Genomic DNA, 57,671 nt, shown 5'->3' on the forward strand with positions numbered 1-57,671 from the left:
CCGCGGCCGGCGTGGGCAAGGGCGTCGGCGGCACGGTGTCGACCAACATGGAATCGCGCATGGTCAGCGGCGCCCGCACCACGCCGACGACCGTCGCCGACCTCAGGACGCCGAAGGTGCATCCGTCCAACACGTCGACAGGGACGTCCGGTTCAGTCCGGAGCTCCAGTGTGCAGGGGCCCCAAGACACCGGTGAAGCGCTTGAGGAACTTCAGGCGACGAGGGACGCGGGGCATGGCAAGGACGCCGCGAGCATCGGGACAGGCATCGAGTCGATGGAGGTCGAGGACTGGGCCGCCGAGCTCGCGGGCAAAGGCTATGAGACTTTCCCGAGGAATCGCTTTGGCGACGCCAGGGTCGGTGGCCGAAGACTGAGTTCGATGTTCACCGATCAGCGGGCTCGTCCGGATCTCATCGGGATCAACCATGCGGACAAGACCATCATCGTGGGCGATATCACCGCCAGGCCAGGCACCCTGGCAAAGATCCCCGGCGCGATCGGTCAGGAGGAAGGGCTGCATCTGGAAAAGACGATCGAGTACGCGAAGCAGTTGAGACGCCAATTGCCGCGCGACCTTGGGTACAAGGTCTTTGCCCAGGAGCGGCATTGGAGCACCGGGACGAAGACCAAGTTGATTCAGATTCTGTGACCCGCGCCTCTGCGTCGGGCCCCGCGTGACGTCATGAGCCAAGCAAGATCCTCGCCTCAGTCCGTAGCCGCAGCCACGCGCAGCGCTGCTGACTCGTCGTCGCTCGCGCGCGCGTCCACCGGTGCGGCGCCCGCGCAGCCCCTTCATGAGGGCGCCGAGCGCGAGTCCGACCGCATCGCCGACTCGGTGATGCAAGGCGGCGACTGGCATCGGCCGGAGCAGGCCGGATGGTCCGCGGCGAGCGGGCCCCAGGCACGCCCGGCTTCGCTGCTGGTGGCGGACGATGGCGAGCCGGCCCCCGGGCAGATGCGCAAGAGCGAGTTCCTCGCCGCGCTGCGCGGGGATGTCTGCGCGGCGGTGGACGCGGCGTTGAGCGGAACGGGACGCGACAGCCAGGGCTGCCCGTGGATCGACCACTGGTTCGGCTACTACGCCGAGCGTGGCAGCGGCGACGTCGAGCGCGCGCTGCAGCGATACGCGCCCGAGACCCGCGGCGCGCGCGGCGCGCAGGACGGCATCCGCCTGGTCACGGCGCGCGTGCGGCGCAGCGCGCAGGTCTGGGCCAGGACCGGCGAGATCGATGCGCCCCCGGACCTGCCGGGCCTGCCCGCGATGCCGGGCGGCGGCGCGCTGGCGGTCTTCGGCGGCATGTTCTTCAAGGCGCGTCCCGGCGGCGCGCGATGGGCCGATCCGGCGTCGGTGCGCGCGGGGCTGGGCAGCGGCGAGCCGATGCCGGGCCCGGTGCGGGGACGCATGGAATCCGCGCTCGGCATGGGCCTGGGCCATGTGCGCCTGCACACGGACGCGACGGCCGCGCAGGCGGCGGACCGCCTCAACGCGAAGGCCTTCACCATCGGCCGCGATGTCGCCTTCGGCTCGGGCGAGTTCCAGCCGGGCACGCCGCGCGGCGACGCGCTGATCGCCCATGAACTGGCCCACGTGGCGCAGCAGGACGGCGCGCGGGCGCCGGACGCGGGCCGCGACATGGGGGAAACGCCCGGCCTGGAGGAAGAGGCCGACCGCTCGGCGTTGGGCGCGCTGTCGACGCTCCACGGCAAGGGTAGCGCCGGCCCGCCGGTGCGCCATGGCGGCCCGCCCACGCGCGGCGGGCTGCGGCTGCAGCGCTGCAAGTCCGAGTCCGAGAAGGCGCGCGAGGCGGAGATCAACCGGCTCGGCGGCCTGCAGTACGACTTCCTCGAGAAGCAGCGCAAGGAAACCGAGGACCGCAAGCGCAAGGAGGCCGAGGAGGCGGCGAAGAAGTCGGGCCTGCCGCCGCCGGTCACGCCGCCGACGGTGACCGTCGACGACATCATCAAGAGCGAGACCAAGGCCGCCGATCCGCCCAAGCCGGCCGATGCCTGGACCAAGCTGGACCCCAAGGTGCAGGACGACTGGAAGACGCGCGCCGATGCCGCCTGGAAGAAGGTCGTGGCCAGCGTCGCCGGCACCGAGCTGGAGACGGTGATGAAGGGCAAGCGCCTGAAGTTCGACCCCAAGGACGCGCTGGAGCAGGGCTACTTCGGCGCGCAGCTCGGCGACGAGCTCGAGGTCGGCATGCAATGGGTGGAGCTGGCCGAGAAGGACGCGAAGAACGTGTGGCCCAACGTGGCGCACGAGCTCGGCGGTCACTTCGAGTACGGCAAGGCCTATGCGACCGAGATCATGAGCGCGGCGCTGGAGCGCATGCCCGAGGCCGAGCGCAAGAAGTGGAAGACCGATCCGGTGCTGCGGCAGAAGTTCTTCGACACCTACGAGTACGCGGAGACCGAGATCTTCGCGGAGCTGCGCGAGCGTCGTTACGCGCATCCCGAGACCGGCACCGCGCCGCCCAATCCCACCGACGATCCGGACGTGGACGTGCCGCGCCAGCTCAACGTGCTGAAGAAGGCGCTGCATCCGGAGGTCGCCAAGGCCGTGGTGGCGCACCTGAAGGCACGCGTCGACGCGTCGCCCTCGCTCCTGGAACGCGACAAGAAGTTCTTCGCGGAACAGGTCAAGGCCGTGTTCGGCCCGCCCTGACATGGACGCGACCCGGGCAGCCGCGCAACCGGCGTCGGCCACCGCGCGCGTGCCGTCCCTCAAGGAGACGGTCGCGCCGGCCAACGACCCCGCCGAGCACGAGGCCGACCGCATCGCCGACGCGGTGCTGCAAGGCCGGCGATGGCCGCTCCCCGGCCAGTCCGGCTGGTCCGCCGCCACCGATCCTGCCTCTCTTGCTCCCTCTCCCGCGGGGCGGGAGAGGGCAGGGGTGAGCCTCATCCAGCGCTCCGCCAAGCCCGGCGATGGCGAGCCCGCGGCAGTCACCGCCCCGACGAGCGCCTCGCCGCTGCTGGTGCCCGACGACGCCAACGCGTCCCCCGGACAGATGCGCAAGGGCGAGTTCATGGCCGCCCTGCGCGCCGGCATCTGCGCCGCGGTCGACGCGGCGCTGGCGGGAACCGGGCGCGACTCCGAAGGCTGCCCGTGGATCGAGCACTGGCTCGGCTACTACGAGACCCGCAGCGCCGTCGACATCGAACGCGCGCTCTTGCGCTACGCCCCCGAGGCCGCCGGCGTCCCGACTGCCGCGCAGTACATCCGCGTGGTCACCGCGCGCGTCAGCCAGAGCGCGCAGCGCTGGGCCCGCACCGGCGAGGTCACCGGCCTGCCCGACGAGATGCCTGGCGCCGCGGGCGGCGGCGGGTTGCTCGCCGGCTTCGGCGCGATGTTCTTCAAGCCGCGCTCCGGCGGCGCGCACGCGGCCGACCCGGTCTCGGTGCGCGAGCAGCTGGGCCGTGGCGAATCGCTCGGCGGCGGCCTGCGCGCGCGGATGGAAGGCGCCTTCGGCACCAGCTTCTCCGCCGTGCGACTGCACACCGACGGCACGGCGGCGCGCTTGTCCAACCAGCTCAACGCGCGTGCCTTCGCGATCGGCCCGCACATCGCCTTCGGCGGTGGCGAGTTCCAGCCCGGCACGCCGGCGGGCGACGCGCTGATCGCGCACGAGCTCGCGCACGTGGTGCAGCAAGGGCAGGGCGGCGAAGGCGCCCCAGGTGGCGCCCCCAGCGGCGCTCGCGAGCCCGTGGCCTCCGGCGCCACGTCGACGGCGCTCGAGCACGACGCCGATGCGTCCGCCGCCGGCGTGGCGGCGACGCTGTGGGACGCCGGCTCGGTGTCCGGTCTGCATCGCGAGGCCCGCCCGCGCCTGCGCTCGGGTCTGAGCCTGCAGCGCTGCGCCAGCAAGCCCAAGACCGCGGTGCCCGGCGCGCAAGGGGCGCCGGCCAAGGTCAAGCTCACCCCGCTGCAGGAGCGCCAGCAATCGCTGTCCGGCGCCGGCGAGCGCCTGCGCGACGTCAGCGCCTGGGCCACGGGGCAGCAGAAGCAGCAGGGCGTGCCCGACATCAAGGGCGTGAAGGACCTGGCGCGGGCCGAGGCCGCCAAGGTGGCCGAGGCGATCGACCTGCTGACCAAGGCGAACGCGACCTTCGGCATCCAGGCGCTGGACGAGATCGGGCCGCAGCTCGACGAGGTCGTCGCCAAGACCAAGGCGGCGCGCTCGACCAGCGGCGCCACCGGCGGCGACAGCCAGGACCAGCGCCTGGCCGCCAACCAGACGCGGCTGTCGCTGAACCGCGCGATCGACGCGTCCAACGAGGTCAACACGCGGGTGACGGCCTTGAGCCAGACGCTGGACGTCGCCGCGATCAAGGAACACACCGATGCCATCGCCGCCGCGCTCGACGGGCTGCAGAACGACGCGAGCGCCATCGACGACGCCTACGACGCGATCCGCAAGCATGTGCGCTCGGTCAAGGAGCTGGTCCGCGACCTGAAGACCCGGTCGTCTCAACTGCCGGCGGCGGTGGGCCGCATCCTCTTCGTGCTGCGCAGCTTCCTGGCGCTGAACGCGCCGGGCCGCGCCGTCGCGCCGACCGACGACGAGATCAAGGCCTACCTGGCCGGCACGCAGGGCAACCTGGGCCAGGACTTCAACCTGGTCTTCGGCGACGGTCGCGAGACGATGGGTTTCGACCTCTTCGTCATCTATGCGTCGGTGCTGGAGCAGCAGCTCGCGGTGCGGGCCAAGATGGCGGCGGCGCAGGTCAAGCCGGCCTCGCCGGTGCCGACGCTGGGCAATGCCGAGGACTTCTTCAAGGCGCTCAAGACCAAGGGCAACGCCGAGGTCATCGACGCCTACGACAGCTACGCCGGGGCCTACTTCTATCACCGCGTCATCGACAAGTTCGACGACATGAAGGTCAGCGGCGTGGCCGAGTTGTACACGCGGCCGCTGTCGATCTTCGGCCTGCGGCCGCTGGTCTGCACCGGTTTCGCGATGCTGGGCGCGCACCTGCTGCAGCAGGCCGGCGCGTCGCTGAAGGCCTTCCACGTGGCGGTGCGCGCCAGCGACGAGGCGATCGTCGAGAACCGGATCGACGCCGGCCATGCGCTGGCTCACCTGACGCGCAAGGGCCAGGACCTGTGGGTCACCAACGCCACCGTCGAGGCGTCCAAGGCCGATGCCGAGCGCACCGTCGGCTGGGATCCGAAGGACAAGACGCTGCGCGAGGCGACGGGATCGACGGTGCCGGGCGCCAACGCCAACCTGGAGAAGGCGCTGGGCGAGCGCGGCGACGCGATCCGCAACCGCGGCAGCGGCGGGCGGCGCAGATAGGCGGCAGCATGAAACGCGCACCGACCGCTTCCAGGACCTCGCCGAGCGTCGGCCGGGCGTCACTCGGCGCGGGTGGACGCGGCCGGTTCACCGAGCCCATGGGCCCGCGCGACGACGCGTTGGAGGCCGAGGCGGACCGCGTCGCGCGCGCGGTGGCGAAGGGACCGGGCGGCGGGGCGGCCTGGTCCCTGGCCGGCGGCGCGGCGCCGCGGGAGAGTCCCACGATCCGGCTGGCACCGAGGGCGGGGTCCGACGCCTCGTTCGAGGCGACCGCGATGCCGGCACCCGCCGAAGCCCCGCCTGAGGGGGCGGCGTCCGGACCGTCGGCGGCCGAGGGGCGGGGCGCCTTGCTGGCGGATGACGAGGGTCCCCTCCAGCCCGGGCAGATGCGCAAGGGCGAGTTCCTCGACGCGTTGCGCGTGGCCTTGTGCGAGGCGGTCGACGCCGGAATGGCCGGCACGGGGAGGGACTCGCAAGGCTGTCCCTGGATCGATCACTGGCTCGGGTACTACGCGGAACGCGGCGCCAGCCAGGTTGAACAGGCGCTGAGGCGATACGCCCCGGAGTCGCGCGGCGCCTCGCGCGCGGCCGACTACATCGGCGCCGTGTCGGCCCGGGTGGGCCGCAGCGCACGCACCTGGGCCACGACCGGCGAGCTCACCGGACTGCCGCAGGACATGCCCGCCTCGCCGATGGCCGGTGGCGGGCTGCTCGACGCCTTCGGCGGCATGTTCTTCAAGGGGCGCCCGGGCGGTGCGCAATCCACGCGACCGCCGGCCTCGGTCCAGCGGGAACTGGGGCCGGGCCAGCCCCTGCCGACGTCGGTGCGCGAGCGCATGGAGCCCGCGTTCGGCACCAGCTTCGCGGGCGTCCGGCTGCACGACGACGGCCCCGGCCGCCGCCTCTCCGATGAGTTCAATGCCCGTGCGTTCACCGTGGGACATCACGTGGCCTTCGGCGCCGGCGAGTTCCACCCGGGGACGCCCGCCGGCGATGCGCTGATCGCGCATGAACTGGCGCATGTCGTCCAGCAAGGCCATGCCCGCGAGCCCGGTCCGGGCGCGGCGGCGCGCGCGGGCTCGCTGGAGGCCGACGCGGATCGCAGCGCCGAGGCCTTCGTGCGGAAGGACTGGCTGGGCGGGCAGGCCCCGGCGCGCGAGGTGGCGCCGCGTCTGCGCAGCGGTCTGAGCTTGTCGCGCTGCTCCAAGGACAAGACCGCGGCACCGGCCGTGGCCCAGGGCAAGGACCTTCACGCGGGCGCCGTCGCGCCGGACGCGGCCAGGCAGCAGCAGGTGCAACGCGAACTGCATCCCGCCGCCGCCGCCGTGGGCGCGGCGCTCGCCGCCTGGGACGCCGGCGCCGCCGCGCCGGGAACGGTGGCCCAGAAGAACGCGTTGAAGGCGGACCTGAAGACCAAGGTGACGCAAGCCATGCTGGCGGAGCTCACCGCGACGATGCCCGGCATCCATGCCGTCTCGGGCACCGCACGCGTGCCGATCGCCGACCTGGAGGGGCCCGGCAACGCCGCCAAGAAGGTGGTGGACAGGCACTTCGGCGACTGGATCTCGGTGGCGGCGCTGACACCTTCGCAGTCCAGCGTGCGGCATGGCTTCGCGTTCCGGGCCTCGGGCGCCGGCAAGAACCTGTTCGACGCGAACGATCGCGCGCAGCGCGCGCTGGCCAATCTGCCGATCGACGCGCATGATCTCGCGGGCTGGATGGCCGAGACCTTCGGCGCCGACGCGATGAAGCCGCACAACTTCAGCCCCACGCGTGGCGGCGAGGAACAGGCCTTCCTCGAGACCGAGATCCTGACGCCCTTCGTCAACGCGCACAAACCGGACCTGGAACTGTTCGACCTGTTCGGTTTCGCCCTGACCGATCCGAGCACCGGCAAGATCGTCATCGGCACGGCCACGAGCCCCGGCCTGGGGACCGCGCCGGGTTCGGGGGGCGCGCCCTCCGAGGCGCAGCGGTCGCTGCGCTGGTCCGCCTGGGAGACCCTGGTCCACGAGTACATCCACACGCTGGAGCATCCGGTGTTTCACACCGCCGGCGGCGCCAGCAACCGCATCATGTCGGAGGGCTTCTGCACGATGTTCAGCGAGGAAGTGCTGCTCGACCAGATTCCCAAGGCACCGAAGAACGCGGCGCTGCGGGCGGACATCGAGGGCGGCCACTTCCCCGAGCCGCCGGCCGGCACCGTGCCGCCGTTCGAGGCCGGCAGCTACGCGGAGTACCTGAAGCATGCGACGGCCATCCGTACCGCCGTGGGAGACAGCGCCGTGAAGGCGGCCTTCTTCCACGGGCATGTGGAGTTCCTCGGGCTGACGCCGGGCGGCGCCACCGCGTCGCCGGTGGTCGCCGCGGACCGCGACCTGGTGACGGTGCCGGCGGGCATCACGACGGTGAGCGAGCTGGCCAGGGCGGCCCACGTGGCGGAGGCCGACATCGTGGCCGCCAATCCGGGCCTGAGCGCCGGTTCGCCGGTTGCCGGCACCTTGCATGTCCCGGGCGCGCGCGAACATGTCGTCGTGGAGGCGGGCGCCGGTGGATCGGAAACGCAAGTGCAGATCGCCCGGCAGAACGGCATCACCGTGGCGGCGCTCACCGACGCCAACCCGGCGGCGTCGTGGGGATCGCTGGCCGCCGGCACCCGCCTGCTGATTCCGAAGCGATGAACGCCGGTCCCGTCGCCGGCGCCGCGCTGGTGGTCTTGCTGCTCCTCTCATCGAACCTGGAGGCTGAACCGATGAATGCACCCATGCCGTCCGTCTGCGTCGACGCGATGCGGGCGCTGGTCGAGGGTCGTCTCGATGCCTGGCCGGGCTTGCCCAGGGGGTGCGGACGCCAGGCGGCGGAGGCGGCTTTCGGGCCCGGGGAGGGCGGTCCGGACGGCGTCGCTCCGCTCGAGGGCACGGCGACGGCCTTCCGGCGCTATGGACCCTCGCCGCGCGTGCCGCATGCCGTGCAGGTCTGGTTGCGCGACGAGGCGATCCTGGCGATCGAGGTGGCCGGTCTCGTGCCCGCCGGGCCGCTGGATGAGTTGCTGGGGCCTGCGGAAGCCATCGAGCGCTCGGGGCTGGGGAGCGTCCACAGCCAACGCATCCATGCGTCGCGGGGGCTGGTGTTGCATGTCCAGAACATCACCGGCGCGATCGTGCGCGCGTATGGCTTCCCGTCCTGCACGCTGGCGCAGTTCAACGAGTTGCCCTGGGGGCGACTGCAGGTCGAGCGCCGGCCAGTGCGCTGAAAGGGCTCGTCCATGCTCGTCCCGCGTCACTTCGCCAGCCCGCCGCCGCGGATGACCCTCCTCGGCCGCCGCGTATCGAGCTTCCAGGTCTGCGGCGCCGTCGGTCTGGTGGTGGCCACGACGCTGGTGTCGGTGCTGACCTGGCATCTGCGGCTGCCGCCCTGGATCGTCCCGTGCCTGCTGGCCAGCGGCCTGGCCACCGCCTTCGTGCTGGCGATGGCGACCAAGGTCCTCACCGGCCAGGAGACGCTGGTCTTCTATCACCACGAGATCGCGATTCTGGCCACGAGCGCGCTGCAGCTGCAGGCGCTGGGCGCGCCGGTGCTGCGCGTGCTGGACCTCAACGCGCTGTGGCTCGGCGCCTTCCTGGTCTTCGGGCGGCAGGGCTGCCTGATGGTCGGCTGCTGCCACGGCCGGCCGCACCACTGGGGCGTGCGCTACAGCGAGTCGCATGCCAACGAGGGATTCCCCGCCTGCTACGTCGGCGTGCGGCTGTTCCCGGTCCAGGTGCTGGAGTCCCTGCTCGTCGCCGCCATCGTCGTGGCGGGCAGCGCGTTGGCCTGGCGCGGCGCCCCGGCGGGCAGCGTGCTCGCCCTGCACGTCGTCTGCTATTGCGCGGTGCGGATCTGGCTCGAGGAACTGCGCGGCGACGCGGCCCGGCCGTACTGGGGGCGCTTCTCGGAGGCGCAGTGGACCTCGACCGTGTTGATGGCGGCGGTGCTCGCCAGCGAATGGCAGGGCCGGCTGCCGCGCGCCGACTGGCACTTCGGCGTGGGACTGGCGACGGCGCTGGGGCTGGCGGTGCTGGCGCTGACTGGCCGCGCGCGGCATCGCATCCTGGCGCCGCGCCACGCGGACGAGGTCGCGCGGCTGCTGCGGTCGCTGCGGTCGCTGCCACAGGCGCCGCATGGACCGATCGCGGTGCGGCGCACCTCGCAGGCCTTCGGCGTCTCGTGTCAGGCGCTGGGGTCGGTGGACGGCCGCCCGTCGACGCTGTACGCGCTCTCGCACGCGGGACGGGCCCTGGACGAGCGGGAGGCCCGCGTCCTGTCCGGATTGATCGCGAACCTGATCGGCGCGCGCGGCGCGCGGGCCCTGCTGCGCGGCGCACGCGGCATCTACCACCTGATCGTGCGGGACGCCCCGCGCTGATCCCCTCCGTGGCTTTCGAGGAGACACCATGCCGGACCTCAATCCCGAACCGCTCCGCCTCGCGGCACCGCCCGTGTCGTCGCGCGGCGGCCAGGCCGTCTGGGCCCGGTCGGTGCTGCGACTGCAGCGCAGCGTGGGCAACCGCGAGGTGGTGAGGATGCTGGGGCTGTCGCCGGCCCTGCCGGTGGCGCCCGCGCCCGATGCGCCGGCGCAGGAAGCACCGTTGGCCTTGGTGCCGGCGCCGGCGGCCGCGCCCTGGCGGCGTTGCCTGCAGTTCGCGTGGCGACGGCTGCGCGGCCTGCCGCCGCCGGACGAGACCGTCGTCCTGATCGAGGGGCGTCGATGACACGGCCCGAGGCCCGTTCCGACATGCGGCCCGGCGCGCGGATCCTGGGCATCGACATCGGTTCCACCACCGTCAAGACCGTGGTCGTCGACGCGGCCAGCGGCGGGATCCTCTGGTCCGACTACCGCCGCCACGAGACGCGGCAGGCCGACGCGCTGGACGCGCAGCTGGCCGCGATCGAGGCCCGCTTCGGCGAGCTGGACGCCGACACGACGCGCGCCTTCGTCACCGGCTCCGGCGGGCCGCCGCTGGCGACGCTGCTCGGCGCGAAGTTCGTGCAGGAGGTCAACGCGGTCACGCTCGCCGTCGAGGCGCTGCATCCGGACGTCGGCAGCGTGATCGAGCTCGGCGGCCAGGACGCCAAGATCATCATCTACAAGCCGGCGCCGCCGGGCGCCTCGAACGCGGACCGGCGCGTGATCGCGTCGATGAACGACAAGTGCGCCTCCGGCACCGGCGCGACGATCGACAAGTGCGTGCTCAAGGCCGCGCTCGCGCCCGAGGCGCTGGGCGCGCTCGCCTGGGAACCGGCCAGGCTGCACCCGGTCGCGGCCAAGTGCGGCGTCTTCGCCGAGACCGACATCGTCGGCCTGCTCAAGGCCGGCATCCCGTCGGCCGAGGTCATGTGCTCGCTGGCCGACGCGATCGTGGCGCAGAACCTCACGGTGCTGACCCGCGGCCACACGCTGCAGCCGCGCGTGCTGCTGCTGGGCGGTCCCAACACCTATCTGCCGTTCCTGCAGGCCTGCTGGCGCCAGCGCATCGCCGAGCTGTGGGCCTCGCGCGGGACCGCGTTGCCGGAGGGCGCCCCGATCGAGGACCTCGTCGTCGTGCCCGGGAACGCCGCGCTGTACGCGGCCTACGGCGCCGCGGTGTACGGGATGCAGGAGGCGCCGGACATCGGCCGCTACGCCGGCGCAGGGGCGCTGCGCGCCTCGATCGCGCGTGGCCGCGGCGCGCGCGTGCTGCCGGCGCAAGGACCCGGGCTGGTGGCCAGCGACGAAGCGCGCGACGCCTTCATCAAGCGCTTCCGCCAGGCGCCGTTCGTGCCGGCGGTCTTCTCGCCGGGCCAGCGGGTGCGCGCGTTCCTCGGCATCGACGGCGGGTCGACCTCGTCCAAGGCGGTGCTGGTCGACGAGGGCGGCGAGGTCCTGTTCAAGGACTACCAACTCTCGCGCGGCAATCCGCTCGCCGACGTGCAGGAGATCCTGCGCCGCGTGCGCGGCTTCGTGGCCGGGCAGGGCGCGGCGCTGGAGGTGCTGGGCGCCGGCGCGACCGGATACGCGGCGGACCTGCTGGAGGAGACGCTCGAGGTCGACGCCAACATCGTCGAGACGGTGGCGCACATGATGTCGGCGCGGCAGGCCTTCGACGATGTCGACGTGGTCTGCGACGTCGGCGGCCAGGACATCAAGGTGCTGTTCATGGCCGGCGGCGAGATCCGCAACTTCCGCCTGTCCAACCAGTGCTCGGCCGGCAACGGCATGCTGCTGCAGGCGATGGCGAGCCAGTTCGGCGTCGCGCTCTCCGACTACGCGGCGCTGGCCTTCCGCGCGCGGATGAGCCCGCGCTTCAACTACGGCTGTGCCGTGTTCCTCGACACCGACCGCGTCACCTTCCAGAAGGAGGGCTACGGCAAGGAGGAACTGATGGCCGGCCTCGCGCTGGTGCTGCCGAAGAACATCTGGCAGTACGTCGTGCAGCTGCCGCGACTGGCGGAGCTTGGCCGCGTCTTCGTGCTGCAGGGCGGGACGCAGCACAACCTGGCCGCGGTGAAGGCGCAGCACGATTACCTCGTCGAGCGCGTGCCCGGCGCGATCGTGCGCGTGCATCCGCACTGCGGCGAGGCCGGCGCCATCGGCGCGGCGCTGGAGGCGCGACGCATCGTCGCGCGGCGCGGCCACAGCCGCTTCGTCGGCGTGGACGCGGCAATCGGCCTGGCCTGGACGTCCCGCAACGACGAGGGCACCGTCTGCCACTTTTGCGCCAACGCCTGCCGTCGCACCTTCATCGACGCGGCGACCCCGCAGGGCCGCAACAGCCGCTACATCGCCGGTTTCTCCTGCGAGCACGGGACCGTCGAGTCCAAGGACGCGCTCAAGGCGCTGGTGTCGCACCGCAAGTCGCTGAAGGCGCAGTTCCCCAACCTGGTCGACTACGAGGCTGGCCTGGCCTTCAAGGCGGGGGCCGCGCCGCGGCCGCTGCCTGAGGCGGGCTCGCCCGTCGATCCGGGGCGGCGCTCGCGCGGCTGGGCAACGGCGGCGCTGCTGCCCTGGCGCGCCCGCGCGGCGCGCAGCTTCGAGCGCTCGGACGGCGCGTCGCGGCGGGCCGGCTTGCGCATCGGCATGCCGCGGGTGCTGAACATGTACTCGACCGCGCCGCTGTGGCGCGCCTACTTCGAGACGCTGGGCGTGCCCCCGCGCCAGATCGTGTTCTCCGACGTCACCAGCGAGGAACTGTGGGAGGCCGGCAGCCGCTACGGGTCGATCGATCCGTGCTTCCCGTCGAAGGTGGTGCAGGCGCACATCCACGACCTGCTGAAGGTGAAGCACCGGGAGCGGCCGCTGGACTTCCTGTTCTTCCCCTGTCTGACGCATGTACCGAGCTTCGTGCGCGGTCTGCCCGACACGACGGCCTGCCCGATCGTGGCCGGCGTGCCCAAGGTGATGCGCGCGGCCTTCACGCAGGAGGTCGACCATTTCGCGCGCGAGGGCGTGGTCTATGTCGACCCGGCGATCTCGCTGTGCGAGCCCCACTTCATGAAGCAGCAGATGTTCGAGGCCTGGGGCGAGCGCCTGGGCGTGACGCGGGACGAGAGCGACTTCGCCGTCGACGAGGGCTGGGCTGCGCTGCGCGCCTTCGACAGCGAGATGCAGCGCCGCGGCATGCAGCTGCTGGCGCAGCTCGAGGACGAAGGACGGGTCGGCATCCTGCTGCTGGCGAGGCCGTATCACGCGGATCCGGGACTGCACCATGGCGTGCTCGACGAGTTCCAGGCGCTGGGTTATCCGGTGCTGTCGATCCGCTCGATCCCGAAGGATCCGCAGTGGCTGGCGCGTTTCTTCGCCGGGGAGGGCGGCGACCCGCTGGGCGTGGCCGATGTCTGGCCCGAGGCCTATTCGACCAACAGCGCCGAGAAGGTCTGGGCCGCCAAGTTCGCCGCCCGGCATCCCAACCTGGTGGTGCTGGACCTGTCGAGCTTCAAATGCGGCCACGACGCGCCCACCTACGGAATGATCGACAACATCGTCGCGGCGAGCGCGACGCCGTATTCGGCGCTGCACGACCTGGACGCCAACAAACCGTCGGGCTCGCTGAAGATCCGGGTGCGCACCTATGGGCATACGCTGCAGCGCCACGCCGAGCGCTTGCAGGACCTGCATGCCGCCAAGGACGAGCTGGCGCGGCGCATCGAGGCGAAGCGGCGCGAGCTGCGAGCGCGGGCGAGGGCACGTGACGGCGAGGTCAACCGTGAGGAAAAGGGCGGCCTCGATGGCCTCGCGACGCACGCTCCGGCCTCGGAGCGCGACTACGCGGCCTGGCTGGGCGAGGAGACGGTGCCGCGATTCGCGCCGCTGGAGCCGACCACCGGGCGGGCCTGCGACACCGCCGCGAAGGCGCATCCGATCACCATCCACCGGAGGACCTCATGAGATTGACGGACGAGGGCGACCGCCCGGTGATCTGGCTGCGCGACGAGCTGGCGCGGGCCGCCGAGATCGAACGCGAGCTCGAGGCCTTCGAGCGCGAGGAACGTGCGCGGCTGGGACTGACCGAGGTGCCGGTGGCGCAGTGGCGCGATCCGGCGCCGCGGCCCTTCACGCGCGACGAGCGCGCCGGCACGACGCTGCTGTGCGGCGGGCTGACGCAGGCGCAGGACCTGCTGATCCAGGGCGCGCTGCGGGGCCTCGGCTACCGGGTGGAGGTGCTGGGCACGCCGGACGACGAGGCCTTGCGCGTCGGGCGCGAGTTCGGCAACCGTGGCCAGTGCAATCCCACCTACTTCACCGTCGGCAATCTCGTCCATCACCTGCAGCGGCTGCGCGACGAGCAAGGCCTGAGCCCGCGCGAGATCATCGCGCGGCATGTCTTCGTCACCGCCGGGGCCTGCGGGCCGTGCCGCTTCGGGACCTACGCGACCGAGTACCGCAAGGCGCTGCGCGATGCCGGCTTCGAGGGCTTCCGCGTGCTGCTGTTCCAGCAGCAGGGCGGCCTGCGACAGGCCTGCGGCGATGGCGACGGGCTGGTGCTGGATCGACGCTTCTTCTTCGCGCTGCTGCGGGCGGTGGTGGCCGGCGACGTGCTCAACGCGATGGGCTACCGGCTGCGGCCGTATGAGCGCGATCCGGGCGCGACGCAGGCGGCGCTGGCCCGCTGCAAGGCGGTGCTGCACAACGCGCTGGCGGTGCGCGGCAGCGTCCTGGCGGCGCTGTGGCGATGCCGGCGGCTGCTGGGCGCGGTCGAGCTGGACCGCGCGCGGGTCAAGCCCAAGGTGTCGGTGATCGGCGAGTTCTGGGCGATGACCACCGAAGGCGACGGCAACTACCGGCTGCAGGCTTTCCTCGAGTCCGAGGGCGCCGAGGTGCTGGTGCAGCCGGTCACCGCCTGGCTGCTCTACAACCTCTGGCAGATGCGCTGGGACACGCGGCGGCGGATGGCGCTCCCGCGGCACGACGGCGGTCGCCACGGCCTGGCCGGCAGGTCGCCCTGGCGCCGGCTGGCGGCGGCGCGCGCCGCCGAGGCCGGCCTGCGCGGCTGCTATGCGCTGTATGCGGCGGTACTCGGCTTGCCGGCGCGCCGGCTGTGCAACCTCGACGAGATCGCGACGCTGTCGCACCCGTTCTACGACAACCACCTGCGAGGCGGCGAGGGGCACATGGAGGTCGGCAAGCTGATCCAGAGCGTCACCGCGCGCAAGGCCCACATGGTGGTGAGCGTCAAGCCCTTCGGCTGCATGCCGTCGTCCGGCGTGTCCGACGGCGTGCAGGCGCTGGTGACCGAGAAGTACCCGCAGGCGATCTTCTGCAGCATCGAGACCACCGGCGACGGCGCGGCCAATGCCCACAGCCGGGTGCTGCGCGACCTATTCAAGGCCAAGCGGCTGGCGGCCGCCGAACGGGCGGCCGGCACCTGAGCAGGCCGGGCCGGCCCGGCTTCGCGCTCGCATCGGGGACTCGTACGACGAACTGGTTGTTGCCCACCGGAATGCCAGATGGGGAGCTCTCAAAGATGGCGGCGATAACATCACATAATGCACATTGTCAATCACTCAAACCTGCATTCATGCGCTGTCCTTGACCCATTCGTTATCGAGCTCACTGGCTCCGTTCGCGTTCCGTGATCCACCAACGCGCGTTCCCGCCTAACGGCGCCACTTCGCAACCGCCGGCACATCCTTGCGTCCCACGCATTTATTGATCCAAACGATGCACTTCACGTCATCAACGGCATGGCCGAGCATGCCGCTCCATGACACGAACCATCCCCTGCGTCCTGATGCGTGCGGGCACCTCCCGAGGCCCGTTCTTCCTGCGCGACTGGCTGCCCGCCGACGAACGCCAGCGTGACGAGGCGCTGATCGGCGCCATCGGCGCCAGCGACCTGCTGCAGCTCGACGGCGTCGGTGGCGGCAACTCGCTGACCTCCAAGGTGGCCATCGTGTCCCGGTCCAAGGAACCGGGCTGCGACGTCGACTACCTGTTCGCCCAGGTCGGCGTCGGCCAGCGCTCGGTGGACACGCGGCCGAACTGCGGAAACATGCTCTCGGGCGTCGCGCCGTTCGCGATCGAACAGGGCCTGATCGATGCCCAGGACGGCGAAACGACGGTCCGCGTGTTCAACGTCAACACCCGCTCGCGCATCGACGTGACCGTGCTGACCCCCGGCCGGCGCGTGGTCTACGCCGGCGACACCAGCATCGACGGCGTCGCCGGTGCCGCGGCGCCCATCCGCCTGAACTTCCTCGATGCCTGGGGCTCGGTCACCGGATCGTTGTTCCCGACCGGCCGCCGCATCGACGCCATCGACGGCCTGCCGGTGACCTGCATCGATGCCGCCATGCCGCTCGTCCTGCTGCGCGCCGCGGACCTCGGCCTGCACGGTCGCGAAACCCCGGCCCAACTCGACGCGGATGCCGCCTTGCTGGCTCGCATCGAAGCGGTCCGTCGTGCCGCCGGGCTGGCCATGGGCCTGGGCGACGTGTCGGCGAGCGTCGTGCCCAAGCCGGTGATCGTGAGCGCCGGCGACGACCTGGACAGCATCACCTCCCGCTACTTCACGCCGCGCCGCTGCCACGCCGCCCATGCGGTGACGGGTGCGATCGGCGTCGCCACCGCCTTCGCCTTGCCCGGCACCGTTGCCAGCGGCGCGCCCGCGCGCGACGGGACGCGCACCGTGTCCGTGCTGCATCCGCAGGGACGCATCGCCATCGAGGTCCTGGTCGCCGGCCAGGGCGAGGCGGCCTCGATCCAGCGCGCCGCGCTCGTGCGCACTGCCAGAAAGATCCTGCAGGGCGAGTTGCATCTGCCCGAGGACGTGTTCTCGACATCAACGAAGGAGACAAACCGATGAAGACTCTGCTCGCGCCCGTGGCGCTGGTGGCCACCGCCGCTCTCACCGCCCTCACGGCCATCAGCGCCCTCGCCGTCCCCATCGCGGCGCCCGCCGCCGCGCCAACCGTCGCCCCCATCGCCTATCCCACGCGGACGATCACCATCGTCGTGCCGACGGCGGCGGGCGGCGGCAACGATGCGATGGCGCGCACCATCGCGCAGAAGCTCGGACCGCTGCTGGGCCAGACGGTCATCATCGACAACCGCGCCGGCGCCAACGGCGCGATCGCCAGTGAATTCGTCGCCCGCGCGGCGCCGGACGGCCACACGCTGATGCTGGGCTACGTCGGGACGCATGCGATGAACCCGGCACTGCAGAAACTCCGCTACGACCCGGTGGCCGACTTCGAGCCGGTCGGCCTGGTGGGTTATTCGCCGACGCTGATGGTCGCCAATGCCCTGGCGCCGGTGAAGGACGTCCGGGACCTCGCGTCCCAGCTCAAGGCCAAACCCGACCGCTACAGCTATGCCTCCGCCGGCAACGGCACGGCGCCCCACTTCGCCGCCGAGCTCTTCAAGCTCAATGCCGGTGTCGACATGCTGGGCGTGCCCTACAAGGGCTCGGCGCCCGCCATCACCGACACGCTGGGCGGCCAGACACAGTTCATGTTCCCCAGCCTCTTCACCGCGATCCCCTATGTGAAGGCCGGCAAGCTCAAGCCGCTGGCCGTCGCCGGACCGCGGCGCAGCCCCCTGCTGCCCGATGTGCCGACGCTCAAGGAAGCGGGCGTCGACGGCGTCGAGGTGCAGCAGTGGTACGGCGTCTTCGCGCCGGCGCGAACACCCCGTCCCATCGTCGACAAGCTGAACAAGGCCCTCAACCAGGTGCTGGCCGACAAGGAGGTCATCAAGCGCATCGAGGACCACGGTGCCGACGTCGAGGCCAGCACGCCGGAGCAGCTCGGCACGCTCGTCAAGAGCGAGCTGACGAAATGGAAGGCCGTCGTTCAGAAGGCCAGGTTGACCGCCGAATGAGCAGCAGAACGCCTCGAGGAGCCCTCCGCATGACACTCCCCTCCCCCCTGCTGCGGATCGCCGCGGCCACCGCGCTGGGCACCTGCGCCGCCGCGGCCGCCGCCCAGGGCAGCGTGACGCTGTCCGGTGTCGTCGATGCCGCGGTGCGCAGCGTGCGCAACGACGGTGCCGGCCGTCTCCAGTCCCTGATCAGCGGCGGCAACGCGACCAGTCGGCTCGTCGTGCGCGGGTCCGAGGACCTGGGTGCCGGCTGGTCCGCCGGCTTCCATCTGGAACACGGCATCGCGCTCGACACCGGCGCCGCGACCAGCGCGAGCCAGTTCTGGGATCGCCGCGCCACGCTCAGCCTGGCCAGCCGCGAGCTCGGCGAGCTGCGCGCCGGCCGCGATTACGTGCCGACCTACACCGTGTGGGTCAAGCAGGACCCCTTCAGCCACGTTGGCGTGGCCGGCTCGACCAACCTCTACACCGCCGCGCCCGCTGGTCCGATCCGCTCGGCCTTCGGCAGCAGTCCCAACACGCTGGTGCGCAGCAGCAACTCGGTGCAGTGGCTGTTGCCCGACCGCTTCGGCGGCCTGGAGTGCGGCGTGATGGTGGCCGCGTCGGAAGGCGGCACGCAGGCCCAGGGCGCCAACAAGCTGATCGGGGCCCGGCTGGGTTACGTGAAGGGCGCGGCGTCCCTGTACGCGGCGCATGTGAGAAGCGAGAACAACGTCATCGCGGCCAGCGGCGATTTCAACGACACGCTGATCGGCGGCGGCTACGACTTCGGCGTGGTGCGCGTGGCCGTGACGCAGCGCCGCTTCCGGCAGGCCAATGCCGCGCAGACGCTGCGCATGCTCGGCGCCTGGGTGCCGCTCGGGCGCGGTGAACTGAAGTTCCAATGGCTGGCGAGCAACATGGCCGGCCGAGTCGGTGCCGTCGCTGTCGGTGCCAACGATGCCCGCCAGTTCGGCCTCGGTTATGTCCATGCCCTCTCCAAACGGGTGGCGGTCTATGCCCAGGTGGCGCGTGTCGACAACGATGGCGTGGCGGCCTATGCCGTGCCCGGCGGTCCGGCTGGGCTCTCCGCGGGCCGGTCCTCCACCGGCACCGAGCTCGGCATCCGCCACAACTTCTGACACGCGGGCGCGGCTGCATCGCGGGCGGCGCGGGCAGCGCGCTGCGGGTCGGGCGCCGGATCGGCCCGGCCGATCATCGGGAGCGCCGCCGCACCGCACGCGGCGGCAGCTTCATCTCCGCCAGGAAGTCGTACAGCTGCTGCGCCTCCGGCGACAGCCGACGGCCCTGACGCGTGATCAGTCCGATGCGCCGCGTGACGACCGGGTCGACCAACGGCACGCTGACCAGCAGTGGATGGTCCGGCCCCGGCATCGCGATCGACGGCACCGCCGCCACGCCCAGCCCCGCTTCCACCAGCCCCAGCAAGGTCGTCACGTGCTGGGCCTCGTACACCGGCTGGGGGCGGTCCTTCACGCGCGCCAGGGCCTGGTCGAGCAGCAGCCGGTTGCCGGAGGACTTCGCCACCGCGATGAAGTCATGGGCGGCGAGCTGGCTCCAGCTGACCTCGCGGCGTCGCGCCAGCGGGTGGTCGCGTCGGCAGGCCGCGACGAAACGCTCCTCGAGCAGCGGCCGGAACTCGATGCCCGGCTCCGAACTGCCGATGAAGTTGAGCCCGAAGTCGGACTCTCCGCGCGACACCGCCGCCAGGACCTCGTTCGCGCTGGCGTCCAGGATCTTCACCCGCAGCTTGGGATAGCGCTCGCGGTAGCGGTGGATCACCTGGGAGAGGAAGTAGTAGACCGTCGACGGCACGCTGGACACCGTCACCTCGCCCATCCGGCCGGTGCCCACTCCGCGCACCGTCAGCAGCGTCTCATCCAGCTCGTCCAGCAGCAGGCCGATCTTGCGGGCGAACTCGCGCCCCACCGCGGTGAGCGTGACACGCCGGGTCGTGCGTTCGAACAGCTTCACGCCCAGCGCCTGCTCCAGCTTGTCGATGCGCCGGCTGAACGCGGGCTGCGAGATGTGCACCGCCTCGGCGGCCTTGCGGAAATTCGACAGCTCCGCGGCGGCCCGAAAGGCGATGAGGTCGTGGAGATCGAATTTCATGCGACGCAATGCTCCCGTCAATTGATGTCGAGTATGCATTGAGCGCGCACCGCCGCACCTGTGGCGGGAAGCGCCTCTTAGCGGGCGCGCCGCCGAAGTCCGCGCGTTGAGCATCACAGGGTTAGTTCTGATTAATTAGTGCAGCGCGCGAACTAACATCGTCGAATAGGCCGGTTCACGCACAGATCGTCTGTTCAAGACGACGACCGGCCAGGAGACAAGGCAATGTCGAAGCTTGGAACGAATGTGAAACGCCGCGTCGCGGTCATCCGGACGCTGGCGATCGCCGGCGGCGCGACGCTGGGCCTGCTGGCCGGCGGCGCCCGCGCCGAGGACAAGGGCCTGGTCGGCATCGCGATGCCGACCAAGAGCTCGGCCCGCTGGATCGCCGACGGCGACAACATGGTCAAGGCCTTCCAGGCCAAGGGCTACAAGGTCGACCTGCAGTACGCCGAGGACGACATCCCCAACCAGCTCGCCCAGATCGAGAACCTGATCACCCGCAAGGTGAAGGTGCTGGTGATCGCGTCCATCGATGGCTCGGCGCTGTCGCCGGTGCTGCAGAAGGCGGCCGACCGCGGCATCAAGATCGTCGCCTACGACCGGCTCATCAAGGGCACGAAGAACGTCGACTACTACGTCACCTTCGACAACTTCCAGGTCGGCGTGATGCAGGGCCAGAGCCTGGTCGACAAGCTCGGCCTGGCGCAGGGCAAGGGGCCGTTCAACATCGAGCTCTTTGGCGGCTCCCCCGACGACAACAACGCGGCCTTCTTCTACGACGGCGCGATGTCGGTGCTCAAGCCCTACCTCGACAGCGGCAAGCTGGTCGTGCGCAGCAAGCAGTTCGGCATCGGCAAGGTCGGCACGCTGCGCTGGGACGCGGCCACCGCGCAGGCCCGCATGGACAACCTGCTGTCCGCGTTCTACGGTAAGGACAAGCTGCATGCGGTGCTGTCGCCGTATGACGGCATCAGCCTGGGCATCCTGTCCTCGCTCAAGGGCGCCGGCTACTGCACCGCCAAGCAGCCCTGCCCCATCGTCTCGGGCCAGGACGCGGAACTGCCGTCGATCAAGTCCATCCTCAAGAATGAGCAGGCCAGCACCGTGTTCAAGGACACGCGCCAGCTCGCGCAGGCAGCGGCGACCGTCAGCGACGAGATGCTGTCGGGCAAGACGCCCTCCCAGATCAACGACACCAAGACCTACAACAACGGCGTGAAGGTCGTGCCCAGCGTGCTGCTCAAGCCGGTCTCGGTGGACGCGAGCAACGCGAAGGCCGTGCTCGTGGGCAGCGGCTACTACAAGGACACGCAGCTGCGTTGATCCGCGGGACTTGCAGTCATGAACCCGATTCCTGGGAACGGCGCGGGCTCCGGCCCGCTGCTCGAGCTGCGCGGCATCACCAAGCGCTTCCATGGCGTCGCGGCGCTGGAGGAGGTGCGGCTGTCGGTGCGCGCCGGTGAAATCCATGCGCTGTGCGGCGAGAACGGTGCCGGCAAGTCGACGCTGATGAAGGTGGTGTCGGGCGTCTACCCGCACCCCGACCACGGCGGCGACTACGGCGGCGAACTCCGCTTCGACGGCGAGGTGCGCCGCTTCGCCGGCATCACCGACAGCGAGCAGCTGGGCATCATCATCATTCACCAGGAGCTGGCGCTGGTGCCGCAGCTCTCGATCGCGGAGAACCTGTTCCTCTGCCACGAGCCGGCGCGCTGGGGCGTCATCGACCGCGTCGCGATGCACCAGCGCGCGGTCGAGCTGCTGGCGCGCGTCGGCCTGCGCGCGTCGCCGGACACGCTGGTCGGCGAACTCGGCGTCGGCCAGCAGCAGCTGGTGGAGATCGCCAAGGCGCTGGCCAAGGAAGTGCGGCTGCTGATCCTGGACGAGCCCACCTCCAGCCTCAACGAGGCCGACAGCGACGCGCTGCTCGCGCTGCTGATGGAACTGCGGGCGCAGGGCATCGCCTGCATCCTGATCTCGCACAAGCTCAAGGAAGTCACCCGCGTCGCCGACGGCCTGACCGTGCTGCGCGACGGGCGCTCCATCCTCAGCGTCGATTGCCGGGGCGAGCCGCTCAGCGAGGCGCGCATCATCCAGGCCATGGTCGGCCGCGACCTGGCGGATCGTTATCCTCGGCGCACGCCCAAGATCGGTGACCTGCTGTTCGAGCTCCGCGACTGGCGCGCCCAGCACCCGGTGCAGGCGGGCCGGGAGGTCGTCAAGGGCGTGAACCTGAAGGTGCGCCGCGGCGAGATCGTCGGCATCGCCGGCCTCATGGGCGCGGGCCGGACCGAGCTGGCGATGAGCGTCTTCGGCCGCAGCTACGGCCGGCGCATCAGCGGCAGCGCCTGGATGGACGGCCGCGAGGTCGACGTGTCCACCGTGCCCAAGGCGATCGCCGCCGGCCTGGCCTACGTGACCGAGGACCGCAAGTCGCTGGGACTGCTGCTGGACGAATCGATCGCCGTCAACACGACGCTGGCCAACCTGCGGGAAGTCTCGCGCGCCGGCGTGCTGGACAACGCGCGCGAGCACCAGGTCGCGCAGGACTACCGTCGACGCCTGGCCACGCGCTGCGCGGGCGTCGACCAGAGCGTCGTGCACCTGTCCGGCGGCAACCAGCAGAAGGTGGTGCTGGCCAAGTGGCTGTTCTCGCAACCGCGCCTGCTGATCCTGGACGAGCCCACGCGCGGCATCGACGTCGGCGCCAAGTTCGAGATCTACAGCCTGATCGCCGGCCTGGCCGAACAGGGCTGCGGCATCCTGGTGATCTCGTCCGAGATGCCCGAGCTGCTGGGCCTGTCCGACCGGCTGTACGTGATGAACGAGGGGCGTCTGGTGGCGGAGTTCCCGGCCGCCGGCACGACCCAGGAAATGATCATGGGCGCCATCGTCGGCGCCGGAGAGACCGCGTATGTCTGAACCGATCGCGGCGAGCGTCACGCCAACCGCCCGCCCCTCCTCCCCGGCCGCCGGGGCCGCCGGCATCGGCCATTTCCTCAAGCGCCACCTGCGCGACTACGGCATGTTGCTGTCGCTGGTGGCGATCATGGCGCTCTTCGAGTTCCTGACCGACGGCACGCTGCTGGAGCCGCTCAACCTCACCAACCTGGTCCTGCAGAACAGCTACATCGTCATCATGGCGCTGGGCATGCTGCTGGTGATCGTCGCCGGCCACATCGACCTCTCGGTGGGCTCGGTGTGCGGCTTCATCGGCGCGCTCGCGGCGGTGCTGATGGTGCAGTACGAATGGGCCGCGCTGCCCGCCGCGCTGGTCTGCCTGCTCGCGGGCGCGGTGATCGGGGGCGCGCAGGGCTGGTTTGTCGCCTACCTGGGCATTCCGTCCTTCATCGTGACGCTGGCCGGCATGCTGGTGTTCAAGGGCCTCGCGCTGGCGTTGCTGCAAGGCCAGTCGCTCGGTCCTTTCCCCGACAGCTTCCAGGCACTGAGCGCCGGTTTCCTGCCCGAGCTCTTCGGCCAGGAGGACCCGCGTCCGACGACGCTGGGCCTGGGCCTGCTGCTGACCGCCGTGGCGGTGGTCGTGGCCTGGCGCCACCGCAGCGCGGCGCTGCGGCACGGCATGGACACCGAACCCGGGCCGGTCTTCTGGCTGCGGCAGGCCTTGCTGGCCGGCGCGGTGCTCGCGATGAGCTGGCTGATGGCGTCCTACAAGGGCCTGCCCACGGTGATGGTGGTGATGGTGGCGCTGACGCTGCTCTACGACTTCATCGCCGGCCGCACCACGCTGGGCCGTCGCGTCTACGCGGTCGGTGGCAACGAGAAGGCGGCCCGGCTGTCGGGCGTGCGCACGCAGCGCATCGCCTTCCTGACCTTCGTGAACATGGGCGCGCTGGCGGCGCTGGCCGGCCTGGTCTTCGCCGCGCGGCTCAATACCGCCACGCCCAAGGCGGGCCTGGGCTTCGAGCTCGACGTGATCGCCGCCTGCTTCGTCGGCGGGGCTTCGGCCTCGGGCGGCGTGGGCAAGATCATGGGCGCGGTGATCGGCGCCTTCGTGATGGGCGTGATGAACAACGGCATGTCCATCCTGGGCGTCGGCATCGACTACCAGCAGGTCATCAAGGGCCTGGTGCTGCTGGCCGCCGTGTTCGTCGACGTCTACAACAAGCGCAAATAGGCGCGAAGGCGCGCTCGCCCCACCACTCCCGGGATGCGGCCCGCCGGCATTCGCGATACGCTGCCGACGCGTCGCCCGCCGCGAAGGAGTGCCCGTGAGCCCACCGAAAGGCCAAGGTCGAAGCCGCCTCGTGACGAGGCTGCTCCTGGCATCGGCGCTGTGCACCGCGCTGCCCCCGGCGCTGGCGGCTGATCCGCCGCGACAGGTCGCCCAGTACGCGCATACCTCGTGGACCGCGCGCGACGGCGCCTCGCTGGGACTGGTCTTCGCGATGGCGCAGACCCCCGATGGCTACCTCTGGATCGCCGGATCGCTGGGCCTGTTCCGTTTCGACGGACATCGATTCACCGAGTGGCAACCACCCGACGGCCAGGTGCTGCCCAGCGGCCCCTACAGCCTGCTGGCCTCGCGGGACGGCACGCTGTGGATCGGCACCTTCCATGGACTCTCGAGCTGGGACGGACGCAAGTTCGTCGCGCGGCATCCGGAGGTCGGCCAGACCTTCGTGACCTCGCTGATCGAGGACCGCGAAGGCACCGTCTGGGCCGGCCTGCTGGGCCAGGCCGGGCGCCTGTGCGCCATCCGCGGGAAGAGCATCCAGTGCGCCGCGCCCGAGGGGGGCTTCGGCAACTTTGTCTGGAGTCTGGCGGAGGACCGCGCCGGCCAGCTCTGGGTGGGAGCGGAGGCCGGCATCTGGCGGTGGGGCCCCGAAACGCCGCGGCGCTATCCCGTGCCGGGCGCGCGCGTGGGCGACCTCACCACGACCGCCGACGGCCAGGTCCTGGCCGGCATCGCGTCCAAGGGGCTCTGGGAACGGGCCGGCGACCAGTGGGTGCCCCATCGATTCCGCAAGGTTTCCAAGCCCGATGAATGGATGGCCGACATGGAGGTCAAGGCCAACAAGCTGCTGCGCGACCGCGATGGCGGGCTGTGGATCGGCACCGAGGGCCTGGGCCTGCTGCATGTGAAGGACGGCCAGGCCGACAGCTTCACGCGCATGGAGGGACTTTCCGGAAACATCGCATGCAGCCTCTTCGAGGATCGCGAGGGCAACGTCTGGTACGGCAGCGAACGGGGCGTGGACCGTTTCCGCAAGTTGCCGGTCACCACGTTGTCGACACGCCAGGGCCTGCCCGACGACGTCACCAGGTCCGTGCTGGCCGCCGCCGACGGCGCCCTGTGGGTGGCCACGAACGGCGGTCTGGCGCGGTGGAAGGACGGTCGCCTGTCCATCTTCAAGGAGCAGGAGGGCTTGCCCTCCGCGCAGGTGCAGGCCCAGTACCAGGACGCGCAGGGGCGCCTGTGGGTGAGCACGGCCACGGGGCTGGCCTATTTCGCCAACGAGCGCTTCGTCGCCGTCGACGGCGGGCCCAGCAGCGAGATCTACGCGATGGCCGGGGACGCCGCGGGCAACCTCTGGCTGTCCGGCAACAAGGGGCTTGCGCGGCTGCATCAAGGCCGCTTCGCCGAGAACATTCCGTGGGCCGCGCTGGGGCACTCGCAGCAGGCGCAGCTTGTCGTGGCCGATCGCGGCGGGCTCTGGCTGTCCTTCTGGGATGGCAGCGGCGTGTCGTACGTCAGGAATGGCAAGGTCGAAGCGAACTACAGCTTCGCGCATGTGCCGGGCCGTGGCCAGGTCACCGGCCTGCGCGTGGATGACGAGGGCGCGCTGTGGGTGGCCACCGGGTCCACGGGCCTCAAGCGCATCAAGGACGGTCGCGTCACGGCGCTGACGCCAGCCAACGGCCTGCCCTGCGAGACGATCCACTGGTCGACGCTGGACCAGGGCGGCGCCCTGTGGATGTACACGTCCTGCGGGCTGGTGCGGGTGGACCGAGGCGATCTCGCGTCCTGGATCGCCGACCCGGCGCACCGCGTCTCGCCGGTGTCCTGGGGCGTGACGGATGGCGTGCCGCTCATGGTCACCCCGCAGGCCTATTTCAATCCGCCGGTAGCCCGGCAGCCCGACGGCAAGCTCTGGTTCATCGCGGGCGCCGAGCTGCTGTGGGCGGATCCGGAGAACATGCCCTCCAACGCGGTGCCGCCGCCCGTGCACATCGAGCGCCTGACCGCCGACCACCAGAGCTACCCGATCGAGCAAGGCCTGCGGCTGCCGCCGCGGATCCGGGACATGACGATCGACTTCGTCGCGCTGAGCCTGGCGGATCCGCTGCGCACGCGCTTCCGCTACCGGCTCGAAGGCCACGACAGCGACTGGCGCGAGGCCGTCGACCGCCGCCAGGCCAGCTACACCAACCTGCCGCCGGGTCAGTATCGATTCCAGGTGAAGGCGGCCAACAACAGCGGCGTCTGGAACGAGGACGGCGCGCAGCTCGAGTTCACGATCCTCCCCGCCCTCCACCAGACGACCTGGTTCCGCGTGGGCAGCCTCGTGGTGCTCGCAGGCTTGATCTGGGCCGGCTTCCAGCTCGCGCTGCGGCTGCGCGTGCGGCGACTGCATCGGCAGTTCGAGGCGACGCTGGAGGGCCGCGTCGCCGAACGCACGCGCATCGCGCGCGATTTGCACGACACGCTGCTGCAGCGCTTCAATGGGCTGCTGCTGCAGTTCCAAGCCGCGTCCAACCTGCTGCCCGACCGCCCGCGCGAATCCAAGCGGGTGCTGGACACCGCCATCGACCAGGTGGCCGGCGCGATCACCGAGGGCCGCGACACCGTGCAGGGATTGCGCGCGTCGACGCTGGAGACGAACAGCCTGGCGGAAGCCGTGCGGACGCTCGCGCGCGAGCTCTCCAGCGAAAGCGGCCGCGCGCTGCCGGTGGATGTCCAGGTGCAAGGCAAGCCGCAGGAGCTGCATCCGCTGCTGCGCGACGAAACCGTGCGCATCGCCGGCGAGGCGCTGCGCAACGCCTTCCGCCATGCGCAGGCGACGCGGATCGACGTCGAGCTGCGCTACGACGCGCGGCAGCTGTGCCTGCAGGTACGCGACGACGGCCAGGGGATCGATCCCGAGGTGCTGCGACGGGGCGAGCGCGAGGGCCACTTCGGCTTGAGCGGCATGCGCGAGCGCGCCGAGGTCGTCGGCGGTCAGCTCTCGGTGCGCTGCCCCGAGGGCGGCGGAACGGTGGTCGAATTCACCGCCCCGCTCCACCGCCCCCCTGCCCTCACTCGACCTTGACCCAGTCGTACTGGGCCTGGCCGCCGCCGCCGTTCCACTGGCCCAGGAAGCCGATGGCATCAGGGCTGTTGTCGCCGCGCCAGTGGTTCAGCATCAGCCGCATCGGCGTGGAGACCGAGACGATCTGGTGACGGATGGTCGTCTCGCCGCCCTGCGCGTTGACGGTGAACCAGCGCACGAAGTTCTCGCGCCACTCGAAGCCCAGCGTCTGCCAGCCGGTCGCGATCGGGAACTGCTTGTAGTTCTGCACGCCGCCCTTCCACACGTTGGTGTGCAGCACCGTGCCGCCCTTGATCAGCTCGATGTCGATCTCGAAGTGGCTGGCCGTGCCCGCCGTGCCGGTGTAGAGGAAGAACGAGGCGTTGCCGCCGGCGAAGGTGCTCGCCTTCAGGCGTGTCGTGAACTTGCCGTAGGTGAAGCTCTGCTGGGTCCGGATCTCGCCGCAGCGGCCGGTGCCGGCATTGACGTTCAGCACCATGTTGCCGGCGTCCTTCCACACCTCGCTGTAGGCGAAGCCGCAGCCGAAGGGCGTGCCGTTGTGCCAGGTGGCCGTCTCCCACGCCGGCCCGGCGCCGCCGGTGCCATCGAAGCCGTCGAAGAAGCTGGCCGCGTGCGCGGTGCCGGCGGCACCGACGGTCGCGGCGCCAATCGCGCCCATGGCGCCGATGAGCCGGGCCGCGCGCAGCGCGCGCTTGAATCGGAATGTCATGCTTGTCTCCTTGGTTTTTGGGTTCTCAGAAGTCCGCGCGCAGCCGCAGGCCGTAGCTGCGCGCGTCGTTGAGGAAACGCACATTGAGGCTGGAGCCCACCAGTGCCTTGGTCGAGGCCTGCTCGTTCGTCACGTTGGCCGCGAAGGCCTCGATGCGATAGCGGTTCAGCGTGTAGCCCACGCCCAGGTTCAGCGTCGCGAAGCCCTTCTGGCGATCCGGGAAACCGGCCGCCAGCGCGCTGGTGCGGGCGCCCGCCAGGGTCACCACGTCCAGCTCGTTGTACTGGGTCAGGTAGTAGGACGAGCGATAGCTCAGCAGCGCCTGCCAGTCGAAGCGGCCCGAGCCCAGCGCGAAGGCCTGCTGCAGCCGCGCCGACACGCTGACCTTGGAGGCCAGCGGCAACTGGTTGCCGGCCAGGCTGATCTGCGGCGCCTTGCCGCCCTGGCCGTAGTCGATGGCGCGCGCGTCGGCCACCACCGCATTGCGGATCTTCGTCTGCAGCAGCACCGCGTTCAGGTCCAGCGAGAAGCCGGCCGGCAGCGGCATGCGCAGCTCGCCTTCCAGGCCGTACAGCCGCGACGCACCAATGTTGCGGTTCACCAGCGAGTAGCCGTTGCAGGTGTTGGGCGTGACCTCGGTGTTGACCTTGATGCAGCTCAGGTCCTGGAAGACCTGGTTCTTGTAGTCGTAATAGAAGCCCGAGAGATTGACCACCGAGCGGCGCCCCATCAGCTCGATCACGTTGCGCGAGCCGACCTCGAGCACGCTGAGCTTCTCCGGGCCGTAGACCTCGGGGATCGGCGAGGTGGCGAAGGTGTCGTTGAAGCCGCCGGCCTTGTGGCCGGTCGAGAACTTCGCGTAGACCATCGCATCACGGCCCAGGTCGTGCTCGACGCCGACGCGGAAGTCGTTGTACTGGGCGCTGCTGGTGCCGTACTGCTGCGTCGGCAGGTCCCAGGCGCTCAGGTAGGAGAAGCCGCCGTTGGTGGTGGCGGGATTGGTGCGCGGGCAGGAGAGCCGGCCATTGCCGTTGACGTCGGGCCGGTCGATGCAGGCGCCATTCGGATTGGAGCCATCGGCCACCGGTCCCAGCTGCTGGCCCACCAGGTCGCGGCGACCCGCCGTCAGGAAGGTCTGGAGGATGAACTGGGCCCGCTGTGCGTCGGTCGTGACCTTGCTCATGTCGAAGTTGGGACGCGACAGCAGCGCGGGCTGGAAGCCCTCCGTGCCCCAGCGCGTGGCGTAGCAGCAGTCGTAGTTCTCGCCGCCCAGCACCACGCCCAGGTTGCCGCCGACGCCGTAGCGCGATTTGCTCTCCTTCGTCCGGCGGAAGCCGGCGATCGCGCGCCAGTCCGGCGCCACCTTGTAGGTCGCGTCGAGGTAGGCCGCGGTGGACTTGCCGCGCACGTCGGGCATGGTGAACTCGCTGCCCCAGTAGCAGCAGCCGCCGTCGGCCAGCGACAGGTAGCCCACGCCCTGCTTCTCCTTGAAGTGGAAGAGCCCGGTGGTCCATTGCAGCGGCGACTGGCTGTCGTTGGAGCGCAGCACCAGCTCGTAGACATTGCTCTTGGACAGCGTCTGCCAGTACTGCGTCGAGTAGTTGTCGTAGTTGACCGCCGACAGGTCGCGGCCCGGCCAGTCGATGCCGTCGGACTGGCCGTTGCGCTGCCAGAAGTCCACCGAGCGCCTGCTGGCGTTGAACTCGGCGCTGACCGGGCCGAGGTCGGCCTCGACCTTGCCCAGCAGGCCCCAGAGGTCGTTGCGCATGTCGCCCTGCGCGCCGCGGTACACGACGTGGCGCAGGTCCAGGTCTTCCGCGCGCAGACCGCTGGCGGTCACCGCGCTGAAGATGTTGGCGCCGGGATAACCGGTGCCGCGCTCGCGGCCCGTGTCGGCCACGACGCTGAAGCGCAGCGCCTCGGTCGGCTCCCAGCGCGCGGACAGGCGCAGCGCGCGGTTGTTCTCCTGGCCGGCCGGCTTGAGCTGGCTCGCCACCGGGTCGGTCGACACGTTGGTGAAGCCGTAGTCCTTGGTGCTCTGGTAGCCGGCGATGCGGATCGCGGCGTCGGAGCCGATGGGCACGTTGACCGCTGCCTCGGCGCCATGGCCGCTGCGGTTGGAGACCTCGCCCTGCGCGTAGCCGGAGAACTGGTTCAGGCGCGGCTGCGCGGTGATGATGTTCAGCGTGCCGGCCAGCGCGTTGCGGCCGTACAGCGTGCCTTGCGGGCCCTTGTTCACCTCGACCCGCTCCAGGTCGTAGAACATCAGCCCCAGGCCGCGCGGACGCGGGATGTAGACGCCGTTCAGGTGCGGCGCCGCGCCCGGATCGCCGAGCTCGGTGTTGTTGGCCGAGCCGACGCCGCGGATGAAGATCTCGACGTTGCCTTCCTGGTTGGCGATGCTCAGGCCCGGCACCGCGGCCTGCAGCTGGCGCACCTCGGTGATGCCGTCCTTGCGCAGCTGGTCGCCGCTGACGGACTGCACCACGCCGGAAACCTTCTGCGCCGTCTCCAGCCGCCGGTTGGAGGTGACGGTGACGGTCTCGAGGCGGCTGGAATCGGCGGCGGGCTGCGGCTCCTTCGCGGCGGGCTTTTCGTCGGCGCGCGGGGCGTCAGGGGCCGCCTGCGCCATCGCATGGCCGTGGCACACGGCGAGCACGGCCGCCATCACGAGCGGGATGGCGAAGGGATGGGTCGGCGACGCGGGCTGTTGGGGGGCTTGTCTCTTTGTCATTGTTGTCCTCTGGCGGGAGTCAGGGGTTGCGGGTGGCGCGGGCCTCGGGCCCAGGGCGCGGGCGGAACTGCGTTGGCGGGAAAAACGTGAGAGGGGAAATGGGCCGGGTCGCCGATCAGGCGGCGATCGCGTGGCCCTCGGCATCGAAGAAATGCGCGCGCTCGGTCCGGATGCGCAGGCCGACGGCATCGCCGGCGCGCGGCGGCGGTGAATCGGGGGCCAGGCGCACCGCGATCAGCGGCTGGTCCGGCGCCCAGCGGGCATGCGCGATCACGGTGTCGCCCAGGTGCTCGATCACCTCGATCGAGGCGGGCAGGCCCTGCTCCGGCGCGCTCAGCGCGATGTCGTTGGCGCGCACGCCCAGCGTCATCGGGCGACGATCCGACGCACCGGCCGGCGGCATGCGCACGCCGGCCCGCGACAGGCCCTCGTCCGGGCCGGCCGACATGGCGGGCACGGTCAGGAAATTCATCGTGGGGGTGCCGAGGAAGCCGGCCACGAAGCGGCTCGCCGGCTGCTCGAACAGCGCCAGCGGCGTGCCGACCTGCTCGGCGCGGCCCGCGTTGAAGAGCGCGATGCGGTCGCCCAGCGTCATGGCCTCGACCTGGTCATGGGTCACGTAGATCATGGTCGTGCCCAGCTCGCGATGCAGGCGCGCCAGCTCCAGGCGCATCTGCACGCGCAAGGCGGCATCGAGGTTGGACAGCGGCTCGTCGAACAGGAAGACCGAGGGCCGGCGCACGATCGCGCGGCCGATGGCCACGCGCTGGCGCTGGCCGCCGGAGAGCTCGCGCGGCCGGCGCTGCAGCAGCGGCCCGATCTGCAGGATCTCCGCGACCTGGCCGACGCGCTCGCGCACCTCGGCGCGGGGCAGCCCGGACATCTTCAGCGCGAAGCCCATGTTCTGCTCGACGGTCATGTGCGGGTACAGCGCATAGCTCTGGAACACCATCGCCACGCCGCGCTGCGACGCATCGAGCACGGCCACGCTGCGTCCGCCGATGCGGACATCGCCGTCGTCGATGTCCTCGAGCCCCGCGATCATGCGCAGCAGCGTCGACTTGCCGCAGCCGGAGGGGCCGACGAACACGGTGAACTCGCCATCGGCGATGTCCAGGTCGATGCCCTTGAGCACCTCGACGCCGCCGCTGTAGCGCTTGCGCAGGCCGCGCAGTTGCACGTCAGCCATGGACGGGCTCCTGCGCCACAGCGTCCACGTGGCGGCGCGCCTGGGCGATCGTGGCGCTGTACCAGTGGGCGCTGTCCTTCAGCGTGCGCTGCTGGGTCGCGTAGTCGACATGGACCAGGCCGAAGCGCTTGGCATAGCCCGAGTCCCACTCGTAGTTGTCCATCAAGCTCCAGTAGAAGTAGCCGCGGATGTCGACGCCGGCGGCCTTGGCCTGCGCCAGCGCCTCGAGGTGGCGGCGCACGTAGTCGATGCGCGCGTGGTCGGGCACGCGGCCGTGGTCCAGCGTGTCGGCGTTGGCCATGCCGTTCTCGGTGATGAAGATGGGCGGCAGGTCCGGGTACTGCGCCTTCAAGCCGACAAGCAGCTCGCGCAGGCCGTCGGGGTAGATCTCCCAGCCCATGTCGGTGGCGCCCAGCGCCATCGGCGGCGGCACCGGCGGCTCGTCGCGGCTGGCCCAGATGCGGGCGTAGTAGTTGATGCCGAGGAAGTCCAGCGGCGCCTGGATGAGCGCCATGTCGCCGTCCTGGACCTGCGGGTAGTGGGCGATGCCGGCATCCTGCGGATAGCGCCCCTGGAACAGCGGATCCATGTACCAGCGCACGAAGCGCGCGTACTCGGTGGCGGCCGCGGCCTGGTCGGCGGCGCTCGCGGTCGCCGCGGTCACGCTGGACTGGTTCAGCACGATGCCCAGCGGGCAGGCGGTGCCGCTGGCCCGCATCGCGCTCATTGCCAGGCCGTGCGACAGCAGCAGATGGTGCGAGACCTGCGCGGCCAGTTGCGGATCGCGCTCTCCCGGTGCGAACTTGCCGATCTCATGGCCCAGCACCGCGGTGCACCAGGGCTCGTTGTGGGTCGCCAGCGAGGCCAGCCGGTCGCCCAGCCGCCGCGCGATCGCGTCGGCATAAACAGCGAAGTGGAAAGCGGTGTCGCGATTGCCCCAGCCGCCGCGATCCTGCAAAGCCTGCGGCAGGTCCCAGTGATACAGCGTCGCGTGCGGCGCGATGCCGCGCTCGAGCAGCCCATCGACGAGACGGTCGTAGAAGTCCAGGCCGCGCTCGTTGAAGAGCCCCTGCCCCAGCGGCTGCACGCGCGGCCAGGCGATGGAGAAGCGGTAGGCATCGACGCCCAGGCCCGCGATCATCGCGACGTCGTCCTTCCAACGGCGGTAGTGGTCGCAGGCGACGGCGCCGCTTTCGCCATTGACGGTGCGGCCGGGCTGGCTCGCGAAGGTGTCCCAGATCGACGGGCCGCGACCGTCGACATCGACGGCGCCCTCGATCTGGTAGGCGCTGGTCGCGACGCCCCAGGTGAAGGCGTCGCCCAGCTGACGCAGCGCGGCGGCGGAGAGACGGTCGGAAGCGGTGAAGCGGTCGGTCATGGAAGGGGTCGGGCTCATGAGGGCTGGAAAGCTGGAGGGCTTGAAAGCGGGAGGAACGGGATGAGGCGTTGAGGCGCTGAGGCGTTGATTCGGTGGGAGACGGAGCGCGTCGCGGCTACTTGACCGCGCCGGCGGTGAGGCCGTCGATCAGGCGCCGCGAGGCGACGACGAACAGCAGCAGCAGCGGCAGCACCGCGACCGCGGCGCCGGCGCACAGCGCGCCCCAGGGCGTCTGTCCGCTGCCCTGCAGGGCGCGCAGCGCCAGCGGCACGGTGTAGAGATCCATGTCGCGGATCACCACGAGCGGCCCCATGAAGTTGTTCCACGAGCCGATGAAGGTGATCAGCCCGAGCGTGCCCAGCGCCGGCAGCGTCAGCGGCAGCACGATGCGCCAGAAGATGCCGAACTCGCCGCAGCCATCCAACCGCGCGGCGTCGACGAGCTCGCGCGGCACCGTGCTGCCGATGTACTGCCGCATCATGAAGATGCCCAGCGCGCCGCAGGCGCCCGGCACGATCAGGGCCTTGTGCTCGTTCAGCCAGCCCAGCCAGGCCATGGTCAGCACGGTCGGCACCATGCCGAGGAAACCGGGCAGCAGCATGGTGGCCAGCACCAGGCCGAAGAGCCGGTCCCGTCCCGGGAAGTCCAGCAGCGCGAAGGCATGGCCCGCCAACGAGCACAGCAGCAGGTTCAGCACCGTGACGGCCCCGGCCACGTAGAAGCTCCAGCCCAGGTTGCGCCAGAAGAAGGGCAGCCGGTCCAGCAGCAGCGCCAGGTTGTCGCCCAGGGCGTCGCCGAACCACAGCGGCGGCGGCACCGAGAGGATCTCCGCGTTGGTGTGGGTCGCGAAGACCATCATCAGGTAGAAGGGCGCGAACATCAGCAGCGCGCCGGCAAGCACGATGGCATGGCCGATCACGCGCGCCGAGGGCACTGGCCGCCAGCGGGCGCCGAGGCGGGCGGGCCGGTCCGGGCCGGCGTGGAGGGGGAGCAGGGTCGACATGGGAGGTGTCCTTGCCGCGTCAGCGCTGGCGGCCGAGCAGCCGGTTGTTGAGCCAGGTGGCGGCGGCGATCAGCAGGAAGAGCAGCCACGCGATCGCGGAGGCGGTGCCGAAGTCGCCATCGGTGAAGGCGACCGAGTACAGGTGCATGGCCACGGTCTTGCCGGCCTGGCCCGAGCCGCCGGTGCCGCTGGTCAGGATGAAGGGCTCCTCGAACAGCTGCAGGCTGCCGATGATGGCCAGCGTCACCGCGAAGAAGATCATCGGCCGCAGCTGCGGCAGCACGAGGTGCAGGAAGGTCTGGCGCTCGCTGACGCCATCCACGCGCGCCGCCTCGAAGAGGTCGCGCGGCAGCGTCTGGATGGCGGAGAGGTAGAGCACCGTGTTCCAGCCGACGTAGCGCCAGAACACCACGATCGCGACCATCCAGCGCGTGTTCTCGGCCTGGTCCCAGTCGATCGGCGTGGACGGGAACAAGGCGCCGAGCAGCGGCAGCTCATGCAGGCCCAGCAGCGCCGCGTTGATCGCGCCGAAGTCCTTGGAGAACAGCGCCGAGAAGACCAGCGACACCGCGACGGTCGAGGTGATGAAGGGCAGGAAATAGAGTCCCACCACGCCGTTGCGCCAGCGCCGGAAGGCGGTGTGCAGGTAATAGGCCAGCGGCAGCGCGACCAGGTGCTGCGGCACGCAGCCCACCACGGCCAGCCACAGCGTGTTGAAGAGCGAGGCGCGCAGGCCGTCGTCACGGGTGAGCGCGTACAGGTAGTTGTCCAGGCCGACCCACTGCATCGCGCCCAGCCCGGCGGCGGCGTCCCAGCTGTGCAGCGACAGCACGATGGAGAACAGCAGCGGGAACAGGCCGAAGGCCGCGAAGAGCACGAAGAACGGGCTGATGAAGAGGTAAGGCATCCAGCGGCGCGGAATGCGCAGCCGGTGCGGCCAGGTGAGGCGAAGGCTCATGCGGGGGCTCATGCAAAGGCTCGTGGGCGAGGTTCCAGGGAAAGCGCGGCGGATCAGGCGCGTCGGCGCACGCGGCGCTCGACGGTGGCGCGCGCGTCGGCCAGCGCCTGGTCGATGCCCTTGCGATGCAACAGCACCTGGTCGAGTTCGTTGCGCACGACCTCGTCGGCCACGGCGTCATGACGGTCGATCGTGATCGCCGGAATCCGGCGCGCCATGTCCCGCCACTGCAGGCGCGCCGCCTCCCCGCCCAGGAAGTCGATGGGCTCGGACAGGAAGCCGTCGTCCTGCGCGGACAGCAGCACCGGGAAGGCGTCGAGCGAGCGGAAGGCGGCCACCTGCTGGTCCCGGTCCAGGGCCAGCAGCTGCAGCAGGTCCCAGGCCAGCGCCTTCTGCTGCGAATGCACCGGGATCGCGTAGAAGGAGCCGCCCCAGGCCGCCGCCGCGCCCTCGGGCAAGGGCGCGGACCGCCAGAGCCCGGTCGTCTCCGGCGCGATCCACCGCTTCAGGTGGCCGCCCAGCCAGCAGCCCATCATCTGCGTCGCGATGGCCCCGCGGCGGAAACCTTCGGACCATTCATTGCTCCAGGCGCGCACCCGCGCGTCGATGCCGGCATCGCGCGCCTGCAGGGCCAGTTCGAAGGCGCGGCGGAAACGCGCCGTCTGCACCTGGCTGCGCCCCTGCGGATCGAAGAACACCCCCTCGCCGTCGGCCAGACCGGCGCGGATGCGGATGTCCTTGAGGTCCTGCGCATGCGCGACCAGGTAGGCGCCGGTGCGGGCCCGCAGCGTCCGGCCGGCCTCGATGAAACCGGACCACGAGTGCGTGAGATCGGTTTCAAGCAACCCGGCGCGCGCCAGCAGGTCGTGCCGGTAGAACAGCGCGCCGGGACCGGTGTCCACCGGCAGTGCCTTGATCTCGCCCCGGCGGTTGACGCCGGCGCGCCAGGCGTAACCAGGGAAGCGGGCAGCTTGGCCACCCGCGAGATACGGGGCGCGCGACAGATCCTCCAATCCGGCCGAGTCGACGAACTTGCCCAAGAAATCCATATCAAGGGCGATCAGGTCGGGCAGCGCGGCGCCGGCCGCGAGGGCCGTCGTCATCGCGGTGTGGTGGTCCTTGTGCGAGAGCGTCACCACGTTGACCGCCACGCCGGGATGGCGCCGGGCGAAGGCCGGGAGGGCCAGTTTCAGCGCCCGATCGAGGTCGGGATAGCTGGCGACGGTGATCCGGGCCGGCGCGGCCCGTGCTCCACCGGCGGCGGCGCAGGACAGCAGCATCAAGGCCTCTCGGCGTCTCAGCGATCTCATGGTTCTTCCTGTTGTCGACGATCCGACGCCTCGGATCGCAGCCTTGTCTCGTTGGCTTGAAATCGAATTCACGCAGTCTGCCTGCACGGGAATTGCGTTGTCAACGTTGTCATCGCACGAATCGACACTCTTGAGGGAAGTCCCCTAGGGCGACATGCGATGGCTGTCTCGCGGACGCCGAGAAATCGTTATCATGCGACGTTCCCGTCACAGGGCGCCCGTGGCGCTCCCTCTTCATGGATCCGAGCCCTTCCCTCACCCGCCCGAAATCCGAGCCGGCCACGGTGCAGGACGTCGCCCGGCTGGCCGGCGTCTCGCCCGCCACGGTCTCGCGCATCCTCACCGGCTCGGCCCGCGTGGCCGAGGACAAGCGGCGCGCCGTCGAGGCGGCGATCCAGAAGCTGAAGTTCCGCCCCAACCTGTCGGCGCGCGGGCTGCGCAGCGGCTCCACGCACACCATCGGCGTGCTGACGCAGGAGCTCGAGAGCCCCTACTTCGCCAATGCGGTCAAGGGCGTCGACGAAGGCCTGACCGGCAGCGGCTACACGCCGATCGTGGTGCCGGGCCACTGGAATCCGGACGAGGAGTCGGAGCGGGTCGCGCTGCTGACGGCGCGCAAGGTCGATGCCCTGATCGTGCTGGGCGGGCGGCTGGGCGACGCCCGGCTCGCCGAGCTGGCCCAGCAGCTGCCGGTGGCGATCATCGGCCGGCGCACGGACGCGGCGGGCGTCTTCTCCTTCTCCCAGGACCAGGTCGAAGGGGCGCGGCTGGCCACGGCCCACCTGATCGCGCTGGGGCATCGCCGCATCGCCCACATCGCCGGGCCCTCCAACCAGGTCGACGGCCAGGAACGCAAGGAAGGCTTCATGCTGGCCCATCGCCAGGCCGGGCTGAGCGTCGATCCGGCGCTGATCGTCGAGGGCGACTTCATGGAAACCGGCGGCATCGCCGCGATGGAAACGCTGCTGGGCGCCGGCCATGGGTTCACCGCGGTGTTCTGCGCCAACGACCAGTCCCTGTGGGGCGCCAAGCTGGTGCTGCACCGCCGCGGCATGCGCGTGCCCGAGGACCTGTCGCTGGTCGGCTTCGACGACCTGCCGCAATCGAAGTACATGACGCCGCCCGTCACCGCCGTGCGCCAGCACACCTTCGCGATGGGGCTGGCGGCGGCCTGGGCGCTGCTGAACGCCCTGGGCCGCGAGATGGACGAGCCGGCGCCGACGGTCCCGGCCATCCACCTCGAGGTGCGCGAGACCACCGGCCCCTGCCACGAACCGGCCTGATCGGGCACCCCGCGGCCAGGCGGGCGATACGCGGTCCGGGGGCGGCAGGCGATGGAGGGCCGGTGCTACAGTCCGCGGCCTCGCGCCGTCACGACTTCGCCTCCGCTCCTCCGTGCCAGCCTCGCCGCCAAAACCGCCCGCCAAGCCGCCTGCCAAGGCGTCGAAGGCCCCCAAGGCGCCCTCCAAAGCACCCCTCAAAGCGCCGGCCCCACCGCCTGCCGAGGCGGTCGCTTCGCCGGCCCCATCGACCCGTCGCCGCAGCGACGCGCCGACGCTGGCGGATGTGGCGCGCGCGGCCGGCGTGTCGGGCATGGCGGCCTCGTCCGCGCTCAACGGCGGTCGCCGCGGCTCGGCGCGGGTGTCGGCCGAAACCCGTGAACGCGTCCTGGCCGCGGCCGAGCGGCTCCAGTACCGCCCCAACGCCACGGCCCGCGCGCTGGCCAGCCAGCGCACGAATGCGATCGGCTTCGTCGCCAACTTCGAGAGCGAGGAGCCCAACCTCTATGTCCTGGAGGTGTTCACCGGCGTCATCCATGGCGCGACCGCCGCCGGCCAGACCGCGGTGGTCTTCACCCTGGGCGACTGGGCGGAGGCTCGCGCCCGCCTCCCGGCCCTGTGCGACGGCCGCGTCGACGGGCTGGTCCTGCTCGGCCCGCGCCTGCCGGACGACCACGCCAGCTGGCTGCCGCAGCACACGCCGATGGTCTCGGTCCACGCCGACCGCCCCCTCGCCGGCGTGGCCAACCTGGAAACCGACGACGAGGCCGGCGCTTACGACGTGGTGCGCGAGTTGCTCGCGCGCGGCCATCGCCGCATCCTCCACGTGGGCGGCCCGGAGGCCTTCGCCGGCGCCAACCGGCGGGTCGACGGCTATCTGCGCGCCCATGCGGAGGCCGGCGTGAAGCCAGCCGCCGGCCACGTGATCCGGGCGCCGCTGACCATCGACGGCGGGCGCGACGCGATCGAGGCCTGGCTGCGCCGTCACCGCGGGCGCCCCTTGCCCGACGTGGTCTTCGGCTGCAACGACGCCATCGCGTTCGGCTGCATCGAGGCGCTGCGCGCGCGCGGCCTGCGCATCCCGGAGGACATCTCCGTCGTCGGCTACGACCACACGCTGATGGCCCGGTCGGTGCAGATGGCCACCATGCGGCAGCCGCTGCACGACATGGGGCGCCGCGCGGTCGAGCTGCTGGTGGAGCGCATCGAGGCGATGCGGCGCAACAAGCCCCTGCCCGCCCCCGGCCACCTGGTGCTGCCGACCGAACTCGTTGCCGGCGTCACCCTGGGGGCGCCGCGACGCGAGCGCCTGGCGATCTCCTGACGCGCGCTTGACGGACGCCTGAGGTCGCGCCGTCACCGTGCCCCGCGCTGGGGCGTCGCACCGTCCCGGTGAGGTCTTTCCCCTAGATAGTTCATTCAATACACAAACTAACATCGCGTCGCCTTGATTTAGCGGAATATCACGCGCCCCCAACAGGGCCGTAACCAGATTCCATCAAGCTCGCGCCCGGAGGAGACAACCGGCCGGGCCCGTTGCTGAAAGGTCGACCGATGAGATTGCGATCCTCCCCCCTGCTGCTGGCCCTGGCGGCCGCCGGCGTGTCCACCGCCATGGCGCAGACCTGCACGCCGACGCCGATCAAGCCCTTCGTGAATGTCGGCGGCAGCTGGTCGGCGACGGCCTCGGCCACGCTCAAGACCGGCAGCTCGGCCGTGCTGGGTCCGCAGCCGGTCTCGGGCGGCAGCTGGAGCTGGAGCGGCTGTGGCACCGTCGGCGCCTCCCGCGAGCAGACCATCCAGCCCGCCGCGGCCTGCACCGCCACGGCCACCTACACCAACGCCTGCGGCGCCAAGAGCCAGCAGGCGTTCTCGATCAAGGTCGGCACCTGGGCCAGCGCCAAGTTCGGCGGCGGCGGTTATGTCACCGGCCTGGTCTTCCATCCGAGCGCCCGGGACCTGCTCTACGCGCGCACCGACGTCGGCGGCGCCTACCGCTGGGACGCCGGCTCGTCGTCCTGGATCCCCATCAACGACGGCTTCACCGCGGCCGAGGGCTTCCATCACGGCGTCGAGAGCATCGCCCTGGACCCCACCAACGACCAGCGCGTCTACATGGTCACCGGCATGTCGGCCTCGGCGGATGCGACCGCGCGGCTGTACATCTCCAACAACCGCGGCGGCAGCTGGACCTTCTTCAACCTGCCGTTCTCGGCGGGCGGCAACAACAACGGCCGGGCGATCGGCGAGCGCCTGTCGGTCGACCCCAACAATCCGTCGATCCTCTTCTACGGTTCGCGCACGGCGGGCCTGTGGAGGAGCGTGAACTCCGGCCGCACCTGGGCCCAGGTGAGCGGGTTGTCGTCGACAAAGCTCACCGCCGACCAGATCAACAACCTGGGCGGCCAGGTCATGGGTGTCGAGCACCTGGTGTTCGACACCTCGACCAAGGGCAGCGGCTCGCCGACGCGGACCCTGTGGGCCGCCATCGCGCCGGACTACGTCAACGCGGCCGGCCTGGGGTCCAACCTCTACAAGTCGGTCGACGGCGGCGCCACCTGGACGCCGGTCGCGACGCCGGTGTCCGGCTTCCACATCCCGCACATCGTGCGCACCGCCGACGGCGCGCTGTACCTGCTCTTCACCAAGGGCGCCGGCCCGGGCGACGCGGGCCCCGCGCGGCTCTACAGGTACGACGCCAGCAACGGCAACACCTGGACGCTGCTCAACAGCAACGATGGCGCCGGCTACGGCGGCCTGTCGGTCCTCGGCACCGGCGCCGCCGCGCGCATCGCGCTGGGCGTGAGCGGCACCTGGGGCAACTACAGCGGCCAGCAGGTGGTGCAGCTGTCCGACGACGGCGGCCGCAACTGGCGCGAGATCGCGGCCACCATGCCGCACACGCCGGCCAGCGACGGTTTCTCCGGCTGGATCGACGACGTGGAGATCGATCCCTTCAACCGCGATCGCGTGCTGCACGTCTTCGGCGGCGGCATCTGGGAGACGCGCAACGCGTCCTCGTCGACGCCGAGCTGGAACTTCGCGGTCAACGGCCTGGAGGAGACCTGCACGCTGAGCCTGGCCACGCCGCCGGCGGGCGCCTCCTACACCTTCATCAACAACTCGGGCGACGTCGGCACCTGGATCCACACCGACCTCGGCACGACGCCGACGCTGAGCCCCTACAAGCAGTGGAGCAACGGCAACTCCGCCGACATGGCCTGGTCCGACCCCAACTACATTGCCAACGCCAACGTCACCAGCACGTCGAGCGGCCATGTCGGCACCGGCTACTGGTCCGGCGACGGCGGCCGCAGCTGGGCACCGTTCGCGCGTCTGCCGGTGGGCGCCGCGGCCAACATCAACCAGGCGTCCAACCTGGCCGTGCCGGCGCGCAACCGCGTCGTCTGGGCGCCGGCCGATTCGGTGCCCTCCTACACCACCGACAACGGCAACAGCTGGACGGCCACCAACCTGCCGGCGCTCACCGTCGTCGGCGGCGTACCGCGCAGCTATCGCCTGGTGGCCGACCGCAGGAACGCCAACAAGGTCTATGCCTACGACTCGGGCGGCGCGTGGTGGACCTACACCCCGGCCAAGGTCTACGTCTCGACGGACGGCGGCCGGAGCTTCGCGCTGAGCCAGGGCTCGGTGGCCGCCAACATGCGCTTCGCGCCGTGGGGCGCGTCGTCGATGGCGGTGAACCCGAACGCCGAAGGCGACCTGTGGGTGGCCGACGGACTGGCCGTCTACCACTCGTTGGACTCGGGCGCGAGCTGGACCAAGGTGGGCGCGTTCGCGCCCATCTGGGGCGGCCGGCAGGACTGGCTCGGGCCTGAAGTGGCGGGCGCGAGCATCGTCGCGCTGGGCAAGGCCAAGCCGGGCTCGAGCTACTCGGCGGCCGTCTACGTGGTGGGCGTGATCAACGGCGTGTGGGGCGTCTGGCGTTCGGACGATGCCGGCGCCACCTGGGTGCGCCACAACGACGATGCCCACCAGTACGCCGGCCTGGGCGTGATGGCCGCCGATCAGGGCCTTTATGGACGGATCTACGCCGGCGGCAGCTGCCGCGGCGTGGTGTACAGCAACTGACCAACGGGCCCGGCGACGGGCCCCTTCCCTTTCTCCGCATGAAGATCATCACCCCCATCGCCGCGGCCGTCCTGGCCCTGGGCGCGTCCGGTGCCCAGGCGGCGGACGCCCTGCTCTCGTCGCCCGACGGGCGCATCACGCTGCGCATCGCCGACGACGCCAGCCGCTTCAGCATCAGCCGCAAGGGCGAGACGGTCATCGCCGACTCGCCGCTGGGGCTGGAGCTGGACGGCCAGCCGCCGCTCGGCGCGCTGACGCTGGAGTCGCGCCAGGACACGCGGGAGGACCGCGTCATCCCGCTCGTCGCCACCAAGGCGGCCACGGCGCGCGACCACTACCTCGGCACGACGCTGACCTTCCGGGAAGCGGGCGGCGGACGGCGCCTCTTCATCGACGCGCGCGCCTATGACGAGGGCGTCGCCTTCCGCTACCGGCTCGAGGGCCAGGGCCCGGTGCGGCTGAAGGAGGAGCGCACGGCCTTCGTGCCGGCCGGCGATCCGGCTTGCCTCGTCACCCCGGTGGAAGGCGCGCATGAACTGCCCTTCGAGCGGCTGCGGATCTCCGAGCTCAAGCGCGATGCGGGTTACGACGTGCCGGTGGTCTGCGCCACGCCCTCGGGCCGCACGCATTACGCCATCACGCAGGCGCACCTGGAGGGCTACACCGGCGCCTCGCTGTGGCGCGACGGCCCCGCGCTGCGCGTGCGCCTGTCCGGCGTGCCCAAGCGCGAGGGGCCGGCCTATGTCTCCAGCGCCGGCCTGACGACCGCGTGGCGCGCCGTCATGATGGCGGACCGCGCCGGCCAGCTGATCGAGTCGCAGCTGGTGGGCAACCTCAACCCGCCGCCGCGGGGCGACTTCAGCTGGGTCAAGGCCGGCAAGACCTCCTGGGACTGGTGGTCCGGGCCGCTCGAGGGCGTGAAGCCCGACCTGGCCGCCTACAAGCGATTCATCGACTTCGCGGCGGAATCGGGCTTCCCCTACCACCTGATGGACGCTGGCTGGGCCTTCGGCACCGGACCGTGCTGCGATCCGCTGCCCACCACCGACATCACCCGCGCGGCCGACGGCATCGACATGCCGGCCCTGGTGCGCTACGCCGCCGACAAGGGCGTGGGCCTGCTGCTGTGGGTGCACTGGGAGCACCTGGCGCCGCGGATGGACGAGGTGCTGGACACCTACGCGCGCTGGGGCATCAAGGGCATCAAGGTCGACTTCATGAACCGGGACGACCAGGAGATGGTCGCCTTCTACCAGCGCGTGGCCGAAGCCACCGCCAAACGCCACCTGCTGCTGGACCTGCACGGCGCCTACGTGCCCGCCGGGCTGCAGCGGACCTATCCCAACTTCATCACCCAGGAAGGCGTGCTGGGCGCGGAGTGGAACAAGATGGACCGGCGCATCACGCCGCGGCACAACCTGATGCTGCCCTACACCCGGATGCTGGCCGGCCCGATGGACTACACGCCCGGCGGCTTCCGCAACGCCACGCCGCGGGACTTCGAGGTGCGCGCCTCGATGCCGCTGACGCAGACGACCCGCGGCCAGGCGCTGGCCATGTACGTGGTCTACGACAGCCCGCTGCAGATGGTCTCCGACGACCCGTCCAACTACCGCGGCGAGACCGGCTTCGATTTCGTGCGCCGCGTGCCGGCGGCCTGGGATGAGACCCGCTTCCTCGCCGGCGAACCCGGCGAGGACATCGTGCTGGCGCGGCGCAGCGGCAAGTCCTGGTACCTCGGCGCGATGACGTCGGAACGCGCCCGCACCGAAAAGGTCCCGCTCCGCTTCCTGCCGCCCGGCCGGTGGCGCGCGACGATCTGGCAGGACGGCGAGGTCGTGCGCGAGGTCCGTCGCAGCACGCGCAGCGTGACGAACGCCGACGTGCTGACGCTGTCGCTGGCCGCGGCCGGCGGCGCCGCCGTGATCCTGGAGCCGGCGCCGTGAGGCTGCGCGCGCTCGCGCCCGCCCACGCCAAGGAGGACGCACCGACATGAGACGCCGTGATGTGTTCGGGCTGATGGCGCTGGCCTCGGCCGGCCCGCTGGCCGTCGCCTCGAGTACCACCGGGAGCGCCACGCCGCTGCCCTCCGCGCTCGACGCGGCCGGCCAACTGAACGCGCTGCCGCTGGACGGCACGCCAGGCGGCTTCCGCTGGCGCCGCGTCGCCGAAGGGGTCCAGTTCCGCATCGACGGCCTGACCAAGGGCGTGCTGTTCTACGGCCCTGGACTGGTGCGGGTCACCGCCCACCTGGGCGTGGCGCATACCGCGCAGCCCAGCCTGGTGGTCGTGGCCAGGCCGCGTCCGCTCGCCATCGAAGTGCGCGAGGAGGCGGACACGCTGCGGGTGGTCGCGCCCGGCGTGCAGGTCCTCGTGGACAAGCGCAGCGGCGCGCTGACCTTCCTCGACGGCGCTGACCGCCTGCTGACCCGGGAGCGCGAGCGCGCGCCCACCGAGCTGCAGCAGGTCGAGATCGCCGGCAGTCCCAGTTATTCGCTCGTCCAGCACTTCAGCCTCACGCCGGACGAGTCGCTCTACGGCCTGGGCCAGTACAACGAGCCCTACATGGACTACCGCGGCCGCGAGGTCCTGATGGTGCAGACCAACATCGGCATCGTCGTGCCGTTCATGGTGTCGACGCGCCGCTGGGGTCTGCTGTGGGACGTGTACTCGAAGATGAGCTTCAGCGACCGGCCGCAGGGCGCGATCTTCCGCGCCGAGAGCGCGCCCGCCGGGGCTGATTACTACCTCGTGGCCGGCACCGACATGGACGGCGTGATCGCCGGTTACCGCCAGTTGACCGGCGCCGCGCCGATGTTCCCCAAGTCCGCGTTCGGGCTCTTCATGAGCAAGGAGCGCTACCAGACCCAGCAGCAGCTGCTGGACGTGGTGCGGCACTTCCGCGCGGACGGCTTCCCGCTCGACACCATCGTTCAGGACTGGCAGTACTGGGGCGGCGAGAAGGACGGCGTCTGGGACGGCAAGTGGAGCGGCATGGTCTGGGACCGCGAGCGCTTCCCCGATCCGGCCGCGATGACGCGCGAATTGCACGGGCCGCTGCACACGCGGCTGATGGTGTCGATCTGGCCGTCGGTGGGCAACGACACGGCGCTGGCCCGCGAGCTCGACGCGCAGCACCTGCGCTTCGAGCCACTGCACTGGATCTCCAAGCGCGCGCGGATCTACGACGCCTTCAGCCCCGCCGGGCGGCGCATCTACTTCAAGCACGTCAAGCAGGGCCTGCTGGACGTCGGCGTGGACGCGCTGTGGATGGACGGCACCGAGGTCGAGGTCGGCGGCGCGGCGCACGATCCGGCCGAGGTCGAGGCCGACATCAAGCGCCTGGGCCGCAACGCGATGGGCGACTTCACGCGCTACCTGAATGTCTACAGCCTGCTGACCACGCGCGGCGTCTACGAAGGCCAGCGCGCCGCGGGCCCCTCGGGCCGGCGCGTGTTCACGCTGACGCGCTCGGCCTGGGCCGGCCAGCAGCGCTACGCCGCCCTGCCCTGGTCCGGCGACACCGAATCCAGCTGGGCCTCGCTGCGCGCGCAGATCGCCGGCGGGCTGAACGTCGCGATGGCCGGCCTGCCCTACTGGTCGCAGGACACCGGCGGCTTCTTCGTGAACTTCGCCGACGGCGAGCGCAATCCCGCCTGGCGCGAGCTCTACGCGCGCTGGAACCAGTTCGGCATCTTCAATCCGATCTACCGCATCCACGGCACCTCGGTCGAGCGCGAGCCCTACCTGTTCAAGACGCTGGACCCGGCGGTGTACGGCTCGCTGCGCCGCGCCGCCGAGCTGCGCTACCAGCTGCTGCCCTACCTCTACAGCCTCGCCTGGCGCGCCACGCAGGAGGGCTATCTGATGATGCGCGGCCTGGCGATGGACTTCCCGGACCAGGCCGCGCTGCGCAAGGTGGACGACACCTACATGTTCGGCCCGGCCTTCCTGGTGCAGCCGATCACGCGGCCGATGTTCCATGCGGTGCTGCCGCCGCCCGCGACCGTGCCGGCCGCGCAGCTGCGCACCCCGGACGGCCAGGGCGGCCTGCTGCTCGAGTACTTCGACGGCATGGACTTCGAGAAGCCGGCGAGCCGCACCGTCGACACGGTGATCGAGCATCGCTGGCCCGATCCGCCGCTGGGCAGCGTGCCGCCGGGGTTGAGCGGGCTGATGCGTTTCTCGGCGCGCTGGACGGGCGAGCTCATCGCCGCCGAAAGCGGCGATCACGAGATCGGCCTGGAGGGCGACGACGGCTTCCGCTTGTGGTTGGACGACGAACTGGTCGTCGACGACTGGAACCTCGGCCCTCCGCGCTTCAAGGGCCATCGCCTGACGCTGCGCGCCGGCCAGCGCCTGAAGCTGCGCATCGACTACTTCCAGGAGACGCGCGGCCGCTTGCTGCGCCTGGCCTGGCGCACGCCGACCCAGGCGCGCGAACTGGTCGAGATGCAGGGCCGGCTGGACCGCCGGCAGGAAACCCTGCTGCCCCAAGGCAGCGACTGGACGGACTTCTGGACCGGCCAGCGCCACGCCGGCGGTGGCCGCGTCGCGCGCGACTACGCACTGGACGAGTTCCCGCTCTTCGTGCGCGCCGGCGCCATCGTGCCCCTGGGGCCGGTGGTCGAGCACACCGGCCAGGACGCCGGCGCACCGTGGGAGATCCGCGTCTATCCCGGCGCCGACGGCCGCTTCGTCCTGTACGAGGACGACGGCGAGACCTACCGCTACGAGCGCGGCGAGCGCGCCACCGTCGCGCTGCGCTGGGACGATGCCCGCCGCACGCTGCACATCAGCGCCCGTCAGGGGCGCTTCCCCGGCTTGGTGACGCATCGCACGCTGCGGGTGCGCGTCATGGCCACCCCCGACCGGGTCGAGCAGACCCGCACCGCGCGGTACCAGGGTCGGGCCCTGGCTCTGTCCTTCGACTCCCGCACCGACTCCCGCGGCAACGCCCTCATCGATTCCCCTTCCGCCCGTCCATGAAGCAGACCGTCCTTCCCCTGATCCTGGCCTTGCTGGCCGCCACCGCCCAGGCCGAGGTGCGCCTGTCCGAGGTCTTCGGCGAGCACATGGTGCTGCAGCGCGACCGTCCCTTGCGCCTCTGGGGCCAGGCCACGCCCGGCCAGTCGCTGACCGTGACACTGGGCGGCCGCGAGGCCACCACCCGCGTGGGCGCCGATGGCCGCTGGCGCGTGCAGCTGGATCCGCTGCCGGCCGGTGGTCCGCACCGGCTGCAGGTGACCGGCGACCAGACCGTCACGCTGGAGGACGTCCTGATCGGCGACGTCTGGCTGCTGGGCGGCCAGTCCAACATGGAATGGCCGCTGGCGCAGACCGACACCGGCCCGCAGGAGGTGGCGTCGCCGCAGGATGCGCGACTGCGCCAGCTGCGGGTGCCGCTGCGCGCCAGCGTGCGGCCGGAAGCGGAGATCGCGCCGGCGCCGTGGGTCGTCGCCGAGCCGGGACGCGTGGGCGAGTTCAGCGCGGTCGGCTACCACTTCGCCCGCCGGATGCAGGCGGTGCAAGGCATCCCGATCGGCCTCATCGCCACCGCCTGGGGCGGCTCCATGCTGGAGACCTGGATGAGCCGTGGCGCCGCCCTGCGCGACCCGGACCTGGCGCCGACGGTGCGGGCGCTGCCCGCGGACAACGCCGCCTTCAGCGCCGTGCTGGGGCAGCAGCTGCAGCGCCGCGTGGCGGCCTGGCAGCCCGGCCTGTCGCTCGCGGGGGTGGATGCCTCGGGCTGGAACGCGGCGGGCGACATCGACGCCAAGTGGCCCACGCTGCAGGCGCCGGGCGCGTGGGAAGGCCAGGGCCTGGCCGATGTCGACGGCGTCGTGTGGATGCGCAAGCGCGTCGAGCTGACCGCGGCGCAGGCGGCCGGCGCGGCCGAGCTGCACCTGGCCAAGGTCGACGACTGCGACGAGGTCTGGATCAACGGCCAGCGCATCGGCGGCCAGTGCGGCTGGGAGCTGTCCCGCCGTTATGCCGTGCCCGTCGGGACGCTGCGCGCGGGCGCCAACTGGATCGCCGTGCGCGTGACCGACACCGGCGGCGGTGGCGGCATCTACGGCGATGCCGCCGACCTGCGCCTGGACACAGCGGCAGGTCCGGTGACGCTGGTCGGTGCCTGGCGTGCCCGCGTCGAGAAGCTTGCGCCGGCGGCCGGCCCGGTCGCCAACAACGCGCCGGCGCTGGGCCACAACGGCCTGATCGCGCCGCTGCAGGGACTGTCGGTGCGTGGCGTGCTCTGGTACCAGGGCGAAGAAAACGCAGGACGCGCCGCGGCCTATGCCGACGGCTTCAAGCGCCTCATCCAGGACTGGCGCCAGCAGTTCGGCGACCCGGACCTGCCCTTCCTCTTCGTGCAGCTCGCCGCCTGGCGGCCGCTGGCCGACAACCGGCCCGACGGCAACGGCTTCGCCGAGCTGCGCGGCAGCCAGGCCGCCGCGCTCGCCTTGCCGCACACCGGCATGGCCACCGCGATCGACATCGGCGACGCCATCGACATCCATCCGCGCAACAAGCGCACCGTGGGCGAGCGCCTGGCCGCCGTCGCGATGCATGAGCTGGGCCTGCGCGACGCGCCGGCCACGGGGCCGCGACTGATCGGTGGTCAGGCCCGCGGCGCCGAGTTCGAGCTGCGCTTCGACCGCACCGAAGGCGGGCTGCGCACCACGCGGACCGGCGAGCCGCTGCGCGGCTTCTACCTGGCCGGCGCCGATCGCCGCTGGGCGCCGGCGCAGGCGCGCTTCGACGGCGATCGCATCGTGCTGCGCAGCGACGCGGTGGCGGCGCCGGTGGCGGCGCGTTACGCCTGGGTCGACAACCCCGGCGAGGCCAACATCGTCGGCGGCGACGGCCTGCCGCTGCCGCCGCTGCGCACCGACGACTGGCCGCTGGCCTCGGCCGGCCGCCGCTACGGGCGCTGAGCCGTCGCGCCCTGTCCGTCCCCATCGCCACGCGCGGGCCGTGCCCGCGCGATCCGTTTACTGAAAGGACCTTGTTCATGCCTCCCTTCCTCCGACGCGCCGCGCTGGCGCTCGTCGCCGTGATCGCCACGGCCGCGCTGCCCGCCCACGCTCACGAGACCCTCAAGCTCGACGCGCCCAAGCCCAATCTCGCGCCGACGCCGCCGATGGGCTGGAACTCCTGGAACAAGTTCGCCTGCAACGTCAGCGAGCAGTTGATCCGGCAGCAGGCCGACGCGATGGCCGCCTCCGGGATGAAGGCCGCCGGCTACCAGTACATCGTCATCGACGACTGCTGGCAGAAGAGCCGCGACGCCGACGGCAACATCCAGGCCGACCCCGAGCGCTTCCCGTCGGGCATCAAGGCGCTGGCCGACTACGTCCATGCCAGGGGCCTCAAGTTCGGGCTCTATTCCGACGCGGGCTCCCTGACCTGCGGCGGCCGGCCCGGCAGCGCGGGCCATGAGTTCCAGGACGCGCGCCAGTACGCCCGCTGGGGCGTCGACTACCTCAAGTACGACTGGTGCCACACCGGCCCCCGCAACGCCGAGGCGGCCTACACCATCATGGCCAAGGCCCTGCGCGAATCGGGCCGCGACATCGTGCTGTCGATCTGCGAATGGGGCACCGACCATCCCGAGCGCTGGGGTCCCACCGTCGGCCACCTGTGGCGCACCACCGGCGACATCTTCGACGCGTGGTCCGGCAAGAAGGACTGGTCGCACGGCATGACCGACATCCTGGACATGCAGGTCGAGCGCGCCGCCCATGCCGACCCCAATGCCTGGAACGACCCTGACATGCTGGAGGTCGGCAACGGCGGCATGACGACCACCGAGTACGAGTCCCACTTCTCGCTCTGGGCCATGCTGGCCGCGCCGCTGATCGCCGGCAACGACCTGTCGAAGATGGACGCGGACACGCTGCGCATCCTCACCAATGCCGACGTCATCGCCGTCGACCAGGACCCGCTGGGCCGGCAGGGACAGCGCATCTGGAAGCAGGGCGAGCTCGAGATCTGGTCGCGACCGCTCCAGGGCGGCGACCTGGCCGTCGTGCTGTTCAACCGCGGCCAGGCCCCGGCCGCGATGCGCGTGGACTGGGCCCAGCTCAAGCTGCCGGCCGACCAGAAGGTCGACGTGAAGGACCTGTGGAGCAAGCGGGTCGCCAAGGGCGTGGCGGGCGGCTACGGCGGCACCGTCGCCTCGCACGGCGTGATCATGGTGCGGCTCACGCCCGCGCGCTGATCCGGCAGGGTGGAGCAGTACATGAATGATGGTTTGAAGATGAGGGGCGCGGCCTTGCCCGCCGGGTCCGCGGAGGTTCCCGATGCACGACGTCGCCTGCTGACCTTTGGCGCGGGCCTGCTGCCCGTGCTGCCGCTGATGCCGGGATGCGGCGGCGGTCCCACCAGTGAAGCGGGCACGCCGCTGCTCGGCGGCGCGTCGAACGCGGACGGCACGCCGGAGTTCATCGTGCCGTCGCCGCCCGACGCCGATCCTCCGGCCGCACCGCCGGGCGCGCCGCCCGCCCCCATTCCTGCGCCTGCGCCGGTGCCGCCTTCGGCGCCTGCGCCAGCGCCCGTGCCGGCGCCGGCGCCGGCGCCTCTACCTGCGCCTTCTCCGGCTCCTGCGCCGGCGCCTTCACCGGCGCCTTCACCGGCTCCTGCTGCGGGTCCGGCTCCCACGCCCGCACCGGCCCCAACGCCTGCGCCTGCTCCCGCTCCCGCACCGGCGCCTGCTCCTGCTCCCGCACCGGCGCCTGCTCCTGCTCCCGCACCGGCGCCTGCTCCTGCTCCTGCCCCCGCGCCAGCGCCAGCGCCAGCGATCCTGTCGCCCGCGCTGCTGCACACGCAGGCCGACTTCCTGCGGATGCACGACAAGATCGCCGCGGGGCTGCAGCCGTGGCTGGGCGGTTGGAACCAGTTGCTGGCGGCGCGCAGATCCGACCTGGGCGCCACGCCCAGACCGCTTCCCATCGTCATACGCGGCGTCGCCGGCGAGAACTACAACGCCATGATCGTCGACATGATGCGCGCCTATCACCTGGCGGCTCGATGGAAGATCACCGGGGACACGGCATACGCCAACGACGCGGTGAAGTTCCTCAACGCCTGGGCGGTCACGCTCACGGAGCTCGGCGGCAACTCCAACCTGTTCCTCGCCTCGGGGCTGTATGGCAATCAGTGGGCCAACGCGGCGGAGATCATGCGCAGCTACGAGGGCTGGGCGAAGGAGGACGTCGCACGGTTCCAGGACATGCTGCTCAAGGTCTTCTACTCGCGCTGCCATGATTTCCTGAGCAACCACAACGGCACCGAGACGCGCAAGGTCACCCATTACTGGGCCAACTGGGACCTGGCCAATCTCTGCGGCATGTATGCCATCGGCGTGGCCTGCGAGCGTCCCGACATCGCCGCGGAAGCCGTGCGCTACTACAAGGCGGGCCGGGGTAACGGTGCGATCGGCAACAGCGTCTACTACCTGCATCCCGGCTACCTGGGCCAGTGGCAGGAAAGCCATCGCGACCAGGGGCACTCGACCCTCGGGATCGCGCTGGCGGGCATGCTTTGCGAGATGGCCTGGAACCAGGGCGAGGACCTCTACGGCCTTTGGAACAACCGGCTGCTGGCGGGGGCGGAGTACGTCGCCAAGACCAATCTCAGCGATGCGAGCGGCACGCCCTACGTGATGCCCTTCGCGCCCTACAACGGCGTCTGGGGCGTGGGCACCGCGACGGCCTACAGCGGCAGCCGACGCCCGTGCTGGGAGCTGATCCTCAACCACTATGTCGGCCGCAAGGGGCTGTCGGCGCCCTGGACCCAGGCCATGGTCGACCAGGTCCGCCCGGAGCGCAGCGATGGCGGCGATTCGGTGGGCCTGGGCACGCTGTTCTTCCTTCGGGACCCGGCGCCCGCTGCCCGACCTTCCGGCCTGAGCGCCCACCTCAGCGATGCCAAGGTGCAGCTCTCGTGGTGGGGCTGCGCCGACGCCATGCACTACCTGGTCCAGCGCTCGAATGCCTCCACCGGCCCGTTCACCACGGTGGCAACGGTCGTGGATCCACGCACGTACACGGATGCTCCCGGCCAGGGCACCTGGTTCTACCGCATCAGCGCCGCCACGCCGCTCGGCGAGCGCGTTGGCGCGGAGACGGCCCGCGTGGCCGTTCCCGGCGAGTTGTGGCTGCACCTGCCGCTCGACGGCAATGCCAATGACCTCGGTGGCCGTGGGCTTCACGGCCAACTGGTGGGCGGGGCCAGTTGGGGCGCGGGCCGCAACGGGGGCAACGCGGTGGCGCTGGACGGCCGCAGCGGCCACCTGCGCCTGCCCGATGGCGCCGTGTCGACGCTCGGCGACTTCACGCTCGCGGTGTGGGTCTACTGGGAGACCAGCGCGATCAACGCGCGCATCTTCGACTTCGGCTCCAACGACGTGGCCTACCTCGCCCTGACTCCGCGCGATGGCGCCACCCCGAACCAGATGCGGCTGCTGGCCTCGCGCAACCAGTTCTGGACCGAACAGCCGCTGGCCGCGCCCGTGCTGCCCACCGGCCGCTGGGTTCACGTGGCCGTCACGCTGGCCGGCAAGGTCGGCACGATCTACGTCGACGGCGTGCCGGCCGGCAGCCACGACGGCATCTGGATGGCGCCGAACCAGTTCGGGCAGACGACGCAGACCTGGCTGGGGCGCTCGCAGTACGGCGGCGATCCGTTCTTCAAGGGACGCATGCAGGACCTGCGGATCTACAGCGGCGCGCTGGCGCCGGCCGCGATCGCCGAGCTGGCCCGCTGAGCGACGAGGCGCCGGAGGACGCGCGGGGGCGATCGCCGCCTCGTTCGTGCAGGACAATCGGCGGCTTTCGGCTCAGGCCACCCTCGCCCGTCCCACGCTCCATGACGATCTCCACGCCTCCGCCGCCCTCTCCTTCCCCGGCTCCCGCCGCTGCCGCCCCCGGCGACCACGACCTCGGCCCCGGCGGCAACAAGCTGCTGTGGTTCCTGCTGTTCGCGGCGGTGGTCTTCGCGGTGCTGCGGCCGATGTCGCCACAGGCCTGGCTGGGCCTGATCGACTGGCAGACGATGGGCGCCCTGACCGGCCTGCTGGCCATCACCCAGGGCGTGGAACGCAGCGGCGTGCTCCAGTCCGCCGCGCGCGCGCTGCTGGCCCGCACCGGCAGCGCCCGCCAGCTCGCCCTGCTGCTGTGCGCGGTCGCCGCGGGGCTGGCCGCGCTGGTCACCAACGACGTCAGCCTCTTCCTGCTGGTGCCGCTGACCCGCGAGCTGGCCGCCCAGGCGCACCTGCCGCTGGCGCGGCTGGTCGCGCTGGAGGCGCTGGCGGTCAACGCCGGCTCCTCGCTGACGCCGATCGGCAATCCGCAGAACCTCTACCTCTGGCACAAGTCCGGCGAGTCCTTCGGCGGCTTCATCGCGATGATGGCGCCCACCGTCGGCGTCATGCTGCTGCTGCTGGTGGCCACGATCCTGATCACCGTGCCGCGTGCGCCGATCAAGCTGGCCGCGGACACGCGCCGCACGCCGACCCGGCCCGGGCTGCTCGCGCTGTCCGGCGCGCTGTTCGTGGGTTTCGTGCTGGCGCTGGAGCTGCACCAGTGGGCGCCGGCGCTCGCGGTGGTCCTGGCGATCTACGCGCTGTGGCACCGCCCGGTGCTGATGAAGCTGGACTGGGCGCTGCTTGCGACCTTCGCGCTGATGTTCGTGGTGCTGCACCAGCTGGCGGCCCTGCCGCAGGTGGCGGCGCTGCTGCGCGGGCTGCCGCTGGACCAGCCGCTGGCGGCCTACCTGGCCGCCATCGGCGCCTCCCAGGTCATCAGCAACGTGCCGGCCACGCTGGTGCTGGCCGACGCGGTGCCGAGCGTCGCCGTGCTCGCGATCGCGGTGAACGTCGGCGGCTTCGGTTTCGTGGCGGGCTCGATGGCCAACCTGATCGCGCTGCGGCTGGCCCGCGCGCCGGGCGCGCTCAAGGAGTTCCACCGCATCAGCCTGCCCTTCCTGGCCGTGTGCGCGCCGCTGGTGGCCTGGCTGGCGCTGTGACCGGATTGGCGTTTCCCCGACGCCCTCCGCCCATTCGTGGTGGGGACGCGCGCCCGCGCCGATGCGATAGTCGGGCCACGCCGCCGACGCGACAGGCAGCGAAGGACCCTTCGTGAGTCGCCTGCAAGGCCACCGTTTCCCGCCGCTGATCCTCTGCCTGCTCCTGGCCTGGGCCTGGCTGCTGGGCGCCCCCTCCGCAGCCCGGGCGGCCGACGCCGCGCCGCAGATCTCCCAGTACGCCCACACCTCGTGGACCGCGCGGGATGGCGCGCAGCTCGGGCTGGTCTTCGCCTTCGCGCAGACCCATGACGGCTACCTGTGGGTGGGCGGCTCCTACGGCCTCTTCCGCTTCGACGGGCTGCGCTTCGTGCCCTGGCAGCCGCCGAAAGGCTCCTCGCTGCCGAGCAATCCCTACGCCCTGCTGGTCTCGCGCGACGGCACGCTCTGGATCGGCACCTTCAACGGTCTGGTCAGCTGGAACGGCAGCCGCCTGACCCGTTATCCGGAGACCGACGGCGGGCTCGTCACCTCCCTGCTGGAGGACAGCGAGGGCACCGTCTGGGCCGGCCTGCTCGGTCCCCCCGGCCGGCTCTGCGCCGTGCGCGGCGGACAGGCCCGCTGCGACGACGCGCAGGGCGGCTTCGGCACCTTCGTGTGGAGCCTGGCGCAGGATCGCTCGGGCGGCCTGTGGGCCAGCGCGGACTCGGGCCTGTGGCGCTGGCGGCCCGGCACGCCCCAGCGCATCGAGGCGCCCGGCCAGCGCCTGGGCGACCTGACCGAGACCGCCGACGGCCAGTTGCTGGTCGGCATCCGCGGCGCAGGGCTCAAGCGCCCCGCCGGCGACCGGCTCGCCCCCTATCCGCTGCGCAGCGCCACCCGGCCCGCGGAACTGCTGCCCGACCGCCAGATCCTGGCCAACAAGCTGCTGCGGGCCCGCGACGGCGGCCTGTGGATCGGCACCGATGGCCTGGGGCTGCTGCATGTGCGCGAGGACCAGGCCTCCGCCTTCACCCGGTCCGACGGCCTGTCCGGCAACATCGCCTGCAGCCTGTTCGAGGACCGCGAAGGCAACATCTGGTACGGCAGCGACAAGGGCGTGGACCGCTTCCGCAAGCTGCCCGTCACCACGCTGTCCAAGGCGCAGGGCCTGCCCAACGAGGCGACGCGGTCGGTGCTGGCGAGCCGGGACGGCAGCGTCTGGGTCGCCACCGACGACGGCCTGGCCCGGTGGAAGGACGGCGCCATCGCCGTCTACAAGGAGGCGCAGGGGCTGCCGGACGCCCGGGTGCACTCGCTGTACGAGGACCACGACGGGCGGCTCTGGGCCAGCACCGCCGCGGGCCTGGCGTCCCTGGCGCCGCCGCGGGGGGCGCGTGCGGCGCCCGGCCTGCCGGCCGAACGGTTCGTCCGCGTCGACGGCGTGCCCGGCCGGGAGATCTACTCGATCACCGGGGACGACGCCGGCAACCTCTGGCTCTCGGGCAATGAGGGGCTGATCCGGCTGCATCAAGGGCGCTTCGTCGAGAGCCTGCCCTGGTCCGCTTTCGGCCGCCGCCAGCAGGCCAAGGTCATCGTCGCCGACCGGGGCGGCCTGTGGCTGTCCTTCTGGCAGGACGGCGGGGTGATGCGGGTCAAGGACGGCAAGGTCCTGGCCACCTACACCGCCGCCGAAGGCCTGGGCGCCGGCCATGTGGCGGGCCTGCGCCTGGCGGCCGACGGCACGGTCTGGGCGGCCACCGAGGACGGCGGCCTCAGCCGCATCAAGGACGGCCGCGTCACCACGCTGGGCGTCGGCCAGGGCCTGCCCTGCAACACCATCCACTGGTCGGTCGTCGATGACGACGGGGCGCTGTGGCTGTACACGGCCTGCGGGCTGATCCGCATCCTGGGCGAGGACCTGGCCGCGTGGGAAGCCGATCCCGCGCACCGCGTCGCGCCCAAGACCTGGGGTGCCGCGGACGGCGTGCCGCTGCTGGCCTTGACGCCGGCCTACTTCAATCCCCCGGTGGCCAAGGCCGGCGATGGCCGGCTGTGGATGGTCTCGGGCGCCGATGCCCAGGTGCTGGACCCGGCCCGGCTGCCCTTCAATCCGCTGCCCCCGCCGGTCCACATCGAGTCGCTGGTGGCGGACCACACCGCCTACGCCGTCGCCCCGGGCCTGCGCCTGCCGCCGCAGGTGCGCGACATGACGATCCAGTTCACCGCCCTGAGCCTGGTCGACCCGAAGAACACGCGCTTCCGCTACCGGCTGGACGGCCACGACACCGACTGGCAGGAGGTCGTCGACCGGCGCCAGGCCAGCTACACCAACCTGCCGCCGGGCGCCTACCGCTTCCAGGTGAAGGCGGCCAACAACAGCGGCATCTGGAACGAGGACGGCGCGCAGCTGGCGTTCTCGATCGAGCCGGCCTTCCACCAGACCACCTGGTTCCGCGTGCTGACAGGCCTCCTGCTGGTGCTCCTGGTGGTGAGCGTCTTCCAGGTCCGGATGCGGATGCGGATGCGCCGGCTGCGCCTGCAGCTCGAGGCGACGGTGGAGGCGCGCGTGGCCGAACGCACCCGCATCGCCCGCGACCTGCACGACACCCTGCTGCAGCGCTTCAACGGGCTGCTGCTGCAGTTCCAGGCCGCCTGCAACCTCCTGCCCGACCGGCCGCGCGAATCGAGGCAGGTCCTCGCCGTCGCGATCGACCAGGTCGCCGAGGCCATCACCGAAGGCCGCGACGCGGTGCAGGGCCTGCGGACCGCGGCGGCCCCGGCGAACGACCTCGCGCAGGCCCTGCGCGCCACCGCGCAGGCGCTGGCCCGGGAACACGGCCCGGCGCCCGCGACGCAGGTCGAGGTCCAAGGCCCGCCGCGGCCGCTGAGCCCGGTCGTGCGCGACGAGGCCTTCCTGATCGCGGGCGAGGCGATGCGCAACGCCTTCCACCATGCCGAGGCGACGCAGGTCGAGGTCGAGATCCGCCATGACCCGCGGCAACTGCGGGTGCGGGTGCGCGACGACGGCAGGGGCATCGCCCCGACGGTTCTGCAGGCGGGCCGCAAGGAAGGGCACTTCGGCCTGAGCGGCATGCGCGAGCGCGCCGAGCTGCTGGGCGGCCGGCTCACCGTCCGCAGCGGCGTCGGGGCCGGCACCGAAGTGGAGTTCAGCGTGCCGGCGGCGCGGGCTTATAGTCCCGTCGCGTCAGCCCGGTCGTGGTTCCCTTTCAAGAAACGCCCGCCCTGGGAGATCCCGCATGACTGAAGAATCGAGCCGCATCCAGGTGCTCTGCGTCGACGACCACCCCATCGTCCGGCAGGGCATCGCCACGCTGCTGTCGGTGGAGCCGGACATGACGCTGGTGGCCGAGGCGTCCAACGGCCGCGAGGCGATCGAGCGCTTCCGCGCCCATCGTCCGGACGTCACGCTGATGGACCTGCAGATGCCCGGCATGGGCGGGCTGGACGCGATCGCGGCGATCCGCGCCGAATTCCCGGACGCCCGCATCATCGTCCTCACCACCTATGTCGACGATGCGCAGGCGCAGCAGGCCTTGCAGACCGGCGCGCTGGGCTACCTGCTGAAGAACGCGCTGCACAAGGAGCTGCTGGACGCGATCCGCGCCGTGCATGCCGGGCGCATGGCCCTGCCCTCCGAAACCTCCTTCGAGCTGGCCGCGCAGATCCCCGTGGATGCGCTCACGCCGGCGGAAATCGGCCTGCTGCGCTTCATCGCCCAGGGCAATGCGTACGAGGAAATCTCCAAGGTGCTGGGCCTGGGCCCGACGGTGGTCGAAAGCCAGGTACAGGGCCTGCTGTCCAAGCTCGACGAGCAGGAGCGCACGCGCGCCGCCGCGACCGACCTGCACCAGGGCATGCTCGAGACCGAACGGGCCGCCCGGCATGCGGCCGAGGCCGCCAACCGCGCCAAGAGCGAGTTCCTCGCCGGCATGAGCCACGAGCTGCGCACGCCGCTGAACGG

The 57,671-nt window shown here is 71.3% G+C and carries 36 protein-coding genes (2 of these 36 only partly in view); 27 read left to right on the forward strand and 9 right to left on the reverse strand.

From position 1 onward, the window contains the following. The 12 genes from FHT38_RS10095 to FHT38_RS10150 form a co-directional block, all read left to right on the forward strand. Positions 1–650 carry the final stretch of a DUF4157 domain-containing protein gene (locus FHT38_RS10095; RefSeq protein WP_183491652.1) on the forward strand. 1,300 nt of this gene lie to the left of the window's left edge, so the window shows 650 of its 1,950 coding nt (coding positions 1,301–1,950); the start codon falls outside the window, past its left edge; the stop codon is at positions 648–650. Positions 651–683: 33 nt separating this feature from the next. After that, positions 684–2,669, forward strand: a complete 1,986-nt coding sequence (locus tag FHT38_RS10100; protein ID WP_183491654.1) for a DUF4157 domain-containing protein — start codon at positions 684–686, stop codon at positions 2,667–2,669. A 1-nt stretch (position 2,670) separates the two neighbouring features. Next, complete coding sequence (locus FHT38_RS10105; protein ID WP_183491656.1) at positions 2,671–5,304, forward strand: DUF4157 domain-containing protein; 2,634 nt, start codon at positions 2,671–2,673, stop codon at positions 5,302–5,304. 8 nt (positions 5,305–5,312) lie between these two features. Beyond that, entirely contained in the window at positions 5,313–7,985 is a 2,673-nt protein-coding gene (locus tag FHT38_RS10110; protein WP_183491658.1) for a DUF4157 domain-containing protein, read from the forward strand. Next, positions 7,982–8,557: a hypothetical protein gene (locus FHT38_RS10115; RefSeq protein WP_183491660.1), complete on the forward strand. Its 576-nt coding sequence runs from the start codon at positions 7,982–7,984 to the stop codon at positions 8,555–8,557. Before FHT38_RS10110 ends, FHT38_RS10115 begins: the two co-directional genes overlap by 4 nt. 12 nt (positions 8,558–8,569) lie before the next feature. Next, positions 8,570–9,709, forward strand: a complete 1,140-nt coding sequence (locus tag FHT38_RS10120) for a prolipoprotein diacylglyceryl transferase family protein (protein WP_183491661.1) — start codon at positions 8,570–8,572, stop codon at positions 9,707–9,709. A 28-nt stretch (positions 9,710–9,737) separates the two neighbouring features. Then, positions 9,738–10,055 carry a hypothetical protein gene (locus FHT38_RS10125; RefSeq protein WP_183491662.1) on the forward strand — a complete coding sequence of 106 codons (318 nt, stop codon included), beginning with the start codon at positions 9,738–9,740 and terminating at the stop codon, positions 10,053–10,055. Next, a complete protein-coding gene (locus FHT38_RS10130; RefSeq protein WP_221213754.1) occupies positions 10,052–13,708 on the forward strand; it encodes a BadF/BadG/BcrA/BcrD ATPase family protein in 3,657 nt (1,218 codons plus the stop codon). The genes FHT38_RS10125 and FHT38_RS10130 overlap by 4 nt, the downstream gene beginning before the upstream one ends. Beyond that, a complete protein-coding gene (locus tag FHT38_RS10135; protein WP_183491663.1) occupies positions 13,705–15,189 on the forward strand; it encodes a 2-hydroxyglutaryl-CoA dehydratase in 1,485 nt (494 codons plus the stop codon). The genes FHT38_RS10130 and FHT38_RS10135 overlap by 4 nt, the downstream gene beginning before the upstream one ends. Positions 15,190–15,524: 335 nt before the next feature. Beyond that, positions 15,525–16,625, forward strand: a complete 1,101-nt coding sequence (locus FHT38_RS10140; RefSeq protein WP_183491664.1) for a 4-oxalomesaconate tautomerase — start codon at positions 15,525–15,527, stop codon at positions 16,623–16,625. After that, positions 16,622–17,641 (forward strand): tripartite tricarboxylate transporter substrate binding protein, encoded by a 1,020-nt coding sequence (locus FHT38_RS10145; RefSeq protein ID WP_183491665.1) that lies wholly within the window; start codon positions 16,622–16,624, stop codon positions 17,639–17,641. The genes FHT38_RS10140 and FHT38_RS10145 overlap by 4 nt, the downstream gene beginning before the upstream one ends. A 29-nt stretch (positions 17,642–17,670) precedes the next feature. Next, the gene (locus FHT38_RS10150) at positions 17,671–18,762 is read left to right on the forward strand and encodes a porin (RefSeq protein ID WP_183491666.1); all 1,092 of its coding nucleotides are present in this window, start codon (positions 17,671–17,673) and stop codon (positions 18,760–18,762) included. A 73-nt stretch (positions 18,763–18,835) separates the two neighbouring features. Here FHT38_RS10150 and FHT38_RS10155 read toward each other — a convergent pair whose 3' ends face one another. Beyond that, positions 18,836–19,753, reverse strand: coding sequence for a LysR family transcriptional regulator (locus FHT38_RS10155; protein WP_183479583.1), 918 nt, complete (start codon positions 19,751–19,753; stop codon positions 18,836–18,838). 225 nt (positions 19,754–19,978) lie between these two features. On the opposite strand from FHT38_RS10155, the gene chvE reads away from it, so the two are divergent. From chvE to FHT38_RS10175, 4 genes are all read left to right on the forward strand, one after another. Continuing rightward, the gene (gene chvE / locus FHT38_RS10160) at positions 19,979–21,079 is read left to right on the forward strand and encodes a multiple monosaccharide ABC transporter substrate-binding protein (RefSeq protein WP_183491667.1); all 1,101 of its coding nucleotides are present in this window, start codon (positions 19,979–19,981) and stop codon (positions 21,077–21,079) included. Between the two features lie 18 nt (positions 21,080–21,097). Then, positions 21,098–22,678 (forward strand): sugar ABC transporter ATP-binding protein, encoded by a 1,581-nt coding sequence (locus FHT38_RS10165; RefSeq protein WP_183491668.1) that lies wholly within the window; start codon positions 21,098–21,100, stop codon positions 22,676–22,678. After that, a complete protein-coding gene (mmsB, locus tag FHT38_RS10170; RefSeq protein WP_183491669.1) occupies positions 22,671–23,891 on the forward strand; it encodes a multiple monosaccharide ABC transporter permease in 1,221 nt (406 codons plus the stop codon). Before FHT38_RS10165 ends, mmsB begins: the two co-directional genes overlap by 8 nt. Positions 23,892–24,021: 130 nt before the next feature. Then, complete coding sequence (locus FHT38_RS10175; RefSeq protein ID WP_183491670.1) at positions 24,022–27,027, forward strand: sensor histidine kinase; 3,006 nt, start codon at positions 24,022–24,024, stop codon at positions 27,025–27,027. On the opposite strand, the gene FHT38_RS10180 is transcribed toward FHT38_RS10175, so the two are convergent. The 7 genes from FHT38_RS10180 to FHT38_RS10210 all read right to left on the reverse strand — a co-directional run bounded on the left by FHT38_RS10180 (position 27,014) and on the right by FHT38_RS10210 (position 36,308). After that, positions 27,014–27,736 carry a family 16 glycosylhydrolase gene (locus FHT38_RS10180; RefSeq protein ID WP_183491671.1) on the reverse strand — a complete coding sequence of 241 codons (723 nt, stop codon included), beginning with the start codon at positions 27,734–27,736 and terminating at the stop codon, positions 27,014–27,016. The two genes, FHT38_RS10175 and FHT38_RS10180, sit on opposite strands and share 14 nt — an antisense overlap. Positions 27,737–27,761: 25 nt before the next feature. Then, entirely contained in the window at positions 27,762–30,470 is a 2,709-nt protein-coding gene (locus FHT38_RS10185) for a TonB-dependent receptor (protein ID WP_221213755.1), read from the reverse strand. 115 nt (positions 30,471–30,585) lie between these two features. Further along, entirely contained in the window at positions 30,586–31,659 is a 1,074-nt protein-coding gene (locus FHT38_RS10190) for an ABC transporter ATP-binding protein (protein ID WP_183491672.1), read from the reverse strand. Continuing rightward, the gene (locus tag FHT38_RS10195) at positions 31,652–33,055 is read right to left on the reverse strand and encodes a GH1 family beta-glucosidase (protein ID WP_255488651.1); all 1,404 of its coding nucleotides are present in this window, start codon (positions 33,053–33,055) and stop codon (positions 31,652–31,654) included. Before FHT38_RS10195 ends, FHT38_RS10190 begins: the two co-directional genes overlap by 8 nt. 97 nt (positions 33,056–33,152) lie before the next feature. Continuing rightward, complete coding sequence (locus tag FHT38_RS10200; RefSeq protein WP_183491673.1) at positions 33,153–34,040, reverse strand: carbohydrate ABC transporter permease; 888 nt, start codon at positions 34,038–34,040, stop codon at positions 33,153–33,155. A 19-nt stretch (positions 34,041–34,059) separates the two neighbouring features. Then, entirely contained in the window at positions 34,060–34,998 is a 939-nt protein-coding gene (locus tag FHT38_RS10205) for a carbohydrate ABC transporter permease (protein WP_255488652.1), read from the reverse strand. 53 nt (positions 34,999–35,051) lie between these two features. Beyond that, on the reverse strand, positions 35,052–36,308 hold the full coding sequence (locus FHT38_RS10210) for an ABC transporter substrate-binding protein (RefSeq protein WP_183491675.1): 1,257 nt from the start codon (positions 36,306–36,308) through the stop codon (positions 35,052–35,054). A gap of 236 nt (positions 36,309–36,544) precedes the next feature. On the opposite strand from FHT38_RS10210, the gene FHT38_RS10215 reads away from it, so the two are divergent. The 7 genes from FHT38_RS10215 (at position 36,545) to FHT38_RS10245 (ending at position 49,904) form a co-directional block, all read left to right on the forward strand. Next, positions 36,545–37,591, forward strand: coding sequence for a LacI family DNA-binding transcriptional regulator (locus FHT38_RS10215; RefSeq protein WP_183479599.1), 1,047 nt, complete (start codon positions 36,545–36,547; stop codon positions 37,589–37,591). A gap of 283 nt (positions 37,592–37,874) precedes the next feature. After that, a complete protein-coding gene (locus FHT38_RS10220) occupies positions 37,875–38,912 on the forward strand; it encodes a LacI family DNA-binding transcriptional regulator (RefSeq protein WP_310737366.1) in 1,038 nt (345 codons plus the stop codon). A gap of 236 nt (positions 38,913–39,148) precedes the next feature. Further along, entirely contained in the window at positions 39,149–41,680 is a 2,532-nt protein-coding gene (locus tag FHT38_RS10225; protein WP_221213756.1) for a sialidase family protein, read from the forward strand. 38 nt (positions 41,681–41,718) lie between these two features. Continuing rightward, on the forward strand, positions 41,719–43,626 hold the full coding sequence (locus FHT38_RS10230; protein ID WP_183491676.1) for a glycoside hydrolase family 97 protein: 1,908 nt from the start codon (positions 41,719–41,721) through the stop codon (positions 43,624–43,626). A 46-nt stretch (positions 43,627–43,672) separates the two neighbouring features. Next, positions 43,673–46,669 carry a TIM-barrel domain-containing protein gene (locus FHT38_RS10235; RefSeq protein WP_183491677.1) on the forward strand — a complete coding sequence of 999 codons (2,997 nt, stop codon included), beginning with the start codon at positions 43,673–43,675 and terminating at the stop codon, positions 46,667–46,669. Next, positions 46,666–48,618, forward strand: a complete 1,953-nt coding sequence (locus tag FHT38_RS10240; protein ID WP_183491678.1) for a sialate O-acetylesterase — start codon at positions 46,666–46,668, stop codon at positions 48,616–48,618. The genes FHT38_RS10235 and FHT38_RS10240 overlap by 4 nt, the downstream gene beginning before the upstream one ends. A 77-nt stretch (positions 48,619–48,695) precedes the next feature. After that, positions 48,696–49,904: a glycoside hydrolase family 27 protein gene (locus FHT38_RS10245; RefSeq protein ID WP_183491679.1), complete on the forward strand. Its 1,209-nt coding sequence runs from the start codon at positions 48,696–48,698 to the stop codon at positions 49,902–49,904. 223 nt (positions 49,905–50,127) lie between these two features. Here the strand turns inward: FHT38_RS10245 and FHT38_RS10250 are convergent, their stop codons facing one another. Further along, positions 50,128–50,436 carry a hypothetical protein gene (locus tag FHT38_RS10250; protein ID WP_183491680.1) on the reverse strand — a complete coding sequence of 103 codons (309 nt, stop codon included), beginning with the start codon at positions 50,434–50,436 and terminating at the stop codon, positions 50,128–50,130. Between the two features lie 92 nt (positions 50,437–50,528). On the opposite strand from FHT38_RS10250, the gene FHT38_RS10255 reads away from it, so the two are divergent. The 4 genes from FHT38_RS10255 to FHT38_RS10270 form a co-directional block, all read left to right on the forward strand. Further along, positions 50,529–52,451 carry a LamG-like jellyroll fold domain-containing protein gene (locus FHT38_RS10255; RefSeq protein ID WP_183491681.1) on the forward strand — a complete coding sequence of 641 codons (1,923 nt, stop codon included), beginning with the start codon at positions 50,529–50,531 and terminating at the stop codon, positions 52,449–52,451. A 101-nt stretch (positions 52,452–52,552) separates the two neighbouring features. Next, positions 52,553–53,710, forward strand: a complete 1,158-nt coding sequence (locus FHT38_RS10260; protein ID WP_183491682.1) for an SLC13 family permease — start codon at positions 52,553–52,555, stop codon at positions 53,708–53,710. Between the two features lie 112 nt (positions 53,711–53,822). Continuing rightward, positions 53,823–56,954, forward strand: a complete 3,132-nt coding sequence (locus tag FHT38_RS10265; RefSeq protein WP_183491683.1) for a sensor histidine kinase — start codon at positions 53,823–53,825, stop codon at positions 56,952–56,954. Beyond that, positions 56,947–57,671, forward strand: the beginning of a protein-coding gene (locus FHT38_RS10270) for a response regulator (protein ID WP_183491684.1). It continues 1,090 nt past the right edge of the window; 725 of the gene's 1,815 nt are visible here — the first part of the coding sequence; its start codon is at positions 56,947–56,949; its stop codon lies beyond the right edge, outside the window. The genes FHT38_RS10265 and FHT38_RS10270 overlap by 8 nt, the downstream gene beginning before the upstream one ends.

It is taken from the genome of Mitsuaria sp. BK041 (genome assembly GCF_014193085.1).
Lineage (GTDB): Bacteria > Pseudomonadota > Gammaproteobacteria > Burkholderiales > Burkholderiaceae_C > Roseateles.

Bases quoted from the DNA above. Each gene is read 5' to 3' on its own strand.
- FHT38_RS10200 (WP_183491673.1), bottom strand. From the start codon at position 34,040: ATGTCGACCCTGCTCCCCCTCCACGCCGGCCCGGACCGGCCCGCCCGC.
- FHT38_RS10215 (WP_183479599.1), top strand. From the start codon at position 36,545: ATGGATCCGAGCCCTTCCCTCACCCGCCCGAAATCCGAGCCGGCCACG.
- FHT38_RS10165 (WP_183491668.1), top strand. From the start codon at position 21,098: ATGAACCCGATTCCTGGGAACGGCGCGGGCTCCGGCCCGCTGCTCGAG.
- FHT38_RS10235 (WP_183491677.1), top strand. From the start codon at position 43,673: ATGAGACGCCGTGATGTGTTCGGGCTGATGGCGCTGGCCTCGGCCGGC.
- chvE (WP_183491667.1), top strand. From the start codon at position 19,979: ATGTCGAAGCTTGGAACGAATGTGAAACGCCGCGTCGCGGTCATCCGG.
- FHT38_RS10185 (WP_221213755.1), bottom strand. From the start codon at position 30,470: ATGACAAAGAGACAAGCCCCCCAACAGCCCGCGTCGCCGACCCATCCC.
- FHT38_RS10130 (WP_221213754.1), top strand. From the start codon at position 10,052: ATGACACGGCCCGAGGCCCGTTCCGACATGCGGCCCGGCGCGCGGATC.
- FHT38_RS10240 (WP_183491678.1), top strand. From the start codon at position 46,666: ATGAAGCAGACCGTCCTTCCCCTGATCCTGGCCTTGCTGGCCGCCACC.
- FHT38_RS10155 (WP_183479583.1), bottom strand. From the start codon at position 19,753: ATGAAATTCGATCTCCACGACCTCATCGCCTTTCGGGCCGCCGCGGAG.
- mmsB (WP_183491669.1), top strand. From the start codon at position 22,671: ATGTCTGAACCGATCGCGGCGAGCGTCACGCCAACCGCCCGCCCCTCC.
- FHT38_RS10120 (WP_183491661.1), top strand. From the start codon at position 8,570: ATGCTCGTCCCGCGTCACTTCGCCAGCCCGCCGCCGCGGATGACCCTC.
- FHT38_RS10245 (WP_183491679.1), top strand. From the start codon at position 48,696: ATGCCTCCCTTCCTCCGACGCGCCGCGCTGGCGCTCGTCGCCGTGATC.
- FHT38_RS10195 (WP_255488651.1), bottom strand. From the start codon at position 33,055: ATGAGCCCGACCCCTTCCATGACCGACCGCTTCACCGCTTCCGACCGT.
- FHT38_RS10115 (WP_183491660.1), top strand. From the start codon at position 7,982: ATGAACGCCGGTCCCGTCGCCGGCGCCGCGCTGGTGGTCTTGCTGCTC.
- FHT38_RS10260 (WP_183491682.1), top strand. From the start codon at position 52,553: ATGACGATCTCCACGCCTCCGCCGCCCTCTCCTTCCCCGGCTCCCGCC.
- FHT38_RS10180 (WP_183491671.1), bottom strand. From the start codon at position 27,736: ATGACATTCCGATTCAAGCGCGCGCTGCGCGCGGCCCGGCTCATCGGC.
- FHT38_RS10190 (WP_183491672.1), bottom strand. From the start codon at position 31,659: ATGGCTGACGTGCAACTGCGCGGCCTGCGCAAGCGCTACAGCGGCGGC.
- FHT38_RS10105 (WP_183491656.1), top strand. From the start codon at position 2,671: ATGGACGCGACCCGGGCAGCCGCGCAACCGGCGTCGGCCACCGCGCGC.
- FHT38_RS10205 (WP_255488652.1), bottom strand. From the start codon at position 34,998: ATGAGCCTTCGCCTCACCTGGCCGCACCGGCTGCGCATTCCGCGCCGC.
- FHT38_RS10255 (WP_183491681.1), top strand. From the start codon at position 50,529: ATGCACGACAAGATCGCCGCGGGGCTGCAGCCGTGGCTGGGCGGTTGG.
- FHT38_RS10145 (WP_183491665.1), top strand. From the start codon at position 16,622: ATGAAGACTCTGCTCGCGCCCGTGGCGCTGGTGGCCACCGCCGCTCTC.
- FHT38_RS10230 (WP_183491676.1), top strand. From the start codon at position 41,719: ATGAAGATCATCACCCCCATCGCCGCGGCCGTCCTGGCCCTGGGCGCG.
- FHT38_RS10135 (WP_183491663.1), top strand. From the start codon at position 13,705: ATGAGATTGACGGACGAGGGCGACCGCCCGGTGATCTGGCTGCGCGAC.
- FHT38_RS10150 (WP_183491666.1), top strand. From the start codon at position 17,671: ATGACACTCCCCTCCCCCCTGCTGCGGATCGCCGCGGCCACCGCGCTG.
- FHT38_RS10110 (WP_183491658.1), top strand. From the start codon at position 5,313: ATGAAACGCGCACCGACCGCTTCCAGGACCTCGCCGAGCGTCGGCCGG.
- FHT38_RS10100 (WP_183491654.1), top strand. From the start codon at position 684: ATGAGCCAAGCAAGATCCTCGCCTCAGTCCGTAGCCGCAGCCACGCGC.
- FHT38_RS10125 (WP_183491662.1), top strand. From the start codon at position 9,738: ATGCCGGACCTCAATCCCGAACCGCTCCGCCTCGCGGCACCGCCCGTG.
- FHT38_RS10210 (WP_183491675.1), bottom strand. From the start codon at position 36,308: ATGAGATCGCTGAGACGCCGAGAGGCCTTGATGCTGCTGTCCTGCGCC.
- FHT38_RS10140 (WP_183491664.1), top strand. From the start codon at position 15,525: ATGACACGAACCATCCCCTGCGTCCTGATGCGTGCGGGCACCTCCCGA.